The 57,671-nt window shown below is 70.7% G+C and carries 46 protein-coding genes (2 of these 46 running past the window's edge); 24 read left to right on the top strand and 22 right to left on the bottom strand.

The window, feature by feature from the left end; translation table 11 throughout:
* Window positions 1–868 carry the 3' portion of a DUF1552 domain-containing protein gene (locus tag WMF22_RS07305; RefSeq protein WP_437298396.1) on the top strand. 710 nt of this gene lie to the left of the window's left edge, so 868 of the gene's 1,578 nt are visible here — the last part of the coding sequence; its start codon lies off the left edge, out of view; its stop codon occupies window positions 866–868.
* Between the two features lie 79 nt (window positions 869–947).
* Window positions 948–3,260 (top strand): di-heme oxidoredictase family protein, encoded by a 2,313-nt coding sequence (locus WMF22_RS07300; RefSeq protein ID WP_438037244.1) that lies wholly within the window; start codon window positions 948–950, stop codon window positions 3,258–3,260.
* Window positions 3,261–3,273: 13 nt separating this feature from the next.
* Here the strand turns inward: WMF22_RS07300 and WMF22_RS07295 are convergent, their stop codons facing one another.
* Window positions 3,274–4,059 (bottom strand): SDR family NAD(P)-dependent oxidoreductase, encoded by a 786-nt coding sequence (locus tag WMF22_RS07295; protein WP_438035290.1) that lies wholly within the window; start codon window positions 4,057–4,059, stop codon window positions 3,274–3,276.
* Window positions 4,060–5,083: 1,024 nt separating this feature from the next.
* Between WMF22_RS07295 and WMF22_RS07290 the strand changes: the two genes are divergently transcribed.
* The 11 genes from WMF22_RS07290 (at window position 5,084) to WMF22_RS07240 (ending at window position 21,975) form a co-directional block, all read left to right on the top strand.
* Window positions 5,084–6,085 (top strand): Vgb family protein, encoded by a 1,002-nt coding sequence (locus WMF22_RS07290; RefSeq protein ID WP_437298393.1) that lies wholly within the window; start codon window positions 5,084–5,086, stop codon window positions 6,083–6,085.
* A gap of 153 nt (window positions 6,086–6,238) precedes the next feature.
* Window positions 6,239–7,348 (top strand): PstS family phosphate ABC transporter substrate-binding protein, encoded by a 1,110-nt coding sequence (locus WMF22_RS07285; protein WP_438035289.1) that lies wholly within the window; start codon window positions 6,239–6,241, stop codon window positions 7,346–7,348.
* 479 nt (window positions 7,349–7,827) lie between these two features.
* The gene (locus WMF22_RS07280) at window positions 7,828–10,830 is read left to right on the top strand and encodes a hypothetical protein (protein WP_438035288.1); all 3,003 of its coding nucleotides are present in this window, start codon (window positions 7,828–7,830) and stop codon (window positions 10,828–10,830) included.
* 46 nt (window positions 10,831–10,876) lie between these two features.
* Window positions 10,877–12,778 (top strand): DUF4397 domain-containing protein, encoded by a 1,902-nt coding sequence (locus WMF22_RS07275; protein WP_438035287.1) that lies wholly within the window; start codon window positions 10,877–10,879, stop codon window positions 12,776–12,778.
* Window positions 12,779–12,924: 146 nt separating this feature from the next.
* On the top strand, window positions 12,925–15,321 hold the full coding sequence (locus WMF22_RS07270; RefSeq protein WP_438035286.1) for a lysyl oxidase family protein: 2,397 nt from the start codon (window positions 12,925–12,927) through the stop codon (window positions 15,319–15,321).
* Between the two features lie 99 nt (window positions 15,322–15,420).
* Window positions 15,421–17,196 carry a M16 family metallopeptidase gene (locus tag WMF22_RS07265; RefSeq protein ID WP_437298388.1) on the top strand — a complete coding sequence of 592 codons (1,776 nt, stop codon included), beginning with the start codon at window positions 15,421–15,423 and terminating at the stop codon, window positions 17,194–17,196.
* 10 nt (window positions 17,197–17,206) lie between these two features.
* Window positions 17,207–18,802, top strand: a complete 1,596-nt coding sequence (locus tag WMF22_RS07260; RefSeq protein WP_438035285.1) for a M16 family metallopeptidase — start codon at window positions 17,207–17,209, stop codon at window positions 18,800–18,802.
* The gene (locus WMF22_RS07255) at window positions 18,799–19,602 is read left to right on the top strand and encodes a phosphatase PAP2 family protein (protein ID WP_437298386.1); all 804 of its coding nucleotides are present in this window, start codon (window positions 18,799–18,801) and stop codon (window positions 19,600–19,602) included. Before WMF22_RS07260 ends, WMF22_RS07255 begins: the two co-directional genes overlap by 4 nt.
* An 82-nt stretch (window positions 19,603–19,684) precedes the next feature.
* A complete protein-coding gene (locus tag WMF22_RS07250) occupies window positions 19,685–20,143 on the top strand; it encodes an SRPBCC family protein (RefSeq protein WP_437298385.1) in 459 nt (152 codons plus the stop codon).
* A 119-nt stretch (window positions 20,144–20,262) separates the two neighbouring features.
* The gene (locus tag WMF22_RS07245; RefSeq protein WP_438035284.1) at window positions 20,263–20,721 is read left to right on the top strand and encodes a thioredoxin family protein; all 459 of its coding nucleotides are present in this window, start codon (window positions 20,263–20,265) and stop codon (window positions 20,719–20,721) included.
* Window positions 20,722–21,030: 309 nt separating this feature from the next.
* Entirely contained in the window at window positions 21,031–21,975 is a 945-nt protein-coding gene (locus tag WMF22_RS07240) for a hypothetical protein (protein ID WP_438035283.1), read from the top strand.
* A 78-nt stretch (window positions 21,976–22,053) separates the two neighbouring features.
* Here WMF22_RS07240 and WMF22_RS07235 read toward each other — a convergent pair whose 3' ends face one another.
* The 13 genes from WMF22_RS07235 to WMF22_RS07175 all read right to left on the bottom strand — a co-directional run bounded on the left by WMF22_RS07235 (window position 22,054) and on the right by WMF22_RS07175 (window position 36,798).
* Window positions 22,054–23,217, bottom strand: coding sequence for a sigma-54 interaction domain-containing protein (locus tag WMF22_RS07235; protein WP_437301538.1), 1,164 nt, complete (start codon window positions 23,215–23,217; stop codon window positions 22,054–22,056).
* Between the two features lie 152 nt (window positions 23,218–23,369).
* Entirely contained in the window at window positions 23,370–24,125 is a 756-nt protein-coding gene (locus WMF22_RS07230) for an ABC transporter ATP-binding protein (RefSeq protein ID WP_437298383.1), read from the bottom strand.
* A 78-nt stretch (window positions 24,126–24,203) separates the two neighbouring features.
* Window positions 24,204–24,986 (bottom strand): ABC transporter permease, encoded by a 783-nt coding sequence (locus WMF22_RS07225; protein ID WP_438035282.1) that lies wholly within the window; start codon window positions 24,984–24,986, stop codon window positions 24,204–24,206.
* A gap of 47 nt (window positions 24,987–25,033) precedes the next feature.
* Window positions 25,034–25,894, bottom strand: a complete 861-nt coding sequence (locus tag WMF22_RS07220) for an ABC transporter permease (RefSeq protein WP_437550503.1) — start codon at window positions 25,892–25,894, stop codon at window positions 25,034–25,036.
* A gap of 65 nt (window positions 25,895–25,959) precedes the next feature.
* Entirely contained in the window at window positions 25,960–27,042 is a 1,083-nt protein-coding gene (locus WMF22_RS07215; protein ID WP_438035281.1) for an ABC transporter substrate-binding protein, read from the bottom strand.
* A 170-nt stretch (window positions 27,043–27,212) separates the two neighbouring features.
* Window positions 27,213–28,769 (bottom strand): hypothetical protein, encoded by a 1,557-nt coding sequence (locus WMF22_RS07210; RefSeq protein ID WP_438035280.1) that lies wholly within the window; start codon window positions 28,767–28,769, stop codon window positions 27,213–27,215.
* Window positions 28,770–28,848: 79 nt separating this feature from the next.
* Complete coding sequence (locus tag WMF22_RS07205; RefSeq protein ID WP_437298378.1) at window positions 28,849–30,378, bottom strand: amidohydrolase family protein; 1,530 nt, start codon at window positions 30,376–30,378, stop codon at window positions 28,849–28,851.
* A 132-nt stretch (window positions 30,379–30,510) separates the two neighbouring features.
* Window positions 30,511–30,654, bottom strand: coding sequence for a hypothetical protein (locus tag WMF22_RS07200; protein ID WP_438035279.1), 144 nt, complete (start codon window positions 30,652–30,654; stop codon window positions 30,511–30,513).
* Window positions 30,655–31,095: 441 nt separating this feature from the next.
* A complete protein-coding gene (locus WMF22_RS07195) occupies window positions 31,096–31,992 on the bottom strand; it encodes an STAS domain-containing protein (protein WP_437298376.1) in 897 nt (298 codons plus the stop codon).
* Between the two features lie 122 nt (window positions 31,993–32,114).
* Window positions 32,115–33,143 (bottom strand): hypothetical protein, encoded by a 1,029-nt coding sequence (locus WMF22_RS07190; RefSeq protein ID WP_437298375.1) that lies wholly within the window; start codon window positions 33,141–33,143, stop codon window positions 32,115–32,117.
* Window positions 33,144–33,511: 368 nt separating this feature from the next.
* On the bottom strand, window positions 33,512–34,471 hold the full coding sequence (locus WMF22_RS07185; protein ID WP_438035278.1) for a phosphotransferase: 960 nt from the start codon (window positions 34,469–34,471) through the stop codon (window positions 33,512–33,514).
* The gene (locus tag WMF22_RS07180) at window positions 34,468–35,010 is read right to left on the bottom strand and encodes a hypothetical protein (protein WP_437298373.1); all 543 of its coding nucleotides are present in this window, start codon (window positions 35,008–35,010) and stop codon (window positions 34,468–34,470) included. The genes WMF22_RS07185 and WMF22_RS07180 overlap by 4 nt, the downstream gene beginning before the upstream one ends.
* 282 nt (window positions 35,011–35,292) lie before the next feature.
* A complete protein-coding gene (locus WMF22_RS07175; protein ID WP_438035277.1) occupies window positions 35,293–36,798 on the bottom strand; it encodes an FAD-dependent monooxygenase in 1,506 nt (501 codons plus the stop codon).
* Window positions 36,799–36,903: 105 nt separating this feature from the next.
* Between WMF22_RS07175 and WMF22_RS07170 the strand changes: the two genes are divergently transcribed.
* On the top strand, window positions 36,904–37,608 hold the full coding sequence (locus WMF22_RS07170) for a TetR/AcrR family transcriptional regulator C-terminal domain-containing protein (RefSeq protein ID WP_437298371.1): 705 nt from the start codon (window positions 36,904–36,906) through the stop codon (window positions 37,606–37,608).
* A 146-nt stretch (window positions 37,609–37,754) separates the two neighbouring features.
* On the opposite strand, the gene WMF22_RS07165 is transcribed toward WMF22_RS07170, so the two are convergent.
* On the bottom strand, window positions 37,755–38,069 hold the full coding sequence (locus WMF22_RS07165; RefSeq protein WP_437298370.1) for a hypothetical protein: 315 nt from the start codon (window positions 38,067–38,069) through the stop codon (window positions 37,755–37,757).
* 11 nt (window positions 38,070–38,080) lie between these two features.
* Window positions 38,081–38,416, bottom strand: a complete 336-nt coding sequence (locus tag WMF22_RS07160) for a hypothetical protein (protein ID WP_437298369.1) — start codon at window positions 38,414–38,416, stop codon at window positions 38,081–38,083.
* Window positions 38,417–38,455: 39 nt separating this feature from the next.
* On the opposite strand from WMF22_RS07160, the gene WMF22_RS07155 reads away from it, so the two are divergent.
* Entirely contained in the window at window positions 38,456–39,292 is an 837-nt protein-coding gene (locus WMF22_RS07155; RefSeq protein WP_437298368.1) for a cyclase family protein, read from the top strand.
* A gap of 28 nt (window positions 39,293–39,320) precedes the next feature.
* Here WMF22_RS07155 and WMF22_RS07150 read toward each other — a convergent pair whose 3' ends face one another.
* Both WMF22_RS07150 and WMF22_RS07145 read right to left on the bottom strand, forming a co-directional pair.
* On the bottom strand, window positions 39,321–39,710 hold the full coding sequence (locus WMF22_RS07150) for a tautomerase family protein (protein ID WP_438035276.1): 390 nt from the start codon (window positions 39,708–39,710) through the stop codon (window positions 39,321–39,323).
* 32 nt (window positions 39,711–39,742) lie between these two features.
* The gene (locus WMF22_RS07145; RefSeq protein ID WP_437298366.1) at window positions 39,743–41,674 is read right to left on the bottom strand and encodes a D-glucuronyl C5-epimerase family protein; all 1,932 of its coding nucleotides are present in this window, start codon (window positions 41,672–41,674) and stop codon (window positions 39,743–39,745) included.
* A 170-nt stretch (window positions 41,675–41,844) separates the two neighbouring features.
* Here WMF22_RS07145 and WMF22_RS07140 point away from each other — a divergent pair, with 170 nt between their 5' ends.
* From WMF22_RS07140 to WMF22_RS07125, 4 genes are all read left to right on the top strand, one after another.
* Window positions 41,845–43,011: an RtcB family protein gene (locus tag WMF22_RS07140; RefSeq protein ID WP_437298365.1), complete on the top strand. Its 1,167-nt coding sequence runs from the start codon at window positions 41,845–41,847 to the stop codon at window positions 43,009–43,011.
* A gap of 147 nt (window positions 43,012–43,158) precedes the next feature.
* A complete protein-coding gene (locus tag WMF22_RS07135; protein WP_438035275.1) occupies window positions 43,159–44,949 on the top strand; it encodes a Rieske 2Fe-2S domain-containing protein in 1,791 nt (596 codons plus the stop codon).
* A gap of 92 nt (window positions 44,950–45,041) precedes the next feature.
* The gene (locus WMF22_RS07130; RefSeq protein ID WP_438035274.1) at window positions 45,042–45,929 is read left to right on the top strand and encodes a serine/threonine-protein kinase; all 888 of its coding nucleotides are present in this window, start codon (window positions 45,042–45,044) and stop codon (window positions 45,927–45,929) included.
* 5 nt (window positions 45,930–45,934) lie between these two features.
* The gene (locus WMF22_RS07125; protein ID WP_437298362.1) at window positions 45,935–47,254 is read left to right on the top strand and encodes a GNAT family N-acetyltransferase; all 1,320 of its coding nucleotides are present in this window, start codon (window positions 45,935–45,937) and stop codon (window positions 47,252–47,254) included.
* 11 nt (window positions 47,255–47,265) lie between these two features.
* Here WMF22_RS07125 and glgX read toward each other — a convergent pair whose 3' ends face one another.
* On the bottom strand, window positions 47,266–49,395 hold the full coding sequence (gene glgX / locus WMF22_RS07120; RefSeq protein WP_438035273.1) for a glycogen debranching protein GlgX: 2,130 nt from the start codon (window positions 49,393–49,395) through the stop codon (window positions 47,266–47,268).
* Between the two features lie 81 nt (window positions 49,396–49,476).
* Window positions 49,477–49,728 (bottom strand): hypothetical protein, encoded by a 252-nt coding sequence (locus WMF22_RS07115; protein ID WP_437298360.1) that lies wholly within the window; start codon window positions 49,726–49,728, stop codon window positions 49,477–49,479.
* A gap of 609 nt (window positions 49,729–50,337) precedes the next feature.
* Between WMF22_RS07115 and WMF22_RS07110 the strand changes: the two genes are divergently transcribed.
* Window positions 50,338–51,471, top strand: a complete 1,134-nt coding sequence (locus WMF22_RS07110) for a hypothetical protein (protein ID WP_437298359.1) — start codon at window positions 50,338–50,340, stop codon at window positions 51,469–51,471.
* A 125-nt stretch (window positions 51,472–51,596) separates the two neighbouring features.
* Here the strand turns inward: WMF22_RS07110 and WMF22_RS07105 are convergent, their stop codons facing one another.
* Both WMF22_RS07105 and WMF22_RS07100 read right to left on the bottom strand, forming a co-directional pair.
* Complete coding sequence (locus WMF22_RS07105; protein WP_437298358.1) at window positions 51,597–52,790, bottom strand: glycosyltransferase family 4 protein; 1,194 nt, start codon at window positions 52,788–52,790, stop codon at window positions 51,597–51,599.
* A 14-nt stretch (window positions 52,791–52,804) separates the two neighbouring features.
* Window positions 52,805–53,884, bottom strand: a complete 1,080-nt coding sequence (locus WMF22_RS07100) for a glycosyltransferase family 4 protein (RefSeq protein WP_437298357.1) — start codon at window positions 53,882–53,884, stop codon at window positions 52,805–52,807.
* Between the two features lie 233 nt (window positions 53,885–54,117).
* Here WMF22_RS07100 and WMF22_RS07095 point away from each other — a divergent pair, with 233 nt between their 5' ends.
* The 4 genes from WMF22_RS07095 to WMF22_RS07080 all read left to right on the top strand — a co-directional run.
* Window positions 54,118–55,014: a hypothetical protein gene (locus tag WMF22_RS07095; RefSeq protein WP_437298356.1), complete on the top strand. Its 897-nt coding sequence runs from the start codon at window positions 54,118–54,120 to the stop codon at window positions 55,012–55,014.
* A gap of 79 nt (window positions 55,015–55,093) precedes the next feature.
* On the top strand, window positions 55,094–56,176 hold the full coding sequence (locus WMF22_RS07090) for a nucleotidyltransferase domain-containing protein (RefSeq protein ID WP_437298355.1): 1,083 nt from the start codon (window positions 55,094–55,096) through the stop codon (window positions 56,174–56,176).
* Between the two features lie 28 nt (window positions 56,177–56,204).
* Window positions 56,205–56,921, top strand: coding sequence for a TIM barrel protein (locus WMF22_RS07085; protein ID WP_438035272.1), 717 nt, complete (start codon window positions 56,205–56,207; stop codon window positions 56,919–56,921).
* Between the two features lie 176 nt (window positions 56,922–57,097).
* A protein-coding gene (locus WMF22_RS07080) for an ATP-binding protein (protein WP_438035271.1) crosses the window boundary here: on the top strand, window positions 57,098–57,671 show its 5' end (the start). 836 nt of this gene lie beyond the right edge of the window; 574 of the gene's 1,410 nt are visible here — the first part of the coding sequence; the start codon lies at window positions 57,098–57,100; its stop codon lies off the right edge, out of view.

Genomic DNA, 57,671 nt, shown 5'->3' with positions numbered 1-57,671 from the left:
GAAGAGCGTCATCGACGCGGTGCTCGCGGACGCGAACTCGCTCATGGGCAAGGTAGGCTCGGACGATCGCAAGATCGTCCAGCAGTACCTGGACGCCCTGCGAGAGACCGAGAAGAACGTGACCCGCGTCCAGTCGACGATGACGCCGTCGAGCCTCGGCTGCAGCCCGATCGGCGAGCCCGGCGTGGTCCCCGAGCCGCCGGGGCAGCAGGAGGGGCTCAACGAGAACGACAGCACGGATGCCGGCGAGTACAAACACGACGATCACGCGAACGTCATGATCGATCTCATCGTCATGGCCATTCAATGCGACGTGACGCGCGTGATCACCCACATGCTCGACGACGCGCGCTCCGAGTTCGAGTACCGGTGCATCCCGGCCGACGTCCGCGCGAAGGTGGGCCTCGAGTACAGGGAGGGCAGCAGCCTCCATTATCACTCCTGCCAGCACGGCCCCGGCAACCTGGGCGCAACGGACGAGGGCGGCCGCTACGCGGTCGTCGAGCAGAGCAACCTCGATTTCGCGGCGATCAACTGCTGGCTCGGCCAGAAGACGGCGCAGCTCGCGCAGCGGCTCGACGCGATCCCCGAGGGGGATGGGACGGTGCTCGATCACTCGGTGATGGTCTACATGAGCGAGATGCGTACGCACGACCACGACGCGTACGATCTGCCCATCGTCCTCCTGGGCGGCGACGGCGTCTTCCTGAACGACGCGCACGTCGCGTATGGCCCCCTCGGCCAGGATCGCCAGCTCCGCGATCTGTGGTTCACCATCATGAACCAGTACTACGACCTCGGCGTCGCGTCGTTCGGCGAGGATCGCCGCGGCGTGCCGAACGCGCTCCTCGAGGAGATCCTGCGGTAGCTCTGCGGTTCACGGTCTCGATGGATGGGCTCACACCGGAGGTCGAAACGCGATGTTCGAAAGCCGCTCACGTCGGTTGGTGTCCGGGGGTCTCCATGTCGCGCTCGGGCTGCTCGTGACCTGCGCCGCAGAGCTCGGGTGCTCGAGCGACCCGTCATCCGCGTCTCCCTCGCAGGGGTCGCCTTCGCCGGAGTCGCCCTCGCCGGGCGACGGGGGCGGTCCGGAAGGCGCGCCGCCCTGCGAGGAGACGAGCGACGGGCCAGCGCTGCCGCAGGCGTTCGCGCTGAACTGCGGCGGCTGCCATAGCGCCCACGGCAAGCCGACCGGCGGGTTCCCCGATCTGTTCGCCTTCGACGGCACCCTGGAGGAGTTCACGGCGCAGGTGCGCGCGGGGCGCACGGGGGACGTGCCCATGCCGGCCTTCGGCGAGCAGCAGATCGCGACGGCCGACATCGAGGCGATCTTCGCTTATTTCTCTGCGGGAGCGCCGCCCGCGCCGGCCTGCGACGGCGGCGAGGTCGATCCCGGCGAGTGCTCCGGCGTGGACGGCGAGATCTCCCCGCTGTTCCCCTCGGCCACGGCGGGAAAGCCGATCACCACGACGGCCGCCGATGGGACGATCACGCTCGAGGCCGCAGGGCGCGTGCGCGGGCGCCACGAGAAAGAGGAAAAGTTCAGCCCGTACCAGCCGCGCTATTTCGAGAACCGAAGCTACAAGTTCATCGTCGAGGACACGATCCCGGCGGGCGGAAGCACCGTCAAGTTCACCTGGCTCCCCAACGCAAACGCATCGCTCAACCAGACCATCAATTTCCGCTGCTGGTACTCGGGCGAGGGCAACGTGTTCGACTCGAACAACGGCATGGAGCGCATCACGAACACCCACTGGGAGTTCGTCGTCGATCGCAACGCCAGGGACAGCAGGGAGATCCGCGCGGGAGATCTGCTGGAGTTCGAGTTCGGGGTGTTCCTTGACGCGGGCACCGTCGAGGGGAGGACGAGCTACTACAGCGACACGTTCCGCTACCGCGTCGGCAGCGGCGAGCTGACGCCGTTCAACGAGCCGAACGAGGCGGCCCTGTCGGGCGGCGACGGGACGATACCGTACATCTACGAGGAGCCTCATCTCTATTACGAGCAGATGGCGCTCAACATCCAGGAGAGCTCGATCCAGCCCTTCCTCGAGGGGCGCCGCCTGTTCCATACGGATTTTGCCACCGGCGAGCACAGCGAGGGCGGTAACCCCGTCTTCGACGAGCACGCCGGCAAGGCGGGGCCGCTCTCGAACCAGGCGGCGTGCGTGAGCTGCCATATCAACAACGGTCGCGGCGCCCCGCCCGAGCCCGGCGAGGCGATGGAGACCGCCGTCGTGAAGCTGTTCGGCGCGGGCGCGAACGCGGACGGCGGACCCATCGCCGACCCGAGCTATGGCCGGCAGCTGCAGGACAAGGCGCAGGGCGGGGGCGAAAGCGAGGGCACGGCCACCGTGGCCTACATCGAGCAGCCCGGGCAGTTCCCCGATGGCACGCCGTACGTCCTGCGAAAGCCCACGTTCCGCTTCGACGGGCTCTCCGCAGGGCCGATCGCGCGCTACTCGGTCCGCGTCGCGCGCCCGATCGTGGGCATGGGCCTCCTCGAGGCGATCGCAGAGGACGCGGTGCTCGAGCGCGCCGACGGGATGGACTGCAATCAGGACGGTATCTCGGGCCGTCCGAACCTGATCCCGGATCCGGTCTCGGGGGTGACGCGGATAGGGCGCTTCGGCTGGAAGGCGAGCAAGGTGAGCGTGCCCCACCAGGTCGCCGACGCGCTGGTGGCGGACATGGGCGTGACGACGAGCCTGTTCCCTGTCGAGGAGTGCGGCGAAGCGCAGACGGGTTGCCAGGCCGGCACGCGCGGAGATCCCGAGCTCTCCGACGAGGATCTCGACAGGCTCGCCGTCTACATGCGCATGCTGGGCGTGCCGCCGCGCCGCGACACGGCGGACCCGGCCGTCCAGCGCGGAGAGGCGCTGTTCAGCCAGGCAGGGTGCGCGAGCTGCCATGTCCCCTCGATGAAGACGGGGAGCCGCCACCCGCTCGTCGAGCTGCGGGATCAGCGCATCCAGCCCTTCAGCGATCTGCTCCTGCACGACATGGGAGAAGAGCTCGCGGACACGTCGACGAGCGACCACCTCGCGGGGCCGCGCGAGTGGCGGACGCCGCCGCTGTGGGGCATCGGGCTGCTCGAGGCCGTGAACGGCCACACCCAGCTGCTGCACGACGGCCGCGCGCGGAACGTCGTCGAGGCGATCCTGTGGCACGGCGGCGAGGCGGACGCCGCGAAGCAGCGCTTCATGGCGCTCCCCGCGGGAGATCGCGACGCGGTGGTCGCCTTCCTGCGCTCGCTCTGAGGGCGCGCTCCGCTCAGAACCCCGACCGGCGCGCCATCCGCCTCGAGAGCCAGCGCATGGGGCCAGGCGCCACGCGGGCGGCGAGGCTCGCGGTCTTCACGAACAGGCTCGTCTCCAGGACGTCGCGGCCCGCATCGACGGCGCGCACGATCATCTCGGCGACCTCGTCCGGGCTCTGCTTCTTGTGGCCGGGCGGGCGGTAGCCGACGTTGTCGTCGGTCACGACGGCGTTCGCGTGGAACGGGGTCTCGACCGGCCCCGGCCGCACCACGAGCACGCGCACGCCGCGCGACGAGAGCTCCGCGCGGAGCGACATCGCGAGCGCCTCCAGCGCGAACTTCGACGAGGCGTACGGGCCCATCCGCGGCGCCGCGACGAGCCCCGCGATCGAGGAGACCATGACGAGGGTGCCCTTCGTGGCCGCGAGGGGCTCGATCGCGAGCTGCGCGAGGCGCACGGGGGCGACGACGTTCAGCCGGTAGAGCGCCTCGAGCTCGGCGGGATCGATCTCGATCGACGGCGTGTAATAGCCGCGCCCGGCGTTGTTCACCAGCACGTCCAGCCGGCCGTACGCGCCGAGCGCCCGCTCGCAGAGCGCCTTGCGGTCCTCCTCGACGGTCACGTCGCCGGCCACCGCGAGGGCGTCGCCGCCCGCCGCGCGCACCTCCGAGGCGACCGCCTCGAGCGCGTCTCGCCCGCGCGCGCTCAGCACCACGCGCGCGCCGCGCTTCGCCCAGGAGAGCGCGAGCGATCGACCGATTCCGCTGGATGCACCGGTGATGACGACGACGGGGGCCATGTCGGCGAGAGTACACGACCTCCGGATGCCGACGAGAAACTTGCTGCCGCCGGCCGCCCGCCGCGGGGCCAGAGGCCGGCAGCCGGCGGCCGCGCGCCCTGGCCTCCCCGTCTCGGGCGCAGCTGCCTGAAGGCGCGACCCCTGCTCTCGCAGGAGCGGCAGCATCGGGTGCTGGCGTTCTACCGTTCCGGCACAGGACCGTCGCACAGCTGACGTCCGAATCGTTCTCGAATGCATCCGCTCGTCGATCGAGGACAACAGGATCACGCCATCACAGGACACACGTCGGTAATACGTAACACAAACTTCGCGCATTTCGTCATCGCACCTACTATAGTCCGGCCCACACGAAGCCGCCGGGGGGCAAGGCGACCGTCCCCCCGCATAGCGAGCTATGACGTGTGGGTCTCGATTGCATCGACGCGCCCAAATCGCGCAAATGCGCGAGCGTTCGAGCGCGTCACCATTGCATTCTGACGCGGGGTGACCAGCAGAGACACGAGCGCTGCTCGTCCTCGCTCCGCCGTCCGGCAGCGCCGCGGCGGCATCTCGCGACCGTGCGGTGACCCGAATGGGTCCGGCCATCGGCTCCATGCAGCCATGGCCGTTCAATCAACCTGTTTGGCGTGTCCGGCCGGCGCGCGGTCCCGGCGTTGCGTTCTCATCGCGCGCGCCTGGCGCCGACACTCCATATACGCGCGGAACGTAATTTCCTCCGTGGCCATGTGGCTCGTTCTACGAGCAAACAGGTGCGAATCGATACAGGACGGAATCCGGTTCCGGGGAGGGAATGGGGGAAGCACCGTGTGTGCACGCAGTTTGCCGACGCAGTTCAGAACGGGGCGCCGAGCGGGATCGTGACGGACCGCTGACGAGCGTGAGCGCGAAGAGGCAGCGGTCGAGAGCGCGCGTAGCGCCGCTCTCGACGAGCAACGCCGGCGCGCGGCGCAGCCGCGGCATCCACAGATTCGTAACAGGAGATCTCGCGAGACGCTCTCAACCTCAAACCCTGATAGATAATAAAATGAAGAAGAAGTCGATTGTTGCCTTGTCGATGATGGTCGGCGCCGCCCTCATGGCGCAGGCCGAGCACGCGAGCGCCGGGCATTGCCCGGCGGCGTCCGCGGGAGACATCACAGAGTACGCCATTCCTTCGGGCGCCACGCCGGGGGCCATGACCTTCGGCCCTGACGGACGCGTCTGGTTCACCGAGCCCACCGCCAAGAAGATTGCGGCCGCGGATTACAGCGGCAACGTGACCGAGTACCCGCTCGCGGCCAACGCGAACCCGCTCGCCATCACCCTCGGTCCGGATGGCCGGATCTGGTTCACCGATTCAGCGAGAAACCAGATCGGGGCGATCACGAAGCGCGGCGTCGTGACCGAGTACGCTATCCCGACGAGCAACTCGCTCCCGTCCGCGATAACGCTGGGGTTCGACGGGAACGTGTGGTTCACCGAGACCCTCCGCAACAAGGTCGGACGCATCACGCCGGCCGGGGAGATCACCGAGTTCGCGCTCCCGACCGTCAACAGCCAACCGCGCGGGATCGCGGCTGGAGTCGATGGCAATCTCTGGGTCGCGGAGTCGTTCGCGAACAAGATCGCGCGGATCAGCACGTCCGGGACCGTGACCGAGTACCCGCTGCCGCCCTCGTCCGTGACCCCCAACGCGATGACGCTCGGGCCCGACCTCCAGATCTGGTTCACCATGACGGGCAAGATCGCGAAGATCGATACCAGCGGGACCGTGACGGAGTTCGCGCTTCCTGCGCCGAACCGCTCCCCCTCGAACATCACCCTCGGGCTGGACGGCAATCTCTGGTACACGGATCAGTTCGCGAACAAGATCGGACGCGTCACCACGAGCGGCGTCGTCACCGAGTTCGATCTCCCGCTCGCCAACTCTCGCCCGTTCGGAATCACGCTGCTCCCGTCGCTCCGGGGGTGCAGCCTCCTCGACATCTGGTTCACGGAGCGGCAGGGGAGTCGCCTCGGCAAGATCCGCACGGTGACCACTCACTGAGCGGCACGCGTCGCGAGAGATAGAGACTTGACCGCCTGCCGGCGAGCGCTTCGGCGGCCAGGCGGCCTTCGCTGCGTTGTTGGCTTGATAGATGGGCGCCGTGCACCGAGATGATCGAGGTGCACGAGAGCACCGTCACTCTGAACGATGGAGATGAACATGAACAAGATGGGCAAGCTGGTTCTTTCGGCGCTCTCGGTCCTCGGCCTCGCGGCGTGCGCCGTGAGCAGCACGGACGAGGCCGTGGTCCTTGGCGAGTCGGAGCAGGAGCTGAACAACGGTCCGACCTTCTCCAATGGCATCTTCGGATCGGACACGCTGCACAACGTGATGACGCAGGCGATCACCGAGTCGGGGGTGCCCCTCACCTACCTCGGCACCGGGTCGGGCAATGGCGAGAAGTGCATGCGCGGCCAACCGGTGGTTTATGGCGGCAATACGTATTGCAACGGGAGCAAGGATCAGACGATCGCCCCGATGTCCCGGGCCCTGAACAGTCCCCAGTCCGGCGAGGCAAGCCATTGCGTCGCGAAGGACGGCGTCGCTCTCTGGGTGGATTACCCCGAGACCGCTTCCAACGTGGCCCTCGCCAACGTGAAGGGCGGGTTCTGCGGCAACGGCGCCGGCGACGCCACCACCTGCGGCAATTTCGACACGTGGGGCGAGTTCACCACGGGCGCGTCGAACTCCGGGAACACCATCAATTTCTATCGCCGCGACGACGTTTCGGGCACGACCGAAGTGTTCAAGGCCCTCGTTGGCTGCACCACCTTCTGCTCCGGCGTCAAGGCCGTCACCGACGACGCGCTCGCCGGGCCGCGGCTCACGACCGATCCGGCGGGAACGGTGGGGACCCCGCACTCGTCGTCGCTCGTGGCGTACGGGGGCACGCGGTCCTCGTCCACGCCCTGCCTGATCGCCGACACGGCCACCGAGTGCCTGGGCTGGATCGCCGCGCTCAAGGCCGATGTGGTCGCGTACGCCGGCCTCGCGGCGCACATTTCGGGCGAGAACCATTCGCTCAATGTCAACACCGTGGCACCGACCGAGAGCAATATCCGCTCGGGGTCGTACCCGTTGTCGCGCTTCCTGTATGTCAATGAGGGCAACGGAAGCCGCGACAGCCTCGAGGATGCCTTCCTGGACTGGGCCTTCAACACCGATGCCTTGAGGTTCGAGGAGATTCTGGAGGAGAACGACTTCATCGCGTGCACGGATCCGGACCTCGGGGGCCACCAGCCGCTCGACTGCTCCTGCCCCTGATTCATCTCCTCCTGTTGTCCTGGCAGCTCGCCGGTCGCGGCGTGCTCGCGGAGCACCGCGCCGTGCGCCGGATTTCATGAGTTGAACGCGTCGTCCTTGCCGCCGGCTGGGGATCGCCGTGTGCCAGTAGCATCCCTGGTCGGCGAGCAGCGTTGCTCGGCTCGCCTTTGACGTCGTACAGCCGCTCAATCACCTCACTCTCAGCCTGACCGGAGATGACAAGCTCTCGGCGCACCGTCGCTTTGAACGATGGAGATGACATGAACGAGATGGGCCGGCTGGTTCTTTCGGCGGCGCGTAAGTCAATGAAGGCGCAATCATCTACGTCGGTGGGACCGCAATGGCGTCACGGGCCCGTGACAACCGGCATTCACGGTTGTTCCAGGAGCTCACCGGTGGCATTTCGGCCGCCGCGACTGTAGGGGGTTCGCCGCTGCGAGCCCGGGGAGTTGGCAGCGATGGGTCAAGGTCGGTGTTGGATGACGATGAGGTCGGTGGTGCTGCTGCTCGGGGTCGTGTCCCTGGCCGGGTACGGCTGCGGAGGTGACGACACCGGTGAGCCCCCGGAGGGCACGAGCGGCGGCGGCGCTACCAGCGGCGGTACCGGCGGCAGCGGCGGGGTCGCGGGCGGCCGAGGCGGCGGGGCCGGCGGTAGCGGCGGGGTCGCGGGCGGCGATAACAGCGGAGGCGGCGGCAGCGGCGGTGACGGGGGGGGCCCGCAACCGCGCCCGTGCACCCCGGTCCGATCGCACGAACCGATCCCTCAGCGCCACTCGGCGACGGTCGAAGATGCCCTCGATACCTTCAGCAACCTCTCGGGGGAGATCGAGATTCAATGTGGCAACTGCCACAAGGCCCCGGCAGAGCAAGGAGATTTCTCCTACACGGGCACCCCGGAAAACCTGTGCGACGCGCGCGGCAAGAGCGGCAAGACGCCCGTTGACGTCATGCTCAGCGGGGAAATGCCCTACAAGATCGGCGGGCAAGAGGCGCTCGGCCGGCGGGTGCAGGCGTGGATCGAGCAGGGGTGCCCCGCCGGCACGTACGTCCTCCCGAAGGGCGATATACACGTCGATCCCGACGTAGATTTCGTGACCCCGCGCGAGATCGGCGATGCGCTGACGGAGCTCGGGAGCTGCATCCCCGACGCCGAGATCGTCGGCCGAGACGAGGAGGCGGACGAGCGCTTCGCCGCGACGCGATCGTTCGAGGACCTCCCGGTCAAGCTGTCGGAGACCGATTTCGTCTCGCTGGACGCCGAGGTGCTCGCGCGCAGGGGGACGCTCGCCTACGCGCCGACCTACCCTCTCTGGTCGGACGACGCGGCGAAGCTGCGCTTCGTGCACCTCCCGGCGGGACAGGCCATCACGTACGACCCGGACGCGAAGCGCCTCCGCGTCCCCCCGAACACCCGCCTCTACAAGACCTTCTTCAGGGCCGTGGTCGAGCCCGACGGCGTCACGCGATACCGCAAGATGGAGACGCGCATCATCGTGACGCGCGAGCAGCCCGAGGACGCGATCTTCGGCACGTACGTGTGGAACGCGGAGGAGACGAGCGCGAAGCTCCTCGGAACCGGGCTCGATCCGGCATCACCGGACAGCAGGGAGCTCTACCTGAACGGCGAGCCGTTCCCCGACTACGTCCGCCCTTACACGGCCGACGAGACCACCGGCGCACTGCAGAGCTACGCCGTGCCCGGCGCGACGCGATGCGTGGCGTGCCACTCGGGCTCGGAGAGCGAAAGCTTCGTCCTCGGCATCACGCCCTTCCAGCTCCACAAGCGACCCAAAGGGGAAGGCGGCGTCTACACGCCGGACGTGCTCGCCGATGAGCTCAATCAGCTCGAGCGTCTCCTCGCGTACGGCGTCGTGCGCGGCACGTCGGCGACCCTCACGCCCGACGCCTTCCCCAAGCTGGAGGAGTCTGCGCTGCCCCGCCGGCCGCGCAACGCCGACGAGCTGAACATGCAGGCCTACATGGCGGGCAACTGCGCCCATTGCCATAACCCGCGCGGCTATGCGGTGGCGAGCAAGGCGACGCTGCGAGGCCTGGACATGTCGCCTGGCGGAAGCGTCTTCGGGTTTCACATGGATACGATGGGCTCGGACGGGCTGTCCTACTTTCCTTCGATGCCCACACCCTTCGATGAGCTCGCCATCCAGAACTCCGTGCCCGGCGGGGGGATCTACCGTCGGGTCGTCCTGCCCACGGGAGCGTGGACTCTCCGCGAATTCGGCCTGCCCGTGCCCAACGAGGAGTTGGGCTCATTCTTCAATCTCCACATGCCGATGCATACGGCGTCTGTGGACTGCCGCCTGCCGGTCCTCGTGGCGCGCTGGTGGGCGTCGGTGCCGCGCGATTACGAGCGCGGGGGACAGGAGGCGCCGGAGGATCCGGAGGCGATCGAGCTCGCCGTTCGCGCGGCGGACGCCGCGGAGGCGCGCGCCCTTCACGACTGCGAGCAACATCGCGCCATCGGGTGGGTGCTCGAGGACACGACCGAGCGCTATCCCTATGTCCCGCGCAACATCGACTGGAAGACGAAGCTCGACGACTGGATCCGCGCGGAGGAGGTGACGAGCGAGCACGAGGCGCTGGCGAAGAAGGTCTACGCTCAGGGGTTCTTCGTCCCACGCTGCGCGTTCCCGGGGGATGCGCCAGAGCCCGAGACAGTGGAGCAGTGGATGATCAATCCGGGGACCGGGAGGCCGCGCCAGCCGTGGAGCGCGATCTACTGGGCCAACCCGGGGGAGCATATCTACGCCGGTGTCTGCGCGAACTGCCATGGGATCTATGGTGACGCCCAGACCGGCGCGGCCAGGGCGCTCCGCGCGACCTCGGGGGCGAGGGTGGCGAGCTTCGTGGACGGGCTCTTCGGCCCGCGCTGGGCGCCCAACGAGAACCTCGCCACGTTCCATGGCCCCGACGCCGGGGAGGACGACCTCGGCCCCGACGGGGCGGCGAAGTACCTCGTCTGGATGGCGACCGGGGGGACCACCATCTCGTTCGGCCGTACCCCGGAGGAGGAAAGGACCTTCTTCAATGTCTTCGTGAACAATCGGATAGTGACCGCGGTGCCGATCCCGCTCGATCTGGAGACCGCGAAGGCCACCTTCAAGCGATCGAGGGCGAACATGCTCGGCGTCGCGCGCGCCGCCTGCGATGAGCTCCGCACCGATGCTCATCGATACGGAGCCCGCTATGACGCCGCGGCGGCGAGCGGAAACTGGAATAGCATCCTGAGCAATGCGGTGGCGCCGGAGTTCGGCGTGCCCATGTGGAGGGACGTGTGCACGCTCAGGAATCCTCTCACGGATGGGCTCCGCGCCGCGGACGCGAGCTCGCCGGAGGTCGATGCATGGCTCCGGAGAGCTGTCTTCAACGCCGGCGTGATGGCCTACATCTACATGCGTGACGAGCTGACAAAGGGAGTCATCGCGGTTCCGCGTGACGCCTGCGAGCTGAAGTTCCCGAGGTAGTGAATCGTTCTGGCGCGTGCGACGCGCTGCACGGAGATGTGTTACGATGAAGATGCGTCAACGATGGCTGATCATGGTGGGTGCGCTGGCCGGGCTCTCGATCTTCACGAGCGCTTGCGGGGACGACGGTACCTCATCACAGTCGGGGCAAGGCGGAGGTGGAACCACGAGCGCCAGCGCCAGCACGTCGTCGGGCGGTAGCTCTGGCGGCGCCGGCGGTACGGGCGGTGCTGGCGGCGCCGGCGGTACGGGCGGTGCTGGCGGCGCCGGCGGTACGGGCGGTGCTGGCGGCGCCGGCGGTACGGGCGGTGCTGGCGGCGCCGGCGGTACGGGCGGTGCTGGCGGCGCCGGCGGTACGGGCGGCGGCGAGGCAGGTGGCACGGGCGGCAGCGGCGGCGCAGGTAGCGCCGGCACCACGGGCGGCAGCGGCGACGCGGGCGGCGCCGGCGGCACGGGCGGCGGCGATCCGGAGGAGTGTGGCCTGCCGCCGGACACCGACCCTGAACCCAAGGTCCGGTTCATCAACGCCCTTTTGCCAAATCGCGTGAACACCCCGGTAGGGGCCGGCGATCCGCCTGCGCTCCGCCTCTACGTGAACGGGGCGTCGGTACCCGACATCGAGGCAGTGTCGCCCAGCAGGGTCGCCGCGTCGGTCACGAAGTACGCCAAAGTGACGGCGGGCGCGATCACCTTCTCGGCACGGAGCGATGATGGAACCGGTGGCGCAGGCGATGCGCTCACGATCTCGGCGGATCCGCTGACGGTCGCCCCTGGGGCGCGCTACACGATCGTGGCCATCGGGATCCTGGGCACGACGTCCACCACCAGCAAGCCGCGGCTTCTCATCGAAGAAGAGAAGTTCACGACGCCTTCATGCAGCGAGGTCGCGTTGCGCTTCGTGAACGCCGACTCCAACTTGTGGAATCCGAAATCGTTCTACATCGACCGGAGCGCCACGGCCGCCGCGGCCCTCGACTGGTTCACCGCCAGCGCTCCAGAAGGCCTGCTCGTGCCCCTGTCGACCCGGTCGATCACGGTCACCGCGTCGAGGTCCTTCGGTCCGACGGGTCAGGCGCCGTTCTCGCTCGCCGCGGCATCGCTCATCGGCGGGCGATCGTACTTCGTCGTCGAGACCGGGGAGCCGACCCGCGTCGCCAACGACGCGCGCGCACACGGCCTGCTCGTCGTCCCGGCGGGGGACGACTCGCCTGCCGTCTTCGTCAGGCGGGATCCGCTCGTCTACCTCTTCCATGCGTCGCCGCCGCCCACGCCATCGTCCCTCGTGGTGTATTCGGGCACGGAGAGGATCGCCATCAACCTGAAGTATGCGCAGGTGCCGACGTACACCGATCTGCTGCCGGGGGAGTCGACGCTCTCGCTCGTCGCACCCGGTACCGGCGAGGGAGGCGCGGGTGACACCGTGGCGGTCGACGGTCAGCGGACGGGCCCACTGGACCCCGGCACGATCTACCTGGGAGGCCTGCTCGGCACCACCGGAGAGACGGGCGATAAGGCGCTGCAGCTCAAGCTGTGGAGGGTTCAGCCGGACCTGACCGGGACGTTCACCACCCCTCGCGTCCTGTTGATCAACGCCTCGGCCACAGCGCCCTCGGTGGATCTCGGCTACTGGTCGGTCAACGCAGACGGGACCCGAGGCGACACCTTCACGCCCGTGCACACCGACGTCGCGTACGCGTCAGCGAGCGCCACTACCGGCGTCGATTTCGTGCCGCCGCGCGCCGCCGACCAGCAATGGTTAGGAGTTCGACCGGCCGGATCCGCCGACGCCATCCGGAGCGTTGCGAGAACCCTGCCAACGAACTGGTATGCCGCTGTCCTCCTGGGAGACTGGAGCTCATCCGACCCAGCGAGCGCCGCGCAGCTCATGTTCGTGAGAGGCTTCGGCATCGCCCCCGCGTCCATTCCGGTGACGTTACCGAGCCCCTGACCGGTCGAAATCCTGCGCCCCCCGCTCGACCGTACGATTTCTCCCCGCGCGCCCCCTTACGATACGCAGCTTGCCTGACGGCCTGCCGGAGCGGCACACGCCTTCCGGCCCGCGCGGCTCGTCTGCTACTGCTGACCAGGGTGCACATGAAGAACGTCGTCGAAGCGCTGTTGATGGGGTCATGGCTCCTGGCGGCCGCCGCATGCGGCGATGACGGGCCGACCGAGCCGCCCTCGAGCGCGGCAGGCGGCGGCGGTGCGTCCGGGAGCGTCCGTTGCCCCGGCTCGGACATCGTGTGTCCCGGGGGCGCGCGGTGTCAGATCGACGCCGAGGGCAGGCCGTCGGGCTGCGCCGCCGCGTGCGACGGGGCGCGCGCCTGCGGCGACGCGGCGTGCTGCAGCCCCGGCGCGGCGTGCGTGCGCGGCGGCTGCGAGGCGGCGGACCTCGTGCTCGGGCCCCCGGAGCGAGGAGAGCCCGTCACGTTCGCCACGGTCCGCGTGGACGAGGACGCGTGCGAGCTGCTGCATGGGTGCTTCGGCGCGAGCGGCCGGCGGGCGCTCATGCGCTTCCACGTCTCGCTCGAGAACGCCGGCGACGTTCCGCTCGACCTCGGCGTGCCCTCGGAGAGCGACGTCTTCGCGCCGAACTTCTGCGAGGGCAGCTACGTCGTCCCGCGCTTCTTCCGCGCGCGCCTCAGCCAGGGCGGCGCGGTGGTCGCCGAGGCCGAGCTCGACGCGCGCTGCGTCGCGATGCCAGGCGGCCAGTACGGCTGCGACGCGCAGGGCCTCGGCCCGGGAGAGCACGTGGAGCAGCCCGGCACCGTGGCGTGCAACGCCCTCGACGTGACCGGCGTCCCGGCCGGGCTCTACGAGCTCGAGATCACCGTGAACCCGAACAGGACCGTCGCCGAGGCGCGCTTCGACAACAACACGATCGTCCTCCCGGTCGATTACCCCGCCTGCGACGGCGCGATCTGCGGCGGCGCGTGCTGCCCCAGCGGCCACGCGTGCGAGGCCGGCGTCTGCATCGTGCCCGACCTGCGCCCGGACAGGCAGCGCATCGTCGACACGATCCGGTTCTCGTACCAGACGTTCCCCAGAGACGCCTGCGAGCTCGTGGAAAGGTGCATCGGCGGCCCGGGCCGGCGGCATCTCCTCGAGTTCGAGGGGCGCGTCGAGAACGCAGGGCCCGGCCACCTCGACCCCGGCCCCGAGGTGAGCAGCCCGCTCTTCGAGTATGCGCAGTGCCACCAGCACTTCCATTTCCTGGACTTCACCGATTACCGGCTGGTCGACGCGGCGGGCGAGGTCGTCTCGCTGGGGCACAAGCAGGCGTTTTGCCTCGTCGACATGGAGCCCCTCGACCCTTCGTCCCCCGCGCCGCGCGGCTACCCGACCTCCGGAGGCATGGGGTGCAATTTCCTGAGCGCGGGGTGGGCCGACACCTACGACGTCGGCACGCCGTGCCAGTGGGTCGACGTGACGGACGTGCCCGAGGGGGACTACACCCTCCGCGTCACCGTCAACCCCATCGGCGCGATCGCCGAGCAAGCGATCGAGAACAACGTGGTCGAGGTGCCCGTCCACGTCCCGGCGTTCGCGCCCTGCGAGCCCGAGCCCGAGATCTGCGGGGACGCGGTGGACCAGGACTGCGATGGGCTCCCCGACGACGGCTGCGAGGGCGAGGGGTGCGCCTCCCCGGTGCCCGAGGTGTGCGGCAACGCGGTCGACGAGAATTGCAACGGCGTCCCGGACGACGGCTGCGCGCCGATCCCGGGCGCCGACAGCTGCGAGACGCCGGGGGAGCTGGCGGGCTCGATGGATTACGCGGCGGAGATCACGGCCGGGAACACCTCCGACGTCGCGCTGCCGTGCGGCGGCGGCGGCGGCGGCGAGGTGTTCTTCCGGTTCACGCTCCCGTCCGACGAGGTCGTGTACCTCGGCACCCTGGCGTCGGACGTCGACACGGCGCTCGCGGTGCTCGAGGGCGACGGGTGCGGCGGCCCCCCCGTCGGCTGCGCGGCCAGCAGCTGCGGCGACGCCGCGCCGGGCGCGCACTTCGCGGCCAGGCTCCGGGCCGGGACCTACACGGTCGTGGTCAAGGCCGCGCACCCCGAGGCGCGCGGCACGGTCCGCCTCAGGTTCCAGCGCGCGTCGTGCCTCGGCGAGAGGGCCGGGATCATCCCGGGCAGCGGGCTCATCAGCGGCGACACCACCGGGGCGCCGATCCCTCCCAGCTCCCTGTGCGGCGCGAGCAGCCCTGAGCAGACGTTCTATGTCCCGGTCTGCCCGGGGATGTCCACCGTTGTGTCCTCGTGCGGCCTGACCGACTTCCCGATGACGATCAAGACCGCGGACGACGCATGCAATCCCATCAACATCGAGTGCTTCGGCCCGCTCAGCGCATGCGCGGGCGAGAGGGAGGGCGTGAACTCCCGGATTTACGGGGCACGACCTGGAGGGAGCCTCGGCGCCATCACCGTGAAGGGGCGTACTCCGGTGGATTTCGGGCCGTACCAGCTCTTCATCGCGCCATTCCAGTGACAGGGGCGCGGCGCCGGGCGTGAACGTACAGCGCCGCTCCCCCATTCCACGAGCGAAGTTTGCGCTCGACGTCGGGCAATCTGCGCTAAAACCGCGCCCATGCGAGCCCACCATCGGTCCGAACGGACGCGCCTCCGGGCGCTCTCGTCCCTGTCCAGCGCGCTCGTCGCCGCGCTCGGCCTGACGTTGCCCGCCTACGCCGCGCCCCCGGCCGCAGCGCCGGCGCAGCCTGCGGCGGCTCAACCTGCGGCGGCTCAACCTGCGGCCAAGCCCGCGCCGCAGCCCGCGGCGGCGGCGCAGGTCGCGCCGGCGGCTCCGCCCGCGGCGGCGGCGAGCAGCGTGAGCGTCGCGATCCCGGTCGAGAAGTACACGCTGGAGAACGGGCTCGAGGTGGTCCTGCACGAGGATCACCGCACGCCCGTCGTGGCCGTCAACGTCTGGTACCACGTCGGCTCCAAGGACGAGCCGCGGGGGAAGAACGGCTTCGCGCACCTGTTCGAGCACGTCATGTTCCAGGGCTCGAAGCACGTGGGCGAGGACATGTTCTTCAAGTACCTGGAGCGGGCCGGCGCGAGCGATCGCAACGGGACGACGAACACCGACCGCACCAACTACTTCGAGACCGTCCCCGCCAACGAGCTCGCGCTGGTGCTCTGGCTGGAGAGCGACCGGATGGGGTGGCTGCTCGACCACGCGAACGACGCGACCTTCACGAGCCAGCGCAATGTCGTGAAGAACGAGCGCCGCCAGAACTACGAGAACGCGCCCTACGGCCTCGTGCCTCAGTTCCTCCGCGCGGCCCTGTTCCCGGAGAGCCACCCCTACCACCTGCTGACCATCGGCACGCCCGAGGATCTCGACGCGGCGCAGATGGACGACGTGAAGGCCTTCTTCCGGACGTTCTACGTGCCCAACAACGCGACCCTCGTCGTGGCGGGCGACATCGACCGGAGCAAGGCGAAGGAGCTCATCCAGAAGTACTTCGGCCCCATCGCGAAGGGCGCCCCGCCGCCCGTGGCGACGAAGCCCGACCCCGGCGACCTCGCGACCGAGAAGCGCCTCGACATCGAGGCGGACGTCGAGCTGCCCCGCGTGACGATCAGCTGGGTGACGCCGCCGAGCTTCGCGCCCGGCGACGCCGAGCTCGACCTCGTCGCCAACGTCCTCGCCTCGGGCAAAACGAGCCGCCTCTACAAGAAGCTCGTGTACGATCTCCAGATCGCGCAGGACGTCTTCGCGTTCCAGCAATCGAGCCAGCTCGCCAGCACCTTCCAGATCACGGCCACGCTGAAGAAGGGCAAGTCGCCCGAGCAGGCCCTGAAGCTCATCGACGCCGAGCTCGATCGGCTGCGCAAGGCGCCGCCGACGAAGGACGAACACGACCGGGCCCAGGCCAAGCTGCTCTCGGAGCTGGTCTTCAGCATGGAGCAGGTGACGGCCCGCGCGAACGCCATCAACAACTACAACCAGCTCACCGGCGATCCGGGGTACTTCCCGAAGGACGTGGCCAGGTACGAGAAGGCCACCGCCGCCGACCTGCAGAAGGCGACCGCGGATCTCCTGCCCCAGGGCAGGCGCGTAGTCGCCCTCGTCACACCGAAGCCGGGCGCCCCGAAGGCCGGGCGCCTCGTGAAGCAGAGCGGGGCGGCGACGCCCGCGGCGGCGGGCGCGAAGCCCACCACCGCGGCGCCGTCGGCAGCGGCGAGCGTGAAGCCCGCGGTCGCGGCGCCCGCGGCCGCGCCGGCAGGCGCGAAGCCCGCGGCCGCGCCGGCGACCGACAAGCCGGCGGCCGCGCCGGCCATCATGAAGCCCGCTGGCGACAAGCCCGCGGTCGACAAGCCTGCGGCCGGGCCGGCCGCGCCGAAGGGGGGTTGAGCCCATGCGCATGAAACGAACCGTCTCCGCCTCGCTCGCAGCCGTGGCGCTCGCCGCCTGCGCTCCGGTCACGTCGACGCCGCCCCCCGCGCCCCCTGGCGCGCCGCCCCCCGCCGCGGCGCCGCCCGCCGCCGCCCCGGCGGACGACTTCCGCAAATCGCCGCCTCCCCCCGGGCCGGAGGTGGTCTTCCAGCCGCCGCGGATCGAGGAGGCGAAGCTCGCGAACGGGATCCGCGTCCTCGTCGTGGAGCGGCACGAGCTGCCGATCGTGGCCGTGGACGTGACGACCGTCCGCGGCGCCGACCAGGCCGAGCCTGGCGTCGGCGCGTTCGCGGGCGCGATGCTCATGCAGGGCACCAGGACCCGCAGCGCGCTTTCGCTCAGCGACGCGCTCGGCAAGCTCGGCGCGAGCTTCTCGTCCGCGGTCGGCTTCGACGGCGGCGGCGTGCAGGGCCAGAGCGTGACGCCGCGGTTCGGGGAGATGCTCACGCTGCTCGGCGACGCGTACATGAACCCGGCCTTCGCGCCGGCGGAGATCGAGCGCGAGCGGTCGCGCCGCATCACCCAGCTCGCCGAGATGAACGACCGCCCCGCGTCGCTCCTCTCCATCGCCCAGGCCCAGGTCCTCTACCCCGAGGGCCACCCGTACAGCGCGCCGCTGATCGGCACCGAGGCGGCGCTGAAGAAGATCACGGTGGGCGCCCTGGCGAAGTTCCACGCCGCGCAGTTCCGGCCGGAGCTGACGACCGTCGCCATCGCCGGGGACATCACCAAGGCCGACGCGGTGAAGGAGGTGGAGCGGGTCTTCGGCGCCTGGAAGGGCCCGGCCTCCGCGCCGCCCGCCCCCGCGAAGGCGGCGATCCCCGCCGATCCGCCGGCGCTCGCCGCGGGCGCGCCGCGCGTCGTCGTCGTCGACCGGCCAGGGCTCACGCAGTCGACGGTGACGGTGGCGCTTCCGGGCGTGCCGCGCGCGACGGCGGACTACGACGCGCTGCTCGTGATGAACACCCTCCTCGGCGGGCAGTTCTCGAGCCGGCTCAACCTGAACCTGCGCGAGAAGCACGCCTACACCTACGGCGCGCGCTCCGGCTTCGACATGCGCCACGGAGCGGGCCCGTTCTCCGCGGGCGGCGCCATCGTGCGGGAGAACACGGGCCCCGCCGTGCGGGAGATCTTCGCGGAGATCGACCGGATGCGGAGGGAGCCCGTCACGAACGAGGAGCTCGCGGACGCCAAGGCGAACCTCATCCGCCAGCTGCCGGCGCGCTTCGAGACGGCGGACGCGACAGCGTCGACGATGGCGGGCCTCGCGGTCTACGAGCTGCCGCTCGACGAGTACGCGACGCGACCGGCGAGGCTCCAGCGGATCACGCCCGCGGACGTGCAGCGGGTCGCGCAGAAGTACCTCGTGCCCGAGCAGCTCCGGGTCGTCCTGGTGGGGGACGCCGGCGCTGTCGGAGAGCAGCTCTCGGCGTTGCAGCTCGGTGAGGTCATCGTGCAGAAGGCGAAAGGCGTGGCGGCCGGACCGGCGGCCAGCAAGCCGGCGGCGCCCGCCGCGCCCCAGGCTGCGAAGCCCGCCGCGCCCGCCGCAGCGAAGAAGCCGTGAGGTACGCCGGGCCGCTCGCCTGCGCGTGCGCGCTGGCGTGGAGCGCGCCCGCCGCCGCGCAGGCGGGGCCGGCGGCCCCGGACTGGGCGTTCGGCGCGCCGGGCGGCGAGGCGGCCCTCGCCGCGGCCTGCACGGCGTCGCTCGCGACGTACCTGCTCCCCCAGCGGCGCTCCGGGTGGGGCGCCGCCTCGAGCGAGGAGCGCAACGACGCGATCGGCCTCGCCAGCGACATCACCGGCGCCGCGGCGGGCACGCTGCTCCTCCTCGGCGGCGGGTACGCCCTCGAGGGCAGCTACCTCGCGGGCGCCGGCATCCGCCGCCCCTACGCGCGGGCGCTCAGGACATCGCTCATCGAGGTCGAGGCTGTAGCGCTGTCGACCGGCCTATCGAACGTGATCAAGCGCCTGTCGGGCCGGTGCCGGCCGCGCTCGTGGCGGACCGATCGGTGCGGCGAGACCGACCTCGATTTCGACGCCTTCCCCTCGGGTCACACGACCCCGGTGGCCGCCATCGCGGGCGCGCGCCTGAACCTGGCGCTGCGCACGACCGGCGACGCCGCGCCGCGCCTCGGCGCGCTCGCCCTCGCCGAGGCGGCCACGGTGGTGACGATGGCGCTGCGGATCGGCGCCGGCGCGCACTCGTGGCAGGACGTCGGCGCCGGCATGATCCTGGGCCACGTGACGGGCTTCGCGATCGCGGCCGTCCACCCGATCCGGCCGAGCGAGGCCAGGTACGCGGCCGGCGTGATGCCCGGCCCGCCCCCCGAGCCCGCCGCGATCACCTGGTCGTGGGCGTTCTGATGCCACGTCCATAGGCCGCCAGGAGCGGCGGTGATGCGCGTGCGCTCCTCGAAGAGCGGCGTGACGCGATCCATGCTCGCGCATGCCCACCTTCGAGAAGCGCACGCGCATCGCCGCGCCCCCCGAGCGGGTCTTCGCCTTCCACGAGGAGCCTGACGCCCTCGAGCGCCTCACGCCCCCCTGGGAGCACGCGCGCGTGCTGGAGAAGACGGGCGGCATCCTCGTCGGCGCGCGCGTGGTCGTGGAGACGCGCGTCGGCCCCGTCCCGCTGCGCTGGGTCGCGGAGCACACGCAGTACGAGCGGGGCCGGATGTTCCAGGACACGCAGCGCAGCGGGCCGTTCAAGCGCTGGGTGCACACGCACCGCATGGACCCCGACGGCTCGGGCGGCTGCCACCTCACGGACCGCGTGGAGTACGAGCTCCCGCTCGGCGCGATCGGCCGGCTCGGCGGCGGCCTCTTCGTCCGGCGCAAGCTGGAGCGGATGTTCGACTACCGCCACGAGGTGACGCGACGGGCCTGCGAAGCACCGCCGCGGTAGCCCGCTCGCCGACCGCCGCGTCCGCCGCGCGGCCGACACGCCCCCTGGTTGCCAAGGCGTACGCCGGACCCAAGTTGCTCCCAATGCCGCGGCACGCGGCGACGGCAAGGAGAAGGAGCATGGCTATCTACCGTTGCGGCCGTTGCGGCTCGATCAACCGGGTTGCGGACCAGAGGGTCAAGGATCGGCCGGTCTGTGGCCGCTGCAAGGCTCACCTCGACACGACGGGCGCTCCGCAGCCGGTGGACGGGGCCGCGCTCGAACAGGCGATTGCGAGCTCTCCTGTCCCCGTCCTTATCGACTACTGGGCCACCTGGTGCGGCCCGTGCCGTGTCGTCGCGCCGGCCCTCGACGAGCTCGGCCGCAGGAACGCGGGCAAGGTGCTGGTCCTCAAGCTCGACACCGACGCCGACCCCGCGGAAGCCGGGCGCCGGCGCATCCAGGGGGTGCCCACCTTCGTGCTCTTCAGCGGAGGGCGAGAGATCGATCGCCGCAGCGGCGTGACATCGCGCGCCGATCTGGAGCGCTGGATCGAGGCAAGGACCGAGCAGCCCTCCACGCGCGCGAGCCACGCTTGAGCCCGCGCCGCGGGCCCTGGAGGGAGCGGAGCTGGGGAGCTGGGAGCCGAGGAGAGCGGGTGATGGGACGCGCCTTGTCGACGTCACCAGCGCGTCTTCAATCAAGCGTTGCGCGTCCGGCGAGGCAGGCGTGGCGTTGATGAATTGACTCATTCCGCGTCGGTCGACGCGGCCATTTGGATTTCTGCGTGCCTCCGATGCGCTGGAGTAAGGTGGGCGCGGGAGACGAGCAGAACTTGGCCGCTCACCACCCTTTCGGCGTAGTCACGCGCCGTGCCGAGCACACCGCACGAGGTTTTGATCGTCGCATTGCGTGAGCAGCCGGGGTTGCTCGGCGCGCTCGTCTCCAAGCTCACCGGCGTGCGGCTGCCGCGACGCCTCAAGCCCGCCGACGCCACGCTCCGCTTCGTGAAGCCGGCGGAGCTGCGGCTCGATCTCGTCCTTCATGGCGGCCGGCGCCGCTGGGTCCTGGTCGAGCTGCAGCGCAGCGTCGATCCGGCCAAGCGCCGCCGGTGGCCCCTCGCGGCCAGCCTGCTCTTCAGTCAGACCGGCGCGCTCGGCGACGTGATCGTCATCACCGCGCGCCGCGCCGTCGCCCGCTGGGCCGAGCGCGTGGCGTGCGTGCGGACGCGCCTCGGGACCGTGCTCCAGCTCAAGCCGGTCGTGCTCCACCTCGGCCACGCCGAGGGCAAGGCGTTGCTCGACGAGCGCCACCCGGAGCTCGCGCTCTTCGCGGCCTGGGCCATGCAGCACCGCCATGGGCCTGCGGCGCGCGCCGTCGTCGAGCGCGCGTTCGAGCTGACCGAGCGATTGCCACGCGCGTTGCGACGGGCCCAGCAGCGTGCGATCCTCTCCGTGCTCAGCGAGCGGATGCTGGAGCTCCTCAGAGAGGCATCGATGAATCCCGACAAGATCCCGGAGACACCCGCTGCCCGGAAGCTCCGCCTCTTCCTCGAAGCACAGGGACGGAAGAAGGGCCGAGCCGAGGGCGAGGCCAAGGGCCGAGCCGAAGGCGAGGCCAAGGGCCGTCAAGACGCGCTGCTCACGCTGTTGCGGGCACGCGGGCTCTCCCCCTCGCAGGACGACGAGGCGCGCATCCGAGCCTGCGCGGACGCGGCGAAGCTCGATCGGTGGATCGCGCAGGCGGCCACGGCCACGACGGTGCGAGAGGCCCTCGGGATGAAGGCCCCGGGCGCGAGGGCTCGCCCCCGCACGCCGGGTCGCCCCCGGCCGGCCTCCCCCTCGCGCTCCTGAGGCGCCCCCGCCGGCCTCGCTCGCCTCACCGAGCCCACGTACCCCGCACAGCCGAGCTGACGCGCGCGCAGCGTTCGCTCAGGTCGTCCCCGGGGCGCGCGGCGCGGGGCTCGCCTCCCCTCGCCCGAACGCGGCGGCCGCCGCCCCGCCGCGCGACGCCCGGTAGCGCGCCAGCTCCCCGAACTGCGCGAGCCGCGCGCGCACGATGTTCCTGCTGATGCCGAGCAGCCTCGCCGTCTGGAGCTGGTTGCGATCGCAGTAGCGGTACGCCGTCCGGATGATCGTCTCCTCGATCTGCTCGTGCAGGTTCGGCAGGTTCTGCTCGAACAGCGCGAGCAGCGCGCCCTCCAGCGCCGTCGCCTGCGGCGTCGGCCTGACCTGCGACACGGCGTCCGTCGCCCCCTGCTCCGGCGGAGGAATGCTGGCCCCCGCTTTCGGCAGGAGCGCCGTGAGGCGCAGATCCGCCGGGGTGACCTCCTGGCCTTTGCAGACCAGGAGCGCGTGGTGCATCGCGTTCTCGATCTCCCGGATGTTCCCGGGCCACGGGTGCCCGAGGAGCCGCGCCGTCGCCTCCGCCGTGAGCACGGCGGGCTCCGAGCCGAGCCGGTGCGCGTAGAGATCGAGGAAGTAGCGCGCCAGCGGGAGGATGTCGCCCGGCCGCTCGCGCAGCGGCGGGAGCGCCAGCGTCGCCACGTTGAGCCGGTAGAAGAGATCCTCGCGGAACTTCCGCGCGATCACCGCCTCCTCCAGGTTCACGTTGGTCGCCGCGATGAGCCGCACGTCGATCGGGATCGGCTGGCGCGAGCCGAGCCGCACCACCTCGCGCTCCTGCAGCACGCGGAGCAGCTTGACCTGGAGCGGCAGCGACAGATCCCCGATCTCGTCGAGGAACAGCGTCCCGCCGTCCGCGGCCTCGAACCACCCGGCCTTCGAGTTCGTCGCCCCCGTGAAGGCGCCCTTCTCGTGGCCGAACAGCTCGCTCTCGACGAGGGACTCCGACCAGGCGCCGCAATTGACCGCCACGAAGGGCCGCCCCCGCCGGTGGCTCAACGCGTGGATGTGACGGGCCACGATCTCCTTGCCCGTGCCGGTCTCCCCCGTCACGAGCAACGTCGCGTCGCTCGGCGAGAGCTGCCGGATCCGCTCGAGGATCGCCTGCGAGCGTGGATCCTCGAAGACAAGGGCCTTGGCGCGCACAGAAAGGGCCGGCGAGCTCGTGTTGGGAAGCGTGAGCAAGGGCATCGTCATCGGGCTTTACTCACCATGATAGCGGATGGTTCGTCCATTATAACGGATGGTCCTGCCATGCGCCAGAGATCTTTCTCTGGCGCGGCCTCACCGGCTGTCCCGGATGGCTTCGGGCCTTCCGTCACGCTGCGCCTCGATCCGTCGCGCTAGGCCTCGAGGAGGTAGCCGCGCACCTCGTCGACGAGGGCCTTGATCTCGTGATCGGTGCGGGACCTCGGGCGCGGCGCGCTGACGGGGACGACGCGCTTGATCCTCCCGGGCCGCGGCTCGAGCACGACGACGCGATCACCGAGGAACACCGCCTCCTCGACGTCGTGCGTGACGAGGATCATGGTGATCTTCTCCTCCTGCCAGATGCGCTGGAGCTCCTGCTGCAGCTTCGCGCGGGTCAGCGCGTCGAGCGCGCCGAACGGCTCGTCGAGCAGCAGGATGCCCGGCCGGTTGACCAGCCCCCGCGCGATCGCCGCCCGCTGGGCCATCCCGCCGGAGAGCTGGTGCGGGTACGCCCGCTTGAACCCGGACAGGCCCACGAGCTCGAGGTGCTCGTCGACCGCGCGCGTCTTCTCGGCGTGCGTCCACGCCGAGCTCTCCAGCCCGAGCGCGACGTTCTGCTCGATGGTGAGCCAGGGGAAGAGCCGGTGCTCCTGGAAGACGATGCCCCGATCGAGGCTCGTCCCCTCGACGCGCGCGCCGCCGACGAGGATGTCGCCCTCGTAGTCGGCGTCCAGCCCGACGAGGAGCCGCAGGAGCGTCGATTTACCGCAACCGCTCGTGCCCACGACGCTGATGAACTCGCCGGGGTGAATGGTCAGGCCGATCCCCCGGAGGACCTCCAGGGGCTTGTCCTTGACCACGTATTTCTTGCTGACATCGCGAATGTTGATGACTCCAGGCGAGCCCATGAGTTCCTCCTCGAAGCAGACGAAGCAGACGAAGCAGACGAAGCAGACGGAATCAGACGTTGACGACGTTGACGGCGTTCACACGCCGCGGACGCGCCATCGCAACAGGCGGTCTTCCGCGGCCTTGGCCAGCGCGTTCAGGCCGAAGCCCACGAGGCCGGACACGATCAGCCCGACCAGCACGACATCCATGGCGAAGCGCTCGCGCCCGTCCACCATCAGGCTGCCGATCCCGGGGGCGGGCTCGAGCAGGTACTCGGCCCCGAGCGTGCCGAGCCACGCGTAGATGAGCCCCTGGTGCACGCCCGCGAAGAGCGACGGCGCGGCGGACGGCAGGATGACCTTGCGGAGGATCTGCCACCGCGAGAAGCGGAGCACCCGCGCCACCTCGATGTGCTCGACACCGACGCTGCGCACGCCTTCATAGGTGTTCACGACGACCGGGTAGAAGGCGGAGAGCGCGATGAAGGCGATCTTCGCCTGCTCGCCCACGCCGAGCCACACCGACATGAGCGGGATCCACGCGAACAGCGCGACCTGCTTCGCCGCGTGGAAGCTCGGTGAGAACAGCTTGTCGGCGGTGCGCGAGACGGCGAGCAGGCCGCCGACGGCGCCGCCCGCGACGATCCCGAGCGCGAGCCCAAGGAGATCCCGGGCGAGGCTGGCGCGCAGGTGCGCCCAGAGATCGCCGCTCTCGTGCAGCGCGCTCGCGGCCTTCCAGACCGCGAGCGGCGGGACCAGGATGCGGGTGTTGGCGAGCGCGTAGCGGCAGACCACGAGCCACGCGACGAACAGCAGGACGGGCAGGACCAGGCCGCGCCGCAGCCGCGGCTGGATCAGAGCATGGGTGATGGCGCTCATCGTGTGTGTTCTTCGGCGAGGTGTACCAGGGCGTCTTCGGTGAGGTGTTACAGGGCGGCGCGCCGCCAGCGGAGGAGGCGGGCCTCGATCGCCTCGAGCCCCTTGTCGAGCGCGAGCCCGACGATCCCCACGACGAGGATCGCCGCGAGCACCACGTCGAGCTGGAACAGCTGGCGGCCCCAGACGATCAGGAACCCGACGCCCTCGGACGAGGCCAGGAGCTCGACGGTGACCAGCGACAGCCACGCTTGCGTCAGGCCGTAACGGACGCCGACGGCGATGGACGGCACCGCGGCGGGGAGCACGACCTTCCGGAGCAGCTGAGCATGGCTGAAGCGGAAGACGCGGGCCACCTCGATGTACGATCTCGGCACGTTCTTGATGCCCTCGAACGTGTTGATCGCCACGGGGATGAGGCTCGCCTGCGCGATGAGGATCAGCTTGAGCGACTCGCCGATCCCCGCCACCATCATGACGAGCGGCAGCCACGCGAGCGCGGGGACCTGCGCGAGCGCCTTGAAGAGCGGGTGGACGTGCTCCTCGATCCGCCGCGAGAGCCCCATCGCGATGCCGAGCGCGAGGCCCGCCGCGCCGCCCGCGGCGAAGCCGCCGAGGACGCGACCGAGGCTGATGGCGATGTTCGTGTGCAGATCGCCCGAGCTCGCGAGCTCGGTCAGCGTCTGCACGACGAGCCCTGGCGCCGGCAGGATCTGCGCCGGGATCAGCTCGCGCTGCGAGGCGTAGCTCCACGCGAGGAGGAGCGCCGCCGGGAAGACGAGCCCCACGGCGACGTTGCCCACCTTCCGCGACAGGAGCCGGGAGGCGCCGCCCGCGGGCAGCGCCACGTCGGGCGCCGCGAGCTTGTAGCCGGCCTGGGTCTGGCTTTCTTGAATTCCCTGCTGCGTCATCTTGGTTGCCTTTCTCTCATGGCGTTCCGCCCCTGCGCTAGGCCCCTTCGCCGCGCGCTCTCCTCTCATGACCTCCCGGGGTGCTTGACCTTCCCGTTCACGTCGAACTCTGGCCAGTAGCCCTCGAGGTTCAGCTCCTTCAGCGCCGCGTTCAGGAACCGCAGATCGATCCAGGAGTCGACGTCGAACGTGTTCCTGATCAGGCCGAACCGCTTCGCGTCGGCGGCGGCCGCCTTGTAGCGGGAGATCAGGTAGTCATCGAACAGCGGGCTCGCGCGCACCTTAAGCGAGTCGCCCGTCTGGTCCGCCTTGAAGTTCGAGTACGGCACCCCCGACTTGGACCAGAGCTGGTAGATCGGCGCCGGGTTGGCCTCGTTCTGCGCGATCCAGTGGGCGGCCTGCACGACGACCTTGACGACGCGCCTCGTGATGTCGGGATATTTGTTCGCGAAGTCCTCGGTGACGATCAGGTGGGCGTGCCGCAGGTAGGCCGGCGAGTCGTTCTTCGTCGAGTAGACGATCTTGGCGACCCCCTGATCCTGGAGCGTGAGCAGGTCGTACCCGCCGAAGGCAGCGTCGATGTCCCTCGTCGCCAGCGCCGCCTTCGCGGTCGCGCTGTCCATGTTGAGGATCCGGAGATCGCGCTCCGACAGCCCGCTTCCCGCGAGGATCTTGTTGACGGCGAGCTGCAGGTTCGTGCCCTTGAAGAGGGCGACCTTCTTCCCCTTGAGGTCCGCGAGCGACGCGATCGACGAGTCCGCCGGGACGGCGAGGTACGTATGCTGCCTCGTCGACACCCCCGCGAGGAGCTTGGTCTTGAGCCCCCCTGCCCTGCCGATGCTCGACGGCAGGTCTCCCTGGAGCGCGAAGTCGAGCAGCCGGTTCGCGTACGCCTCGTTGACCGCGGGCCCGGCCCCCTTGAAGAAGGACCACTCGATCTTGATATTGTCCTTCTTGAACTCCTCCTCCAGGAGCCCCCGCGCGTGCACCACGCTCAAGCTGCTACCGCCGACGAACGGCCGGTTCCCGATCCCCACCCCCGCAAATGCCACCCGGATGACGCCAGGCGCCTCCGCCCGCGCCACATGCGCCGACAACGTCAAAATCACCGCGACCAGTATCTGCACAAAAATCAAAGCTCGTCTCATAAATCTCTTCTCCCAATTCGCTGCATACCGTCGTCCCACCGCCGCCAGAGCGATGCTCGCCCGCACAGGAGACGGGCCCAGATCGGCGTTTTCGGCGCGCAGGCGTACTCACGTACGCCGAGCACCGAAAACGTCGAGGTGGGCCCGTATCCGAAGCGGGCGAGCATCGCTCAAAAGGCGCCTTGGAGTTGGGCTAGGACCTCGTGCTTGGCCCCCTCGGTGCTCGTGCGGTCGTCTCGACGGTTGACGTTGAGCTGGAACTTCGTCGTCTCCGCGAAGAAGACGTTGAAGCCGAGCGTGTACACGTCGACCCGGTTCTCTTGCACCTCGGTGCTGGGGTCGAAGAGGTCGATGCGGAGGAACGGCTGGTAGGTCTTCGGCCACCAGTCGTCGTAGCGGCCCTGGTTGCGGTAGCCCTTCAGGAACTGCTCGCCCCAGTTGTAGAAGAAGGTCGCCACGTGCGACAGGCTGGTTTGCCTCGTCTTCCGCGGGTCCTCCGCCGTCGTCCCGAGCGTCACGTCGTCCTGGCCGTAGATGAACTCGTAGGTGACGCCGATCGGATAGTGGTTGTAGTAGACGTCGCCGCCGAAGCGGCGCTTGACGCCCTTGCCGGACCGCGTCTTCTTCTCGTCCTTGAGGAACGTGTTCTGCCAGCCGATGTACGCGCTCCCGCCGAGCGTGATCTGGCGGAGGATGGAGTTGTAGTCGGACGGCACGGTGAACGCGAGGCGGCCGATGATGTCCTTCTCGCTGTTGTCGTCGGGCGTGTTCGGCCCGCTCCCGTTGATGATGCCGATCGCGTAGGCGAGGAGGGGCGCCCGGTAGTTGTAGCCGTAGTCCACCTGCGGCAGCACGTCGCCGCGGACGATGAGCCCGAGGTCGCGCCGGTTCAGCCCGAGCTTCGTCGTGAACTGCGCGTTGGTGATCACCGGCTTCAGCTCCTCGCTCGCGGGGACCTCCAGCCCGAAGGGCAGGAGCTGCTGGCCCAGGGTGACCTGCAGGACCCAGTCCTCCGGGGCGAGGGTGGGGAGCACCGAGTACGCCAGCTGGGCGTCCAGCAGGTTGAGGAAGCTGTTGTTGCTCGCCTGCTGGGGCGAGGCGCCGAAGCGCACCGAGTAGGTCAGGTTGCGGCCTTCCTCGTAGTCCTTGTAGAGGATGCCATTGAACGTGAGGGTCGCGGCGCCCGTGTCGAACGTCACCTTGCGATCGTTCGAGGTCGCCGTGTTCACCGGCTGCTCCGTCCATCCGACGCGCGCCTGGATGACGCCGCCGACGAGGAGGGAGCGGGTCGAGAGGGCGGTGTGGAGATCGCGCTCTCGCTGCCACTGGAACTTGAAGTTCTCGAGGTCGGTGACGAGCCCTTGCAGGTCGTCCCGCGTGACGGCGTTGGGATCCGGCTCGACGAAGGCCTCCGCGGCTGCGTCGCCCGCGGGCGGGGTGCCGGCGTCCGGCGCGCCGGGGGTGGCGCCGGGAGCAGCCGGAGCGGCGGTCGCGGCGCCCGGCGCGGCGGGGGCTGCGCCAGCAGGCGCCGCAGCCGCAGGGGCCGCGCCGGCGGGCGCAGGGGCCGCGCCGGCAGGCGCCTGAGCCGCGCCGGCGGGCGCAGGCGCGGGACGCTCGCCCTGGGCTCTGCCGGGCGGGTTCTGCGCGCTCGCCTGCGTCACGCAAAGGACGAGGCTCGTCGCGAGGATCGATGATATGGCGGTTCTTGAGCGGTCGAGCAAACGCATGAATGGATCCAGAGGGGTTCGTTGATTCACAGTTACGGTCGGGCGGGGCTGCTTCCGTCGCCCCGCCCGACGCTCCACGTCAGGCCGCCTTGCTCTTCCGCAGCTTCTGCTCGACCGCGGTCCCGGCGAAGAAGCCGGGGTTCTTGCCGGCAAAGAAGTTGTAGGGGTGGGTGAACACGAGATCGCGGAAGTTCGCCTCCGTGAGCGCCCCGCGCTCGACGAGGCTCCAGGTGTCCGCGAGGACCTCGGTCAGATCCGGCACGTCCCAGTGGCCGCTGTCCGACGCCCAGAAGGCGTTGAGCTGCACGCCGAGCGGGTTGACCTTCGTGTTGAACGCGTACGCGATCGTGGGGTCGTCCGCCTCCGAGCCGAAGTAGAAATTCGGCACGTACCGGTCGCGGATGTCCTCGATCCGCTCGATGCCCGCCACCGCGAAGTCGTCGAGCGCGCCCGGGTCTTGCGGCTGCCTCCGCGAGTTGTTCGAGACGCCGAGCGCCCCGCCGAGGACAGCGTGGATGTCGCCGAGCCGCGCCCCGACCTCCTCGCCGCCGTACTGCTGGTACAGCGCGTACAGCAGCTTCGCGTCGATCAGATCGGGGTTGTAGTTCTGGACCGCCCTGCCGTTGCGCTTCTCCCAGTGCCCCACCAGATCCGCGAACAGCGTCGCGCCCCACGCCGCCCCTCCCTCGAGGAAGCCGACGCGGAGATCGGGGAACCGGCGGGTCACGCCGCTGAAGAAGAGCGACTTCGCGAGCGCCTCGGAGGCGGAGGCGAAGTGGCCGATGTGGTTGTACATGTAGCTCGAGACCGAGCTGCGGCTGGTCCACCCCATCCCGGCGGAGTGGGTGGTCAGCACCGTCCTGAGCTCGACGGCCTTGGCCCAGAACGGGTCGTAGTTGTGCTCGCTGTCGACGCCGAACGTGTCGAGCCAGTTGGCGTGCCGCGCGACGTCCGGGTGGTGCCGCGACGGGTACTTCTCGGCCACCGACCGGATCGGCCGCCGGAGGTTGCCCGGGATGAGGGCGACCTTGAGGCCGAGCTCGCGCACGGCGAACTCGAGCTCTTCGACGCCCTCCTCCGGCGTGTGCAGCGGGATGGCCGCGACAGGCGTGAGGCGGTCGGCGTACGGCCGGTACACGTCGGCGTGATAGGCGTTGACCGCGCGGATGAGCACCCGGCGCAGGTCCTCCTTGCCGACGTGGGTGGCGAACGTGGAGACGTTCGGGAAGAGAACCGCGTAGTCCGTCCCCGACTCGCCGAGCCGCTCGTGAAGCAGCCTGGGCAGCGACACCGTGGCGAGATCGAGGGTGTTCTTCGTCGGCAGCGCCCACCACGGCGGGCGGACCGAGCGCTGCGCCGCGCGCTGCTCGGGCGTGAGCTCGTACCACTCGTTGCTCAGGTAGCCGAAGCCCCGGTTGATCGCGTCGCGGAACGCGTCGACGGACTTCGCGCCGCCGTACTTCGCGATGTAATCCTCGAGGATCGGCGCGAACTCGATCGTGTGCAGATCGGTGTCGATCACCGGGTAATCGAGCTTGTCGCGCACCAGCCGCGATCGAGAGGTCTTCTTGCCGTCTTTCAGCGAGAGGTGAGAGGATGAGACGCTCATGACGATGACTCCATGGCGCGATCGCGCGGCCGCGCGGCGGCCATCGGCGCCGGGCAGCCGCGCCCAGGGCGCACGAGGCCGCGCGCCGACCAGGCGCCCGCTCCTGTGCTGAGAATGTGAGAGGCCTTCGAGCTAGAGCGCCGCGAGCGCGGCGCCCCTACAGCGCGTCGCGCCCCGACGCCACACGACGGCTGGCGCGCCCGGGAGGGCGTTCGTCAGGGTCGTGATCGCGAGGGTGGATGAGACCGCGTCGAGCGCGATCACTGGATCTTTCATGGCTTTCTTCAGATCGACTATCGCCCTGACGCATTGCACTGTGCGGACCAATCCTTCACCGTGGCCAGCAGGGCAGGTCGGGCGGAAGCACCAATCGATGCGCTCGGCCTTGTGACCGCGCCCGCACGCTCCAGCGCGCCGTCCCGGGGGAGAGTTCAGAGAGGGCGCGAACGCCCCGACGCCTCCCGGCAACGAAGGAAACTCAGCCGCACGCGGCGCACGCCGCGCACTCTGTCAGGAAAGCAGCTCGACGCTCGTTGCGCCGCTGCAGGTTGCGTTCTGCACTCTGCGTTCTGCGTTCTGCGTTCTGCATGCGGCGTACCAGGCTTACGTCCGCTTCAAAAGACACGGATCCGTTATACCGGACAAGCCCTTGCTGCTGGAGCAGCAGGCGCGTGCTGCGGGGGTGCTGCTCCAGCAGCAGCCCCCGGGCAAGCTGCGTCAAGGCTGGGACGTCGACGCGGGCGAAAGGCTCATCCCGGTCGCGAACGAGATCGCGCTCTGCAGGTCGCGACGGGTCACGACGCCGGCGAGATCGATGTCGAGGCTGACGATGGCCTGGGACACCTCCGGCCGGATGCCCGTCAGGACGACCTGCGCCCCGATCAGCCGGACCGCCCGCGCCACCTGCAGGAGGGCGCTCGCCGAGGCCGCGTCGATGTGCGGGACGCCGGTGACGTCGATGATCGCCACCCGCGCCTGCCGCTCGACCACCTTGCTCAGCAGGTTCTCCATCATCTGCTGCGCCCGCGCCGCGTCCAGCACGCCCACGAGCGGCAGCACGAGGACGCCCTGGCTGATGGGCACGATGGGCGTCGACAGCTCCAGGAGCGTCTTGGCCTGCAACCGGAGCGTATCCTCGAGCCGCTTCCGGTCGGTGATCACCTCGGTGAACAGCATGATCCCGCCGATCTCGCCGGTCGACTTGTACCAGGGAAAGATCTTCCAGCGCACCCAGTCGACGCTCCCGTCGGCCCGCGGGAAGGGCTCTTCATCATTCGATTCCGAGGCCCCTGCGATGCAGCGCCGGTGGATCGCCCTCCAGTGCTCGGGGATCTCGGGGAAGAGATCGTAATGACATCGGCCGATGATGTCCCGCTCCTTCATGCCGAAATCTTCCCGCCAGCGGTGACTGACCAGGATGTAGCGCATGTCCTTGTCGAACATGGCCACAGCAGCCGGGCTGTAGGTGACAAAGACGCGCGCATGCTCCTCGCTCTGGCGCAGCTCCGCCTGGAGGCGATCCCGCGCCTCCTCGGCCTCCTCCAGCTCCCGGATGCGCTGCTTCAGCTGCTGGTTCTCCGCAACGACAGCCATGTAATCCGTGTCACCGTTCATCCGCACCTCGGTTCCGTCCTGGCTTGTATATCAAAGAAGCGCGGGGCATGGCGCTCGGGCGCAACGCGTGCGCTACCGAGGAGCGGGTCAATGTCGCAGCCTGCGCCTCGGCCCGGCCATCGCTAGCGGTAGGGCCCGCCCCCGGGGCCACGCAGGAGGTTGCGCTCGATCCGTGCGCGCACCTCGTCGAGCGTGTCGATGGCCCACACCATCGTATCCGGCGCGATCGAGGGGGCGATCGGTCCCACGGTCACGCCGCGATCGTCGATGGTAACGGGGCCAGCGCGCTCGTCGAGGGCGAGGAGGGCCACACGGGCGCCGGGGTCGAGCAGCGCGGGGGTTCGGTCGGTCTGCCGCGGATCCACACGCACGAGGAAGCGGCGATCGAACGCCTCGTCGTCAACGACGATGTCCTGCCCGCCCAGCATCGTGCCGAGGCGGTCGAAGAGTCGTTCGCGCCGGACGGCGAGGCCAAGGCCGAGCTCGGTCTCGAAGCTCGCGCGCGCGGTGATCCGGTGGCGGTCGCGCGCCGCGCGCGCCGAGCCGATCTCGATCGGCCCCCCCTCGATCCGGCCCGTGACCGAGAGCGGAACGCTCGCGAAGGCGAGGCCGCGCGCCGCGGCGAGCGCGCGGAGCGCCTCGGCGTGTCCAGCGAGCGACGCGGCGGCGCGGAGGCCGACGCGCGCATCGTCGAGGAGCTCGACGGTCTGCGCGGCGCTGTGGACGGCGCGCACGATCCACGCCTCATCGGTGGAGCCGTACGGCTCGGAGAGCGTGCAACCGCCGTCGTGGACGCGGAGCTCGTAGGACGCGCGGTGCAGGGCGACGAGGTGCTCGCGGAGCGCCACGGTGAAGAGATCCCCTGTCCGGGAAGGGTCATCCGCTGCGATCGAGAACTCGCTGTCGAGGTCGTCGCTGCCGGTCACGACCGCGTTCACGAAGCCCAGGGTCGTCTGCCGGCGGCCCATCTCGAGGCCCAGATCGAGGGATGGCCGGAGCCAGCCATGGACGCGGACGTACGGATGCTCTTGTATGTCGCTGAGCTCCACGGAGACGCGGCGCCCCCCGACGAGGCCCTCCGCGTCGCGGCCCCGCGCGGCGATGCCGAGCGTCGCGGCCGCGGCCTGGACTTGCTGCTCCCAGCTCCTCATGCACCCACGCTATCCGCGCGATGCACCTGGCGCAATCATCGCAATCCCACGCACCGCCGCCCAATGGACCTTGCCTCGCGGAAGCCCCGGTCTTCATGAACGGAGAAGCGTCATTGTTCCTTCGACGCCAGAGCGCCTTCCTGTGGCGCGCACCTCGAGCTCAGCCTGCTCGAGCGCTTCACCCGAGAAAAGGCAAGGAGTCCCCACAAGGGGCCTCCGCGCCTTCCTGAATGTACTGCTGGCGTGCTGCCAGCCGCCGGGTCGCGGCCCGACGGGCAGCGTCACCCTGGCCGCGGAGCGCGCTGGGCAGCATCGAGGTGGGTCGCGATCCTTGTCGGGGGTTCGCGGCCCATGCCTTCAGCGTGACGTCATGGCCAGCCGCGCAGGACGTCGAGCGCCCGGGCTTCCTGTCGCATCTCGCGCAGGAAGGCGGCGGCGACGACGCCGGGGTGCGTTCGCTCCGGCGCGGCGCCGAACGCGGCGAGGACCTCCGCGAGCGGGCGGGACGCGTCGTCTTCAGGAGGCGGCCCGCCGAGGCGCGCTGCCACGAAGAAGAAGCTCGCGGCGTAGAAGGCGAGGGCGATGGCGCGCGCAAGGCCCGCCCGCGCGCGCTCGCCGTCGCTCGCTGGCCTCCCGAGGTACGCCTCGAGCAGCGCCTCGCGCTGCTCCGGCCGCGGGCACGCAAAGACACCGAGCTGCGCGAGATCGATGAACGGATCTCCCGCGCCCGCGTGGGTCCAGTCGACGAAGTACACGCGCTCGGCCGCCACGAGCACGTTGTTCGGGTTGAGGTCGCGATGACACGCGGCGGCGTGCGCGTGCGGCGCGCTCACACGCTCGAGCTCGACGACCGTGCGCACGAGCTCGGCTGGCAGGCCCGCGCCTCCGAGCGCGGCGCACTGCGCGTCGAGGGAGCGCAGGAAGTCCATGCGCGACGGGCTGCGCGGGAACGGCGGACCGTCGTGGAGCCGCCGCAACGCCGCCGCGACCCGCTCGATCTGCGCCGGATCGCGCGTCGGGCGGAGCTGTGTCCCCGCGATGCGGTCCATGATCGTCACGCCCGTCCGCGCGTCCGCGTGGTGCAGGCGCGGCGCGACGCCGCGCTCGGACGCGATGCGCATGCACGCGCTCTCGCGCGCGGCGCGCTCCGGATCGCTCGGATCGACCGCGAAGCGCTTCGCGACGTACGGCGCGCCGTCGACGACGAACGCGATCAGCGCGGCGCCGGAGAACCCGCCGGAGAGCGAGGTCACGTCCTGGACCGGGCGCCCCGGGAACGTTGCCTCGAGCGCGGCGGTGAGGTCCGGGTGCAGCTCCGGGGCGCTCATGCCCACCCCCGCATCGAGGCGAGCCGCTTTGCGTAGAGGCGGCTCCGCGCGGCGAGATCGGCGGGCCGTGCCCAGTCCCACCCGATCGCCTGCCAGTCCGGGTCGTCGGGATCGAGCCCGAGCGACGCGACGAACGCGCGATCGGCGACGAAGAAGTGGTGTCTGTACGCGAGGAGATAGCCGCGCGGCGCCTCTGGCAGCGCCTCGACGTGGGCGCGCGCCTCCTCGTAGGTCGCGAACCAGTGGTGCAGCACGCCGCCATCCCGGCCGTAGAGCAGCGTCCCGAGCTCGGGCGCGCCGGGCTCTCCCGCGAGGGCGAGGCGCGCGCGCTCCCAGCTCGAGAAGCCGCACTCGCGCGCGACCACCGCGAGGCAGTGCTTTCTGCGGATGCCGGCCACGGCCGCGGCGAGCGCGTCCTCGTCGGCGCGCCCGAGCTCGGGCAGCGCGCGCAGGCGCGAGAGCGCCCTGGCGTCGTTCGACGCGAGCTGCTTGTGCAAGAGCTCGGCGCGGGTCTTCAGCTCGCGAACGGGATCCATCATGGACGTCTCCTCTCGAATCGGCCGCTACCCGCTCCCTCGGCCCGAGGATGTCGACGTGGTCATGACGGTGCGAGGTGGCTCGCGGTCGTCGCGTCGCAGGGTGAAAGGCTTCTTTCCGGCGGGGAGGGCGCCCCTGCGCACCCTGACCAGGCGCTAGCGCTTCGCGTCGGGGCGCGCCAGGCCGAACCCAGGAGCGTGCGGGCGCTGATCGCGCGAACCGGCGCCGGCGCTCCACCTTCTCCACCTCTTCCGAGCCGAAGGTGTGAGTGGACCCTCGCGGCCTCACGCGGGCCCGCACCAGGACGCGAGCGCGCTCCTCAGATCGGCGAGGCGCGTCGCCCGCCGGGCAGCGTCGCTCGCCCACGCGACGTGCCCGTCCGGCCTCACAAGGACCGCATCGACGGCGGCGAGATCGCTCTGCGGCGCGGCCGTCGCGCGGACGACGTCGACGCGATCGCCCCACGCCGCGCCTGCCTCCCGGAGATCGACCGCGCCGGCGAGGTCGAGCAGGACGAACCGGGCCGTGTGGAGCAGCTCGTACAGCCGCGAAGCGCCGGAGTCCGTCACGAGCGCGCGATCGGGCGCCCGCCTGCCGACCCAGGGGTGCGCCTCCGCTGCCCCGCCGGCCGGATACGCGACGTCGAGCGCGCTGATCATCCCGGAGATCCGCCGATTGACGGGATCCATGGCGAGCAGCTCGCTCATCATCTGGCGGAGCGCCAGCCCCGCTTCCGAGAAGTCGCCGAGCTTGGTCTGGATCTCCGTGTTGCGCCCCAGGGCCACGCCCACGGGGTGGCGCTCGGCATGATAGCTGTCCAGGAGGTGGGGCGGCGCCCAGCCGTTCACCTCGGCTGCCAGCTTCCATCCGAGGTTCATCGCGTCTTGCAGACCGACGTTGAGCCCTTGACCGCCGGCGGGAAAGTGGATGTGCGCCGCGTCGCCCGCGAGGAGGACCCGCCCGCGCCGGTACCGCTCGGCGGCCCGCGTCGCATTGCCAAAGCGCGACAGCCACCGTGGATTGCGCATCCGGAAGTCCCTTCCGACGATCCGCGCGACGCCGCTCTGCAGCTCCTCGAGCGTGACCGGCTCGGACGTGCTCACGTGCGCCCGTTGCGGATCGAACACGACGAAGCGATAGACGCCCTCGTGATCGCCGGGTGGAAGCGGGGCCGCCAGCACGGAGCCGCGCGAGCACGTGTGCCTGAACGGCCTGGCCGGGGGCTCGTCGAGCTCCACGTCGCCCAGGATGGCCGTCACCGTCGTCTCCGTGCCCGGAAACCCCACGCCGATCGAGCGTCGTACGACGCTCCTCGCCCCGTCGCACCCCACCACGTAACGCGCGCGCTCCTCGGCCTGCCCCGCGGGGCCTTCGACCCGCAGCGCGACCTCGCCTTCCCTCTCCGCGACCTCGACGACCGAGCGACCGCGCTGGATGTCGACGCCCAGCTCGCGGGCCCGCTCCTCCAGGAGCGCCTCTGTCTGCGCCTGGGCCAGCCACAGCGTGTACGGGTGCCGCGTGTCGAGGCGCGAGAAATCGAGCGGCGTGTCGAGCCACGCGAAATGCCCTGCCGGCATCGGCACGCCCCGGCGCTGGAAGCGGTCCACGATCCCGCGCTGATCGAGGATCTCCAGGGTCCTCGGGTGCACCGTGAGCGCGCGCGATTGCTCGGTGCGCGTCCGCCGCTGCTCCAGCACACGGACCCGGACCTTCGCGAGCGCGAGCTCCGAGGCCAGCAACATCCCTACAGGGCCACCGCCAACCACAACAACATCATTTTGCACCGACATTGAAACCTCCACACCCCAAACTCTAACAACGTTAGAGTAAATTGAACGGTGTTAGAGTCAAGGCCGTGCTTCGACTTCCGGGCGCGAACGAGGGAAGGGCCAGCGATGCGGCTACGACGTGAGCAGGTCGTCGCGACGGCGCTGCGCCTCTTGAACGACGTCGGGCTCGACGCGCTGACGATGCGCCGGCTCGGGCAGGAGCTGGATGTCCAGGCGGCGACGCTCTACTGGCACATCAAGAACAAGGAGGAGCTGCTCGACGCGATGGCGGAGGCCATGCTGGCGGGCTGCGCGGAGAGCGTGCCGGCAGCGCTCTCGGGGATGGAGCTCGCGGCGGACATGGCCGAGCGGCTCCGCAGGGCGCTCCTCGCGCACCGCGATGGGGCGCGGGTGTTCGCGGGGACCTACGTCGCGCAGGACAACACGCTGCGGGTCTCGGAGGTGCTGCTCGGCGCCTTGAGCGACGCCGGTCTCTCCCCGCGCGCCGCGGCGTGGGGGTGCTGGTCGATCGTGTACTACGTGATCGGCTTCACCCTCGAGGAGCAGGCCCTCGTGATCCGCCCGGGAGCAGACCCTGGCAAGGCGGATCCAGCGCTCTTCCGCGAGGCGGTGGAGCGAGGAGCTTACCCGCACCTCGCGGCGGCGCTCCCGCACCTCCTGAGCACCGACACGGACGCGCGGTTCCGGTATGGACTGGCGCTGATCCTCAAGGGGCTTGAAGCGGAGCTCGAAGGGGCGCCGCGACCGAGGGAGCCCAGGAGCCCGCCGCACGCCGGAGCCAAGAAGCGGGCGCCCCGCCGGAGCGGCTGACCGCCGCCCGCGCGGATGACCGGGCCGCTCGGGTCGACGGTCGCTCCCGATCCGGGCCACGCCGCTGCGGCTGCTGTGCGGCGGCTGCGCCTACCTGGGTCGAATCGCTGCGATCACGCGCGCGGAGAGCCGTCCTCCCGCGGAGCTCACGACGTGCGGAGCGGCTCCGCGAGCCAGCGCACCAGCGCGTCGGCCTCCAGATCGAGCAAGGCATCCTCGACCTCGCCCGGACCGATGGCGCGGGCTCGCTCGATGATCGAGCGCTCTTCCTCGGCCGTCGGTCGCCGCCCGAGCCGCCGGGCGAAGAGCCGGCCGAGCAGCTCCGCGATCGCCTGCTGCTTGCCTCGCTCCTCGCCGCGTCGCTCCCCGCGCTCCTCGCCGCGTCGCTCGGCCTCGATGATCATTTCCCCGATGATCGGCGTGCGCCGGAGCAGCCCCTCTTCCTTGTCCTCCACCATCATGACGAGCTCCTTCAGCAGATCGTCGGCAGTCGCCGCCTGCGGCCCGACAGGACCACGGCGACGCTCTCGATTGGCGGCACCGCCTCCCTGTGGGCATCGAGGCGGAGCGCGGCGAAGAGGAATCCGAGGTACTCGAAGACGCGATCCGGAACGTCGTCGCGGAGCGCGAAGCAGAACTCGACGTGCAGCACGCGCGGCTCGCCGTCGATCCGCAAACGAATGGCCTTGTCCAGGCGACGCTCGATGTTCGTGACCTGGCTGTCGACCCAGCCGAGTCCTGCCCGCGTTGCTCTCCCGCGCGCGACCTCAGGATCGATGCCCCGGCGCGAGGCCGGTGACAGAATCATCTCCGGCGGCCGGTCGCATGGCCGGCCAGGAGGGGCTCGATGCGAACGTTGATCACGACGATACTCGTGCTCGCCGCGCTCTCGGCGGGCTGCGCGGCGGAGCAGGCGGGAGCGCGGGGCAACACGCCTGGAGGAGCTGGCGCGAGCGACATCCGCCTGCCCGAGGGCGCGCGGCTCGTCGACCTGACCTATCCCTTCGACGACAAGACCATCTACTGGCCCACGGCGACGACGGGATTCACCCACGGCACGGTGCACCACGGCAAGACCGAGGGCGGCTACTTCTACTCGGCGTACACGCTCTGCGCGCCCGAGCATGGCGGCACGCACCTCGACGCGCCCATTCACTTCGCCGAGGGCAAATCGACCGCGGACGCCGTGCCCCTGTCCCGCCTCGTGGGCTCCGCGGTGGTGGTCGACGTGTCGGCCGCCGCGGCCAGGGACAGCGACTACCTCGTGACCCCGGCGGACATCGAGGCGTTCGAGCGGGCGCACGGCGCCATCGAGCCGCGCACCATCGTGATGATCCGGACGGGCTGGGGCGCGCGCTGGCCTGACAGGAAGCGTTACCTCGGCGACGATCGACCTGGCCACGCCGAGGCGCTGCATTTTCCGGGGATCGGCGAGGACGCCGCGCGGGCGCTCATCGAGCGGAACGTGGGGGCGGTGGGCATCGACACGGCGAGCATCGATCACGGCCCATCGAGGACCTTCATGGCGCATCGGGCGCTGCTCGGGGCGGATATCCCGGCGTTCGAGAACGTCGCCTCGATGGAGTCGCTCCCCCCGCGAGGCGCGCTCGTCATCGCGCTCCCGATGAAGATCCGCGCCGGCTCCGGCGGGCCGCTGCGCATCGTGGCCGTGCTGCCGCGCTGACCGCCGGAGCCGCGCCGGCGCCCGGACGCTAGAGATTGACCTTGTAGTTCAGCTTGACCTCGTCGCCGTGCATCCCGCGAAACCCCCAGTCGTGGGCGGGCGACTCCGAGATACAGATCTCGATGTCCTGGTGGTCGATCCCGACCTCGTCCCGGATCTTGTCGAACAGGAGCCGCACGAGCTTCTTCTTCGTCTCCACGCTGCGCCCGGTCATCATCGAGATCTCGATGATCGTGTAGGCGTCGGTGCGCCCGCCCGGCGCCAGCATGTCCTCGCGCTCCATCGGGAAGAAGCGATGCGCCCGCTTGTCCTGCGGCATCTGCAGCGCCTCCATGACGCAGGCGTGGATCACCCTCGACAGGGCCTCCTTCACCGGATTGAGCTTCTCCTTGATTCCGTAGATCTTCACCTGAGCCATGGGGAGTTCTCCTGGAACAACGTCAATGCGTTTCAGTCGTCCGCGTCCTCGCCCTTCGGCCCGGGCTGCCCCGCGGCGGCCTCCTCGCCCTCGTCCTCGGGGAGCCCCGCGTCCGCCGCGCCCGGCGCCTCCGCCGCGAGCGCCATCCGCTCGGCGAGGGGCCGCTCGGGCAGCGTGAGCAGCGGGCCGTCGCCGAGCTCGTCGATCATGTTGAGGTACGCATTCATCGCGTGGCACACCGAGTCGGTGCGCACATAACGGTCCCTGACGCTCCAGAACACCCCGCCGGCGGCCGCCTGCGGGTTCTTCACCACGAACGAGCTGTCCGGACCGTACGTGTACTGCAAGAGCAACCGGATCGCGGCGACCACCGCGTCCTTGTACCGATCGCAGCCCTCCATGCCCTTCTTCCGGCAATGGTGGTACACCTCCGACATCACCTCGGCGAGCCAGCCGCTCCCGCTGCTCGACAGCGAGCGCTGCCAGCGTCCGTAGCGGTAGGCGTCCTCGGGCCTGCGCCACTGCCGCTTCACGAGGTCGTCGGCGCAGCGGAAGACGGTCTGCTCGACGCGCTGGTCGCCGCCGGCCTTCGCGAAGTCGAGCAGCGACTGGACCGCCCACGAGCTCGAGATCGGGTTGGGCTTCCTGTAATCGTCGCCGAGGAAACACCCCTTCTCCGCGATCCTGGCGAGCAGGTGGTCCGCGGTCCGGGCCGCGGCGTCGAGGTACTTCTTGTTGTTCGTGGCCCGGTAGGTGCGCGACAGGGCCGAGAGGACCTGCCCCGTGTAGAGCGTCGAGTCCTTGCCCTGGACCTTCCACGCCCCGCCCTCCTGCCCGGTCAGGGCCGATCGCACGCTGCCGTCCGGCCGCTGCATCGAGATCAGCCACTCGGCCGCGAGCACGGCGGACTCGAGGTACCTCTTGTCCTTCGTGACGCCGTGGAGCTCGAGGAGCGTGAAGATCGACTTCGACGCCGTGCCGACGACCAGCCGGCGCTCGGGCCGCTCGCGCTCCAGGTCGAACGCATAGAAGAAGCCGCCGGCCGTGCGATCGCGCGCCTCGCGGCTCTGCATGCCCATCATGAAGCCGGCGGCCTCCGTCGCCAGCCGCAGCAGGCGCTCGTCGGGCTTGTGGGCGTGCAGCTTCAGCAGCGTCAGCGCCGTGGACGCGGTGTAGATCGTGTGCAGCTCGCGCTCGAACCGGTCCGCGGGGGCGTGGTAGTACTTGTGAACCCCCTTGTGCCGCGGATCGATGACGCGCAGGAGATAGCCTTTGCCATCCTCGATGCGCCGCGCGAGGAGCGGCTTGTCGAGGACGCGCACCGGCACGAGCCCCTCGACGAGCTCGACGCCCTTCCCCGGGCGCTCGACGCTCTCCACCATCGACGCGTGATGATCCGGGAGCTCCACGACCAGCCGCGCGCCCGCGAGCGCGCTCGTCATCGCCGCCGCGCCGCCCGCCGCGGCCACGGCCCTGCGCGCGGCGTCCTTCAGCGCGACGCAGAGCCCCGCGTCCGACGCCTCCCCGCGGGCGATCTGCCTCCCCTCCTGAAAGCCCATCACGACAGCGCGGAAGGGGCGTTTGGACGAGAGGGCGAGATCGCACGTCACCCTGTCGCCGCCCGCCATCACCTGGCGGACGAAGGCGATGGCGCGATCGCGGAAGGCGCCATTGTCGAGCTCGGCGCCCGCGCCCCCGCCCTCCGGGGCCTGGATCGCTGGATCGGGCACCCGGGGTAGGTTCGCCGCGATCTGGGCCGCGAAGCGGTCGTCGCCGGCGGGCAGGACGCGTCGTCGACGTGCCGCACCTTCCGCGGCGCTGGCCGTCGCGGAAGCCGCCGCGGCGGGCTTCCCGGCCGCAGGGTCCTCGCTCGGCTTGCAGCCATCACAACCGCTCGTGGCCCCACACGACAGAGCGGCGAAGGCCGCCAGGGTTGCGATGGAGAGCGCGCGAGCAGACGGCATGAACAAGGACCCCGGAAGCAGCGATTTCGACGCGTATCAAGAACCCAGAGGCCCCGCAAGGCCGAACGGGGTAGCCGCGCCCCTCGCGATCGCTCGCACGCGCGCCTCGCGATTCGCCCGCATGCGCCCCTCGCTGTTCGCCTGCGTGCGCCGCGCGCTACTCTGCCCGCATGGGACCCGCGCAGATCAAGGGCAAGAACGTGGACATCAAGCTGTGGACCCGGCCGGACGAGGTCGAGGAGATCGCGCTGGAGCAGCTGCGGAACATCAGCGCCCTGCCCTGGGTGTTCCACCACGTCGCCGCCATGCCCGACGTCCACTTCGGCAAGGGCGCGACCGTCGGCTCGGTCATCGCGATGCGGGACGCTGTCGCGCCGGCCGCCGTCGGCGTCGACATCGGCTGCGGGATGGGCGCGCTCCGCACGAACCTCACCGCGGCCGATCTGCCCGACGACCTCCGGCGGATCCGCGGCGACCTCGAGCGCGCGATCCCCGTCGGGTTCGCGGCCCACGACGCCCCGCCGGCGGGGTTCGAGCGCCTCGCGCTCTGGGACGAGTTCGCGGGCCTGAGCCCGAAGGTCCAGGGGCTGTTCACGCGGGCGCGCTGTCAGCTCGGCACGCTGGGGGGCGGCAACCACTTCATCGAGCTCTGCCTCGACACGGACGACGGCGTGTGGCTGATGCTCCACTCCGGCTCTCGCAACATCGGCAAGGAGCTCGCCGAGATCCACATCGCCACGGCGAAGAAGCTCGCCCACAACCGCGACCTGCCCGATCGCGATCTCGCGGTGTTCCTCGCCGGCACCCCGGAGATGAAGGCCTACCGGCACGACCTCTTCTGGGCGCAGCGGTACGCGCGGACGAACCGCGAGGCCATGTTCCACCTCGCCGAGGGCGTGCTGCGCCGGCACTTCCCCGAGCTCGCGATCCAGGAAGCCATCACCTGCCATCACAACTACGTGGCAGAAGAGTGTCATTTCGGCGAAGACGTGCTGGTGACGCGCAAGGGCGCGATCCGGGCGGGCAAGGGCGAGCTCGGCATCATCCCCGGCTCGATGGGCACGCGCTCGTACATCGTGCGCGGCCTCGGCAACCCCGAGGCGTTCGAGAGCGCCTCGCATGGCGCGGGGCGCAAGATGAGCCGCGGCGAGGCGAAGCGGCGCTTCACGGTCGACGACCTGGCCGCGCAGACGGCCGGGGTCGAGTGCCGCAAGGATGGCGGTGTCCTCGACGAGATCCCCTCCGCCTACAAGCCGATCGAGCGCGTCATGGAAGACCAGCGCGATCTCGTGGAGGTCGTCGCCGAGCTGCGGCAGGTCCTCTGCGTGAAGGGGTGAGCGAGCGGCGCGGTCCCGGACAGGGAACTTTTCGCGGCGGCCCCGTGTTCGCGGCCCCTCCCCGCCCCGCTCTCGGCTACGATGCGCGTCGCTCTCACGACGCGCGCCGCGTACCCGCCGCGGCGCGCGCCGCCGCGCGGAGAAGCCATGAAATCGGACTGGATCGATCTGGGCCCCCTCTCCGAATTTCCGGCGGAGGTGCCCGTGCTGCGCAAGGACGACGCGGGGCGGCGCTTCGCCTGCGTCCTCCGGGGCGGCGAGGTCCACGCGCTCGACGATCGCTGCCCGCACCAGGGTTACCCGCTCTCGCAGGGCGCGCTGCGCGGCGGCGTGCTGACCTGCGCGTGGCACAACTGGAAGTTCGAGCTCGCCTCGGGCGCCTGCACGTTCGGCGGCGAGCCCGTGCGGCGCTACGCCACCCGCATCGACGGCGGGCGCGTGCAGCTCAACCGGGCCGTCGACACAGCGGCCGAGGTGCGGCGCCTCGTCGCCGGCCTGCGCGAGGCGATCCTGCGCGACGAGCCGGCGCGCGCCCTGCGCGAGGGCCTCCGGCTGGGCGCGCTCGGGCTCCACCGGGGGGAGACCGGCCTCGGCAGCCTGCACCTCGCGTTCGAGGTGCTCGCCAGGGACGGGGCCGAGCGCGCCGAGTACGGCTTCGACCACGGCCTCGCCCTGCTCGCGGATCTCTGCGCCTGGGTCGAGCGCGGCAGGATCCCCGCCGAGGAGGCGTTCGTTGTCGCCGCCCACGCGATCGGCGAGGCGTCGGCCCGGCTGGGCCCCCGCGGCAAGGGCCCCGGCAGGGTGGGGGCCCGCTCGCCCCTCGCGCGCATCGCCGACTTCGAGCTCGACGAGCCGGCGAAGGTGAGCGAGGCGCTCGCGGCGGAGCGCCGCGACGAGGCCGAGGCGCGGATGCGCGAGCTCGTCGAGATCCGCGGCACGGCCGGCGCGCGCCGCGCGCTCATGCCCTTCGTCTCGCAGCACCTGTACGACTACGGGCACGGCGCCATCTTCCTCGCGAAGGCGCTCGAGCTGGCCGAGCGGTTCTCGTCCGCCGCCGACGAGGTCCTCGCCGCCTCGACGGTGCAGCTCGCCTGGGCGACCGCCGACACAAGCCTGCCCCCCTTCGCCGCCACGCGCGCCGCGCTCGCGCGCCTCGCCGATCTGCCCCTGCCCGGCCCCGACAGCGCCGCGGCGGCCACGCGCCCGGACGCCGCGCCGCTCGAGGGCGCGGAGCGCGCCGCCTTCGAGGCCGAGGTGCTCGCGGGAGAGCAGCCGGCGGTCGAGGCGACCGTGCGCTGGCTCGCGCGCGGCGCCGGGCCGCTCGCGCTGCTCGGCGCGATCGGCCACGCCGCCGCCGTCCGCCTCGCGCGCTTCGACTCGGCCTGGGAAGCGCGCCTCGACGCCGAGGTCGGGGTGCTCGACGTCACCCACGCCGTCACCTTCGCGGAGGCGGCGGCGGCGCTCGGGCGCGAGGCCCTCCCGCGCGAGGCCGCGCAGCTCGCGGTGCTCGCGGCCGGCTTCGTCGGCAAGCTCCGCAAGGCGGACGCCGCCGCGCCGCGCGCGTCCGCTGCGACGACGGCTACGACTACCCGCGCGCGAGGCGGCGGGCTGCTCCAGGCGGTGGAGGCGCGCGACGTCGGCGCGGCGCTCGCGATCGCGCGGGAGCTCGACGCCGCGGGTCGCCGGCGCGCGTTCGCCGAGCTCGCCCCCTTCGCCGCGTTCGACGCCGCGGTGAGGCCCATCTTCACGGCGCACGCCGTGAAGACGCTCGAGGCGCTGGAGCGGCTCGAGTCGTCCGATCCTCGGCCCGACGGCGCGTACCTCGCGGCGCTGCTCACCCACGTCGTCCCCGTCCGGCCGGAGCTCTCCGCGCGCCGGATCGCGGCCGTGGCCAAGAAGTTCATGTCCGATGGGCGACCACCCGATGGCCTGTATTGAGCCGGCCGCCCGCCCGGTGGCCCGCCCGGTGACCCGGTGGACGGAGACCAGAGAGACGTGCACCGGTGCGAGCATCATTCATACTGACTGCTATGCGGCTTGAGCCTGGATCCCACGTAGCGCCGCACCTGACGCTCGACACCCTCCTCCGGATGGGAGGCGTCGGCAGCATCTGGACGGCGCATCACCTCGGGCTGGGCAAGGAGGTCGCCGTCAAGTTCATCTCTGCGTCGCTCGCGACCGACGCGACCGCGGTCGCCCGGTTCCACCGCGAAGGCGCGCTCATGGCGAGGATCAAGAGCCCTCACGTCGCCGAGGTGTACGAGCACGGCGTCGCCGCCAACGGCCTCTCGTACATCGTGATGGAGCTGCTGCGGGGCGAGGAGCTGTCCGACCGGCTCGCGCGCGCCGGGCGCCTCCCCCTGGAGGAGACGCTCGCGCTCGTCGCGCAGCTCTGCACGGGGCTCACCGCGGCCCACAAGCTCGGCGTCATTCACCGGGACATCACGCCAGAGCACGTCTTCCTCGCCGACACCGGCGGAGGCATCTGCGTCAAGCTGCTCGATTTCGGGGTGGCCAGGGGGGATGTCGACCCGGATGGGACCACGCTGACGAACACGGGCGCGGTGGTCGGCAGCCTCGTTTATATGAGCCCGGAGCAGTTCTTCAACCCGAAGCTGGTCGACGGCCGCTCGGATCTCTGGTCCGTGGGCATCATGGCGTACCACGCGCTCACCGGCGCGCCGCCGTTCGAGCAGAAGGGGATCGAGGCCCTCCTCGGCGCCATCCGGCTCGGCACCTTCTCGCCGCCGAGCCAGCGTTGCGCCGAGATCACGCCCGCCCTCGACGCGTGGTTCGTCAAGGCGCTTGCCCGTGAGCCCTCCGGCCGCTTCGGATCGGCCGAGGAGATGTCCGAAGCGCTTCGCCGGGCCGCCGCCGGGCCGCCGGGCCCAGGGAGCGCGCTTCCCAGGGTAGATTGACCGGCATGGCGCGCACCCGCACCCCGAGCCGTTCCAACCATGAGCTCGTGTTTCGCAGCGCCCGCAAGGGCGAGGAGGGCACCCTCGCGACGGTCGCCTACCGCGCGTTCCAGGCGGGTGATCCAGAGGCGTGGCTGCGGTATTTCACCGAGCACGCGCACCTCGCGCTCGACAACGTGATCGTCGCGGAGACCGACGGCCAGCTCGTCGGGTACGTCGCCTCGCTCGACCTGACGATGAGCTTCGCGGGCGCGGACGTGCCGTTCCAGGGCCTCTCGTCCGTGGCGGTGCTGCCGGAGTTCCGCCGCCGCGGCATCGCGGATCGGCTCGTCCGCGAGAGCCTCCGCCGCATGCGCCGCCGGGGCGAGGCGCTCACGCTGCTCCACCCTTTCCGGCTCTCGTTCTACCGGCGGTTCGGCTTCGGCGTCTGCGAGCTCCGGGACGTCGTGCGCACCTCCCCCGATCGGCTCCCGGACTCGGTGCTACGCCGCCACGTGCGGGCCTTCTCCCGCCCGCGGGACGAGCCGCTCATCAAGCAGGCCTACGACGTCGCGCGGGCCGAGACGACGGGGCAGCTGAAGCGGAGCGACTACTGGTGGGACGTGCGCGTCTTCAAGCGCTCTCCGAGCGGCGCCGTCTACGTGGATCCGGGCTCCAAGGCGATCGCCGGCTACCTGTTCTTCGACGTCCCGGAGGGCGGCGCCTACGGCGCCCAGCAGCTGCTCGTCCGCGAGCTCCACGCGCCGACGCCGGGCGCTTACCGCGGGCTCATCGGCTTCCTCGGCGCGCTCGGCGATCAGTACGAGGTCGTGGAGCTGGCGCTCCCGCGCGGCCAGGGCGCGCCGCTGCTCGACGAGCCCGGCATCCGCGACGAGCCGATCGTGTACGAGACGGCGGCCCGGCACCCCGGCCTGTGCCCGCCCGCGCACACGGCGCAGCGCCGCAGCGTCCTCGGCCTGACGGCGGCGGGCGCGATGGGGCGCATCGTCGACGTCGCCGCCGCGCTCGCGCTTCACCCGTCGCCGCGGAAGCACGGCATCCGGGGCGCCATCGGCGTCGACGTCGAGGACCCGGTGTTCACGGACGCGCCGCGCGCCTTCGACGTCACCTTCGCGGCGCGCGGCGTCCAGACGGCGCCCGGCAGCACCGCGGGCGATCGCCTCTCGCTCTCCATCGAGCGGCTCACGCAGATCTATTTCGGCGCCTCCTCGGCGCGCGCTCTCCTGAGCCAGGGCTTCGTGGTGGGCAGCGCCAAGGCGGCCGCCCTCCTCGACGCCGCGTTCGCCGGCCCCCCGCTCTTCCTCGGCGCCTTCAACGCGTTCTGAGCGCCCCCGCTCTAGGTGCCGCGCCGGCCGCGGAGGAAGAGCTTGAGCGAGCGCGACGTCAGCGCCGTCTCTTCCCCGCCTCTCCGCGTCTCGACGGCGGCGTCGTCCTGGGTGTCCACGAGGAGCTGCCACGGCCTGGGATCATCGGCGAAGGGCAGGAGGAAGCCCAGGTCGCACGGCGATGCGTTGAGCAGCAGGACGAAGTCGTCGTCGATCAGCCGATCGCCCTCCTCGTCCACGTCGTCGAGCCCCTCCCCCGACAGGAACACGCCGAGGCACTGCGTGCACGGGTTCGACCAGTCCTCGTCGGTCATCAGCTCTCCGTCCGGGCGATACCACTGGATATCGTAGGTCTTGCCGCCGCGGATCGGGCGCCCCTTGAAGAAGATCGAGCGCCTGAGCGCCGGGTGCTCGTGCCGGATGCGGAGGCATTTGCGCGTGAACTCCAGGAGCGCCCGCGACGGCTCGTCCCAGCCCCACGGCTGCCACGTGAGCGGGCTGTCCTGGCAGTACCCGTTGTTGTTCCCCTCCTGCGTGCGCCCCCGCTCGTCCCCGTGGAGGAGCATCGGAGTCCCCTGCGAGAACAGGAGCGACGCCATGATGTTCCGCATCTGCCGCGCCCGCAGCTTCAGGATCTCGGGGTCGTCGGTCGGCCCCTCGACGCCGCAGTTCCACGAGCGGTTGTCGTCGGCGCCGTCGCAGCCCCCCTCCCCGTTCGCCTCGTTGTGCTTCTCGTTGTACGAGACGAGATCCGCCAGGGTGAAGCCGTCGTGGGCCGTGACGAAGTTGATGCTCGTGTACGGCTTTCGCCCGCTGTTCTCGTAGAGATCGCTGCTCCCCGTGAGCCGGAACCCGAGATCGGAGGCGATGCCGCCCGAGCCGCGCCAGAAGTCGCGCAGCGTGTCCCGATAACGACCGTTCCACTCGGCCCAGCGCACCGGGAAATTGCCCACCTGGTAGCCGCCGGGGCCCACGTCCCAGGGCTCGGCGATGAGCTTCACCTGGCTGAGCACCGGGTCCTGGTGGATGATCGTGAAGAAGCTCGAGAGCTGGTCGACGTCGTGGAGGCCGCGCGCCAGCGCCGCCGCGAGGTCGAAGCGGAACCCGTCCACGTGCATCTCGAGGACCCAGTACCGCAAGGAGTCCATGATCAGCTGGAGCGTCTGCGGGTGACGCACGTTGAGGGTGTTCCCCGTGCCCGTGGTGTCGAAATAATAGCGCTCGTTGCCAGGGACGAGGCGGTAGTAGGTCGGGTTGTCGATGCCGCGCAGGCTCAGCGTCGGGCCCAGGTGGTTGCCCTCCGCCGTGTGGTTGTAGACGACGTCGAGGATGACCTCGATGCCGGCGGCGTGGAGCGCCTTCACCATCTCCTTGAACTGCCGCACCTCCGACGCCACCTCGGCGCCGGTGCGGTACCCGACGTCCGGCGCGAAGAAGCCTATCGAGTGGTATCCCCAGTAGTTCCGGAGCCCCTTGTCGAGCAGGAATTTCTCGTGAACGAAGGCGTGCACGGGCAGGAGCTCGATGGCCGTGATGCCGAGATACCGCAGGTATCCGATGATGGCCGGGTGGGCGATGCCAAGGTAGGTCCCGCGGAGCTCCTCCGGGATCTCCGGGTGCTGCATCGTCATGCCGCGGACGTGCGCCTCGTAGATGACGCTGCGGTGGAACGGCACGTACGGGCGCCGGTCTCCGCCCCAGTCGAAGGACGGGTCGATGACGACGCCGAGCGGGGCGCCGAGCGCCTCCCCCTCGGCCATGGCGAGGTCGCCGTCGGGCTCACCGCTCCGGTGGGCGAACGCGCCCGCGTCCCACTGGACCCGCGAGGCGAGCGCCTTCGCGTACGGATCGAGCAGGCGCACCCGCGGGTTGAAGCGCAACCCCCGCTCCGGCGCCCACGGGCCGTGCACGCGATACGCGTATTTCTGCCCCGGTCCGACCTCCGGCACGTAGACGTGCCAGACGAGGGAGGTGCGGTGACGGACCGGCAGGCGTTGCTCGTTCCCCTCGTCGTCGACGAGGCACAGGTCCACCGCCTCGGCGTTCTCCGAGAAGAGGGCGAACTGCGTTCCAGCGCCGTCCCATGTCGCGCCGAGGGGATACGGATCCCCGGGGCGCATTCCTTTGCGCTTGTAGCTCATGCTGGTCTCGATTTCGGGATCCACGGCCGGGGCGCGGCGCCCCCCTCGGGCCTCGTCGCCCCGGCCGGCGTGCTTGCGCGGCTAGGCGACGTGAGCGCGCCGGCTGCCCATGGCGTCGGTCACGACATCCGCGACGCTCCGTGCCATCCCCTCCGCGATCCGGAGCGCCTGGGCCTGATCGCCCTCCGGAGTGCACATCCTGAGGCGCTCGATCACGTCCACGAGCCGCCGGGCTAGCTCGCACGCCTCGGTCATCGAAGCTTTTGACTCGACGGAGGCCCTCCGCGGGAGGGAGACCATCTCTTCGCTCAGCGTCATCGCGGTTGACATCATGCCTGGCTCCTTGTCGGTGATGGCTGCGGTCCGCACCCCCGAGAGCAGGCGTCGTGCCAGCGCGCCTGCCGTGGGGATGCTCACCGCAGACACAACGGTAGGTGCTCAGCCGACAGACTGGGCGGCACAAACCGCCACAGGTGGGGCGATTTGTCCCCCCCACAGCGACCGTGGCTCGGCAAAGCAGGGCGGCGCACGGAACAGTCAGGCGCAAAATTTGAAGACGCGATGCGTGCCGTAAGGGTTCGCCGCGCGGTAGCTGTTCGGGACGGCCGCTCGGGCTCTGCTGGGGTGAACTTGCGCTTCCATGGCCTCTGCGCACCCCTTGCCGCAGGCGGGCGGGCCGGGCCGCGTGCGCTCGCTGCTTGCGGGGCGAGGACGGCGGCCGCGCGCGCCTCGCGGGGGGACGAACGTGGCGAGCACGATCACGACGCACGCCCCGTCGCGCGCCGTCCGGGTGGCAGGTGGGCCGCGCTCCGCGCGGCGTCGCGCGAGGTAATCTCGATCGCTGCGGCCCCGAGGCGGCTATGGCTACGCTCGGGGGGGCCAGGTTAGTATCCGTTCCGCCGCGGCGGCCGCCGGTCCAACGCGTCGCGGTCGAGAGAGCTCATGATCGGAACACTCCAGGCGAAGATCCAGTATCTCAAGAACAAGAACCTTCACAACTGGCTCGGCGGCTACGCCCGGCAGAGGATCGAGAACGCCCGTGCTCCGCGTCCGCTCGGCCCGCGGCACCTGCTCTTCGCGGTCTGCGATCACTGGGAGCCGGGGTGGGAGAACCCCACACCGGAGGTCGCCGACGCGCGGGTGAGGGCGTGGTCGGAGGGGTATCCCGAGATGGCGGGCGCGTACCGCGACGCGGACGGCCGGAACCCGCGTCACAGCTTCTTCTTTCCGGGGGAGCAGTACACGCCCGGGTGGCTCGACGCGCTGGCGGACCTCACGCGCGGCGGCTTCGGCGAGGTGGAGCTGCACCTGCACCACCACAACGACACGGAGGAGAACCTGCGCGCGGACATCCTCAGGTACCTGGACATCCTGGGGAAGCACGGGCATTTCTCGCGCGACCCGGACGGGCGCATGCGTTACGGGTTCATCCACGGCAACTGGTGTCTGGCGAACTCCGGCCGGGACTCGCGGAACTGCGGCGTCGACGCGGAGCTCCCGCTCCTCTTCGAGACGGGCTGCTATGCCGATTACACGTTCCCGTCGGCCCCTGACGAGTCGCAGCACTCCATCGTGAACCAGATCTACTGGCCGACGGGCAACCTGGCGCGCCGGAGCGCCCACGCCGTGGGCGCGCGGGCCAAGGTCGGCGAGGTGCTGGAGGACCGGATCCTGATGATCGAGGGCCCGCTCGCGCTCGCGCTGACGCGCCGGGGAAGCCGGGTGCGGATGCGGATGGAGTACGGCGCGCTCCAGGCGATCGACCCGCCGACGCCGGATCGGGTGAAGACGTGGGTCGATCAGAACATCCATATCGAGGGGAGGCCCGAGTGGGTGTTCGTCAAGGTCTACACGCACGGCGCGCCCGAGGAGCAGGCGGCGTCGCTGCTCGGCGCCGGGGGCCACGAGCTGCACCGGGAGCTCACCACCCGTTACAACGATGGCAAGGAGTGGGTGCTCCACTACGTGACCGCGCGGGAGATGTACAATATCGCGATCGCCGCGCTCGAGGGGAAGACGGGCAATCCCGGTGACTACAGGGATCACCGCCTGAAGCCGCCGCCCTGCGCGAGCTGACCGTTCATCCCCGAGGCATCCCCTCAAATTCTTCGGGGAATTCACAGGGAGGCGGGGAGACGGGGAGGGAAATTTTCAAATACTCCCTGTCTCCCCGCCTCCCTGTGTTCAATTTCCCCGTTGAATCAGCCCGGCCCGCGACCGCGCTGCTCGCCGAGGACCTCCTTCAGGAGCGCATGATAGCGCTCCCCCACGACGTCCCATGACAGCGCCCCCACGCTCCCCCGCAGCGCCTCCGGCTCCCACGCCGTATCCAGCGCTCGCGCCAGCGCGGCCCCGAGCGCCCCGGGATCGCCGGGCGGGACGAGCAGGCCATTGCCCCCGTTCCCTTCGCGGACGAGCTCCGGCACGCCGCCGACCCGGGTTCCGACGACGGGGCGCCCCGAGGCGAGCGCCTCCAGGACGACGTTCGGGCAGCCCTCGCGGCGGCTCGGCAGGCAGAACACGTCGCACGCGGCCATGTAGTCCGGGATCTCCACGGGCAGCGCCCAGCCGAACAGCCGCACGCGATCGCCCAGGCCGAGCGCGCTCACCTTCGCGCGCAGCGGCTCGAGCAGCTCACCACCGCCCACCATCATCAGGTGAATGTCGCGGCGGCCCGCCCGGTCGAGGTGCGCCATCGCCTCCACGAGGACGTCCACGCCCTTCTCGGGCACGTGATAACCGGCGTACAGCACCACCTTCGCGTCCGCCGGGACGCCGAAGCGCCGCCGCGGCTCGGCCCGATCCCGGATCGCGAACCGCGCGCCGTCGACCGCGTTGAGCTGCACAACGACGCGCTCCCGCGGCACCCCGAGCTCCACCAGGCGCTCCCCGAGCGCCCCGCTCACCGCGACCACCCGGGCGCAGCGCTGGAGCGCCGGCGCGATCTGCGCCCGCAGCGCGGGGTTCCTCGGCTGCTCGTTGATGTCGCTGCCGAGCACCGTCGTGACGACCGGCACCCCCGCCTCCCGCGCGAACGCCTCCGCGGCGACCGTATCGGGATAGGCCCACGCGGCCAGGATCGCGTCGTACGGGAACTCGCGCCGCAGCCCCGCCATCGTGCGCCCGAGCGACGCGCGGAGCGCCCGCGCGTGCAGGCTCGGCAGCCCCGGGACCGACCAGTACGTGGGGAACAGCGCGTCGATGCCAGTGTGCGCCTCGCGCGTGCCGCCGAAGAGCTCCCGGGACGCCCCGCGCGCGCGCGTCCACCAGGGGATCGGGGCCACGAGCCGGAGCTCGCAGCGGCGCGCGAGCGCCCTGTACGTGTGATAGCTGTACGGCGCCATCGTCGGCAGCCGCGTCGAAGGGTAATGATGGGTGAAGACGAGGACCTTCATCGCGCGCTCGCCTGTCACGTGAGACGGAAATAGAGTTGCTCGTATTTGCGCGTCATCTTCTCGAACGAGAAGTCGTCGCGCACCCGCGCGTGCCCCGCCTCGCCGAGCCGCCGCCTCAGCGCCGGATCGCTCGCGAGCCGCTCGATCGCGTCCGCGAGCGCGTCGTGCCCGTCCACGGGGACGATCAGGCCGTGCTCCTCGTGCCGCACCACCTCCGGGACCCCGCCGACCGGCGTCACCACGACAGGCAGGCTGCGCGCCATGGCCTCGAGGACGGCGAGCGGCAGCCCCTCGTCGCGCGAGGGCAGCGTGAAGAAATCGGCGGCGACGAGCAGATCGGGCACGTCCTTGCGGAAGCCGAGGAAGCGCGCCTCGGCGCCGTGGACCCCGAGCTCCCGCGCGAGCCCATGGACGCGATCGCGCTCGTCGCCGTCGCCGACGACGAGCACCGCGACCGCGACGCCGCGCTCCCGGAGCCGCGCGAGCGCCCGCAGCAGCACGTCGTGCGCCTTCACCGGGTGGAACGCGGCGGGCATGATGCCGAGGAACACGTCCGGGCCGAGCCCGAGCTCGGCGCGCACCTCGTCGCGCGTCCGCTTGGCCGGGGTGATGTCGATCCCGTTGTGGATGACAGAGATGTCGCTGGCCACGCCGACCGCGCCGCTCTTGTCGGCCGTGTCCTGCGAGCAGCCGACGACAGCGTCCGTCTCACGCCACTCGAAGCGCGACGGAACGCGGATGATCCCGCGCGTCTGGGCGTGATCGGTGAAGACGAGCCGCGCGCGCGTAAGGAGCTTGCCGATCGTGGCGTAATGGAGCGCAGTGGGGTTGTGCGCGTGGACGACGTGCGGGCGGGAGCGCGCGAAGGAGAGGGCCGCGTGCGCGAGCCGCGTGGGGAGGCGCCCGCCCAGCACCGTGGTCGGCAGCGCCCGCTGCCGCGAAAGCTCCGACAGCGGCCCGCCGCGCAGCGCGAGGATGGAGGCGTCGTGGCCGTGGCGCCGCTGCGCCTCGGCGAGGCGCAGCACGAAATGCTCCATACCTCCGCCATTGAGGCTGCTCACGACATGGACGATCCGCAGCGTCGAATTCCCCATGAAGGCTTGCTACCCGAATCGGGTCCCCTGTTGAAGCGCAAACCGCACCCAGCATCACCACACGCGCTGCCAAACGCCCACCCGACACGCCGGCGGTCGTGGCCTCTGGCGCGCGTCGGCGAGCGTCGACGCTCGCCGACGCGCGCGCCCCAGATAGATGGATCAGCGTACCACCTCGCCTCGCCGTCACCTCACCTTTTGATTTGCCGAACGGAAGCGGCTACTAGACGGGCATGAACCCTGAGCTTCGGCGCGCCCTTGACGAAGGCATGCGCCGCGTGCCCGGCATGGACGCCGCGACGAGGCTGCTCGCCGTGCGGCTCGAGACGGTCAGAGCGCTCCTTGCGCGCCGGCTCGCGGAGAACCCGCTCCCCGTGCCCGACGCCGTGACCCCGAGCGAGATCCCCTCGGTCGCCGAGCTCGGCCCGGGGGACAGGGTGCTCGCGGAGCTCGATCAGGACGGCTTCGCCTTCGCGGTCCACCCGGCCGACGTCGCCTTCTTCAACCGGCGGAGCCAGAAGATGCCGCGCCTGCGCTACCGGCTGCACGTCGTGCTGCGCAACGGCTACGTCTGCGTCCGCAAGCGCTTCGTCGGACAGCCGCAGAACGCGCCGCTCCAGGCGCACCTCTTCGCCCTGCTCGGCCTCTTCTTCTACAACGAAGCAGCCGCGCTCTTCCGCCTGCGCGACCTCCCCAGCGTCCCGAGGATTCGCGATCTCAGCCTCGCGACGCGCACCCTCTACCTCGACTACGTGCGCGGACGGACGCTGCAACATCAGGTCGCCGAGCGCGGGGAGAAGGTGCTCGACATCGACCTCGCGCCGCTCGGGCAGCTGTTCGATCCAGACCGCGACCGGCGGGAGATCGAGGCGTTCGCGAGCGGCGGCGGCGCGACCTACCGCGGCCGGATCGAGGAGATCGTCCGGGCGATGAACGCGCGCGGCGTCGCGCCGCTCGACGTCAAGCTCGGCAACGTGCTCATCGGCGAGAAGACGGGCGCCCTGTACTGGATCGATTTCGAGCGAGCCGCGCTCGAGGGCACCCCCCGCTACCGCGATCGCCTCGACGAGCACCATGACCTCGTGAACCGGTGGTTCGGGCTCGCGCTCTCCGGCGACGGCGGGGCGTGAGGCGCGCGGCGCGACGCGGCGCGCTGCCATGCGCTGCGGTGGGCTCGATGAACGGCTCCCGCGATCGAGGGTGCGATCGATGACGAGAGATGAAGGCGCGGCGCCGCGGAGCGCCATCGAGCGGATCGGCGAGAAGGCGGGGCGATCGTGGCCGAGCATCGAGGCGGCCGCGCGGCTCTCGACGGAGACCCGGGAGCGGCTCGCTGCGCTGCTCCGCGAGCAGATCCCCTGCGACACGAGCGTCGTTGTCTTCGGCTCCCTGGCGCGGGGCGAGTACACGACCGGCAGCGATCTCGACTGGACGCTGCTCATCGACGGTCAGGCCGACGAGGGGCATTTCAGCCAGGCCCAGGCCATCACGAGGATCCTGAGGGAAGCGAAGTTCCATGAGCCGGGCCCGACGGGCGTGTTCGGCAACGTGGCCTTCAGCCACCCGATCCTCCACCAGATCGGCGGACAGGAGGACACGAACAAGAACACGACCCAGCGCATCCTGCTGCTCCTGGAGTCGCTCGCGATCGGCCAGCCGGACGCCCACGAGCGGGTGCTCAGGCTCGTGCTCTCGCGGTACGTCGAGGACGACCGCGGCCTGCGCTACGGCAGCAAGCGCGAGATCCTCCCGATGTTCCTCCTGAACGATATCGTCCGGTACTGGCGCACGGTCGCCGTCGATTTCGTCTACAAGCAGCGGGAGCGCAGCTCGGGCTGGGCGCTCCGCAACGCGAAGCTCAGGATGTCGCGGAAGCTCATCTTCGTGAGCGGGCTCCTCACCTGCTTCGGCTTCGAGCTGTTCTGCAAGGATCGGGCGACGTTGACCGGCGACGGCGAGCGGCTCTCGATGCCCGCGCTCGTGCGCTTCCTGCGAGAGCGCATCCGGGTGACGCCCCTGGAGAGCCTGGCCGAGGTGCTGCTCCGGCCCTCGATCTCGGCGGAGACGGCGCGCACGCTGTTCGACAGCTACGACGCGTTCCTCGCGCTCCTCTCGAACGAAGAGGAGCGCGGCCGGCTGAAGCAGCTGCCGCTGGACGATCAGCTGGGCAGCGACCCGACCTTCAAGCGGGCGCGGGACATCGCGCGTGAGTTCCAGGGCGGGCTCGACCGGCTCTTCTTCAAGGAAGACGACGAGCTCCGCAAGCTCCTCCAGACCTACGGGGTGTTCTGATGCTCCTCCAGACCTATGGGGTGTTCTGATGCGACCCGTGGGCTACTCGACAGGGGCGCTCGCCCTCAGCGACGTCGAGCGAGCGCTCTCGATGCTCGAAGGGAGCTCGGCGACCGCCGTGGAGCTCTCCGCGCTGCGGATCTCGGAGCTCAAGCCGCTGCTCCGGCTCCTCGGCTCGCTCGACCTGTCGCGGTACGGCTACGTCTCGTTCCACGCTCCGAGCCGCTTCGACGCGGCGGAGGAGCGCGCCGTCGCCGACGCCATGGCGGAGGTGGCCGCGCTCGGGTGGCTCGTCGTCCTCCACCCCGACACGCTCCATGATCTCGGCGCCTTCCGGCAGCTCGGCGGCCTCCTCGCCATCGAGAACATGGATAAGCGAAAGCGGACAGGCCGCACCGTGGAGGAGCTCGGGCCCTTCTTCGACGCGCTGCCGGACGCGTCGTTCTGCTTCGATATCGGCCACGCGCACCAGGTCGATCGCACGATGACCGAGGCCCATTTCCTCGTGCGGGAGCACAGGACGCGGCTGAAGCAGCTCCACGTGAGCGAGGTGAACGCGGGGAGCCGCCACGGCGCCCTCAGCCAGAGCGCGGCGCACGCGTTCCAGCGGATCGCCGCCCACCTCCCTGACGACGCGGCGCTGATCCTGGAGACCCCGGCGTCGCCCGCGGAGCTCGAGCGGCAGATGGCCATCGCGCGGGCGGCGCTGTCGAGCCCGAAGGGCCTGGAAACCACGCACACCTGAGGCCGCGCGCAGCGCAGCCTCGACGGGAGCCGCGCCGCTCCCGCAGCGCCCGGGCTCGGCCGCCTCCCCGGCGGCTCCGGGAGCTCTGGATTGCCCGGCGGACGGGCCGCGCGCGCTCGCGGCGCTACGCTTCCGCTCGTTCTCGGCGCGACCTGGGCCGGAACCGGGGGACGACGATGAAGCTGAAGACGCTCGCGGCGGCGAGCACCGCATGGCTCGCCGCCCTCGCGTTGCTGACGGCGAGCGGGTTCACGCTCAGCGCCACGTACATGACCCGCGAGGTCACGTGCCTCTTCAACATCGTCCGGGAGGTGCGGTCCATCACGCAGCTGGAGGTCCACCTCCTCGCCCACGAGCGCGAGAGCGCCCGCGTCGCGCTGACCCACCTCCCCGAGCACGTCGGCGCGCGCGACGCCGCCCGGCGCGAGCTCTCCCGGTGGCTCGAGGCCCCCCGCGAGCCGCCGGTCACCGCGGAGAGCGCCGGCGTCTTCGAGGAGGCCGAGCGGGAGATCGAGCGCTACCTCGCCACGCACCCGCGCGCGCAGGAGGACCGGGAGGCCGAGGCGGACGCCGGGGCGTCCCACGAGGAGGTCGATCGTACGTTCGCCGCGCTCGAGCGGCTGCTCGCCACCCGGCTCGCCGAGGCGCGGATCGCCCGGCAGCGCGTCGACGAGGTGCACAGGCTCTCGGAGATCGTGAGCCTCGGGGCCGCCGGGCTGCTGCTGGCCGGCGTCCTGCTCGCGCTCTGGC

Origin of the sequence: Sorangium sp. So ce204 (assembly GCF_051526795.1) — a bacterium.
In the GTDB taxonomy this organism is placed as follows: Bacteria; Myxococcota_A; Polyangia; order Polyangiales; family Polyangiaceae; genus Sorangium; species Sorangium cellulosum_B.
The sequence above is the reverse complement of the archived record's forward strand: the minus strand, read 5'-3'. Positions and strand labels throughout refer to the sequence as shown.

Coding starts and splice junctions, on each gene's coding strand:
- WMF22_RS07190 (WP_437298375.1), bottom strand. CDS start 33,143: ATGAGGAGCTGGGAGCAGCAAGTCCAGGCCGCGGCCGCGACGCTCGGC.
- WMF22_RS07150 (WP_438035276.1), bottom strand. CDS start 39,710: ATGGCTCAGGTGAAGATCTACGGAATCAAGGAGAAGCTCAATCCGGTG.
- WMF22_RS07140 (WP_437298365.1), top strand. CDS start 41,845: ATGGGACCCGCGCAGATCAAGGGCAAGAACGTGGACATCAAGCTGTGG.
- WMF22_RS07250 (WP_437298385.1), top strand. CDS start 19,685: ATGCCCACCTTCGAGAAGCGCACGCGCATCGCCGCGCCCCCCGAGCGG.
- WMF22_RS07235 (WP_437301538.1), bottom strand. CDS start 23,217: ATGCCCTTGCTCACGCTTCCCAACACGAGCTCGCCGGCCCTTTCTGTG.
- WMF22_RS07245 (WP_438035284.1), top strand. CDS start 20,263: ATGGCTATCTACCGTTGCGGCCGTTGCGGCTCGATCAACCGGGTTGCG.
- WMF22_RS07200 (WP_438035279.1), bottom strand. CDS start 30,654: ATGAAAGATCCAGTGATCGCGCTCGACGCGGTCTCATCCACCCTCGCG.
- WMF22_RS07195 (WP_437298376.1), bottom strand. CDS start 31,992: ATGAACGGTGACACGGATTACATGGCTGTCGTTGCGGAGAACCAGCAG.
- WMF22_RS07180 (WP_437298373.1), bottom strand. CDS start 35,010: ATGATGGATCCCGTTCGCGAGCTGAAGACCCGCGCCGAGCTCTTGCAC.
- WMF22_RS07220 (WP_437550503.1), bottom strand. CDS start 25,894: ATGACGCAGCAGGGAATTCAAGAAAGCCAGACCCAGGCCGGCTACAAG.
- WMF22_RS07205 (WP_437298378.1), bottom strand. CDS start 30,378: ATGAGCGTCTCATCCTCTCACCTCTCGCTGAAAGACGGCAAGAAGACC.
- WMF22_RS07100 (WP_437298357.1), bottom strand. CDS start 53,884: ATGGGGAATTCGACGCTGCGGATCGTCCATGTCGTGAGCAGCCTCAAT.
- WMF22_RS07085 (WP_438035272.1), top strand. CDS start 56,205: ATGCGACCCGTGGGCTACTCGACAGGGGCGCTCGCCCTCAGCGACGTC.
- WMF22_RS07265 (WP_437298388.1), top strand. CDS start 15,421: ATGCGAGCCCACCATCGGTCCGAACGGACGCGCCTCCGGGCGCTCTCG.
- WMF22_RS07135 (WP_438035275.1), top strand. CDS start 43,159: ATGAAATCGGACTGGATCGATCTGGGCCCCCTCTCCGAATTTCCGGCG.
- WMF22_RS07145 (WP_437298366.1), bottom strand. CDS start 41,674: ATGCCGTCTGCTCGCGCGCTCTCCATCGCAACCCTGGCGGCCTTCGCC.
- WMF22_RS07285 (WP_438035289.1), top strand. CDS start 6,239: ATGAACATGAACAAGATGGGCAAGCTGGTTCTTTCGGCGCTCTCGGTC.
- WMF22_RS07130 (WP_438035274.1), top strand. CDS start 45,042: ATGCGGCTTGAGCCTGGATCCCACGTAGCGCCGCACCTGACGCTCGAC.
- WMF22_RS07160 (WP_437298369.1), bottom strand. CDS start 38,416: ATGATTCTGTCACCGGCCTCGCGCCGGGGCATCGATCCTGAGGTCGCG.
- WMF22_RS07270 (WP_438035286.1), top strand. CDS start 12,925: ATGAAGAACGTCGTCGAAGCGCTGTTGATGGGGTCATGGCTCCTGGCG.
- WMF22_RS07280 (WP_438035288.1), top strand. CDS start 7,828: ATGACGATGAGGTCGGTGGTGCTGCTGCTCGGGGTCGTGTCCCTGGCC.
- WMF22_RS07165 (WP_437298370.1), bottom strand. CDS start 38,069: ATGATGGTGGAGGACAAGGAAGAGGGGCTGCTCCGGCGCACGCCGATC.
- glgX (WP_438035273.1), bottom strand. CDS start 49,395: ATGAGCTACAAGCGCAAAGGAATGCGCCCCGGGGATCCGTATCCCCTC.
- WMF22_RS07175 (WP_438035277.1), bottom strand. CDS start 36,798: ATGTCGGTGCAAAATGATGTTGTTGTGGTTGGCGGTGGCCCTGTAGGG.
- WMF22_RS07295 (WP_438035290.1), bottom strand. CDS start 4,059: ATGGCCCCCGTCGTCGTCATCACCGGTGCATCCAGCGGAATCGGTCGA.
- WMF22_RS07090 (WP_437298355.1), top strand. CDS start 55,094: ATGACGAGAGATGAAGGCGCGGCGCCGCGGAGCGCCATCGAGCGGATC.
- WMF22_RS07275 (WP_438035287.1), top strand. CDS start 10,877: ATGAAGATGCGTCAACGATGGCTGATCATGGTGGGTGCGCTGGCCGGG.
- WMF22_RS07095 (WP_437298356.1), top strand. CDS start 54,118: ATGAACCCTGAGCTTCGGCGCGCCCTTGACGAAGGCATGCGCCGCGTG.
- WMF22_RS07230 (WP_437298383.1), bottom strand. CDS start 24,125: ATGGGCTCGCCTGGAGTCATCAACATTCGCGATGTCAGCAAGAAATAC.
- WMF22_RS07105 (WP_437298358.1), bottom strand. CDS start 52,790: ATGAAGGTCCTCGTCTTCACCCATCATTACCCTTCGACGCGGCTGCCG.
- WMF22_RS07155 (WP_437298368.1), top strand. CDS start 38,456: ATGCGAACGTTGATCACGACGATACTCGTGCTCGCCGCGCTCTCGGCG.
- WMF22_RS07185 (WP_438035278.1), bottom strand. CDS start 34,471: ATGAGCGCCCCGGAGCTGCACCCGGACCTCACCGCCGCGCTCGAGGCA.
- WMF22_RS07225 (WP_438035282.1), bottom strand. CDS start 24,986: ATGAGCGCCATCACCCATGCTCTGATCCAGCCGCGGCTGCGGCGCGGC.
- WMF22_RS07210 (WP_438035280.1), bottom strand. CDS start 28,769: ATGCGTTTGCTCGACCGCTCAAGAACCGCCATATCATCGATCCTCGCG.
- WMF22_RS07125 (WP_437298362.1), top strand. CDS start 45,935: ATGGCGCGCACCCGCACCCCGAGCCGTTCCAACCATGAGCTCGTGTTT.
- WMF22_RS07215 (WP_438035281.1), bottom strand. CDS start 27,042: ATGAGACGAGCTTTGATTTTTGTGCAGATACTGGTCGCGGTGATTTTG.
- WMF22_RS07170 (WP_437298371.1), top strand. CDS start 36,904: ATGCGGCTACGACGTGAGCAGGTCGTCGCGACGGCGCTGCGCCTCTTG.
- WMF22_RS07110 (WP_437298359.1), top strand. CDS start 50,338: ATGATCGGAACACTCCAGGCGAAGATCCAGTATCTCAAGAACAAGAAC.
- WMF22_RS07115 (WP_437298360.1), bottom strand. CDS start 49,728: ATGATGTCAACCGCGATGACGCTGAGCGAAGAGATGGTCTCCCTCCCG.
- WMF22_RS07260 (WP_438035285.1), top strand. CDS start 17,207: ATGAAACGAACCGTCTCCGCCTCGCTCGCAGCCGTGGCGCTCGCCGCC.
- WMF22_RS07290 (WP_437298393.1), top strand. CDS start 5,084: ATGAAGAAGAAGTCGATTGTTGCCTTGTCGATGATGGTCGGCGCCGCC.